The sequence below is a fragment of the Clostridium sp. genome (assembly GCF_050717515.1).
Taxonomy (GTDB): domain Bacteria; phylum Bacillota; class Clostridia; order Clostridiales; family Clostridiaceae; genus Clostridium_AD.
On record NZ_JBOITL010000019.1, the window covers coordinates 115,343 to 173,013 of the forward strand.

The 57,671-nt window shown below is 30.0% G+C and carries 47 protein-coding genes and 1 other annotated feature (2 of these 48 running past the window's edge); of the genes, 40 read left to right on the forward strand and 7 right to left on the reverse strand.

What is annotated here, in order from left to right; translation table 11 throughout:
* The 8 genes from ACREV6_RS05575 to msrA form a co-directional block, all read left to right on the forward strand.
* Nucleotides 1–246: the end of a sensor histidine kinase gene (locus tag ACREV6_RS05575; RefSeq protein WP_431577014.1), read on the forward strand. 945 nt of this gene lie to the left of the window's left edge; the window shows 246 of its 1,191 coding nt (coding positions 946–1,191); its start codon lies off the left edge, out of view; its stop codon occupies nucleotides 244–246.
* A 14-nt stretch (nucleotides 247–260) separates the two neighbouring features.
* The gene (locus tag ACREV6_RS05580; RefSeq protein WP_431577015.1) at nucleotides 261–917 is read left to right on the forward strand and encodes a response regulator transcription factor; all 657 of its coding nucleotides are present in this window, start codon (nucleotides 261–263) and stop codon (nucleotides 915–917) included.
* A gap of 165 nt (nucleotides 918–1,082) precedes the next feature.
* A complete protein-coding gene (locus tag ACREV6_RS05585; RefSeq protein ID WP_431577016.1) occupies nucleotides 1,083–2,021 on the forward strand; it encodes an ABC transporter ATP-binding protein in 939 nt (312 codons plus the stop codon).
* A 20-nt stretch (nucleotides 2,022–2,041) separates the two neighbouring features.
* Nucleotides 2,042–3,280: an ABC transporter permease gene (locus tag ACREV6_RS05590; RefSeq protein WP_431577017.1), complete on the forward strand. Its 1,239-nt coding sequence runs from the start codon at nucleotides 2,042–2,044 to the stop codon at nucleotides 3,278–3,280.
* Between the two features lie 37 nt (nucleotides 3,281–3,317).
* The gene (locus tag ACREV6_RS05595) at nucleotides 3,318–4,493 is read left to right on the forward strand and encodes an ABC transporter permease (protein WP_431577018.1); all 1,176 of its coding nucleotides are present in this window, start codon (nucleotides 3,318–3,320) and stop codon (nucleotides 4,491–4,493) included.
* A 110-nt stretch (nucleotides 4,494–4,603) separates the two neighbouring features.
* Nucleotides 4,604–5,371, forward strand: coding sequence for an MJ1433 family protein (locus ACREV6_RS05600; RefSeq protein ID WP_431577019.1), 768 nt, complete (start codon nucleotides 4,604–4,606; stop codon nucleotides 5,369–5,371).
* 166 nt (nucleotides 5,372–5,537) lie between these two features.
* Nucleotides 5,538–5,867, forward strand: coding sequence for a single-stranded DNA-binding protein (locus ACREV6_RS05605; protein WP_431577020.1), 330 nt, complete (start codon nucleotides 5,538–5,540; stop codon nucleotides 5,865–5,867).
* 125 nt (nucleotides 5,868–5,992) lie between these two features.
* Nucleotides 5,993–6,472, forward strand: a complete 480-nt coding sequence (gene msrA / locus ACREV6_RS05610) for a peptide-methionine (S)-S-oxide reductase MsrA (RefSeq protein WP_431577021.1) — start codon at nucleotides 5,993–5,995, stop codon at nucleotides 6,470–6,472.
* Between the two features lie 120 nt (nucleotides 6,473–6,592).
* Here the strand turns inward: msrA and ACREV6_RS05615 are convergent, their stop codons facing one another.
* Nucleotides 6,593–7,693: an iron-containing alcohol dehydrogenase family protein gene (locus tag ACREV6_RS05615; protein WP_431577022.1), complete on the reverse strand. Its 1,101-nt coding sequence runs from the start codon at nucleotides 7,691–7,693 to the stop codon at nucleotides 6,593–6,595.
* Between the two features lie 223 nt (nucleotides 7,694–7,916).
* Here ACREV6_RS05615 and ACREV6_RS05620 point away from each other — a divergent pair, with 223 nt between their 5' ends.
* From ACREV6_RS05620 to ACREV6_RS05740, 25 genes are all read left to right on the forward strand, one after another.
* On the forward strand, nucleotides 7,917–8,627 hold the full coding sequence (locus ACREV6_RS05620) for a pseudouridine synthase (protein ID WP_431577023.1): 711 nt from the start codon (nucleotides 7,917–7,919) through the stop codon (nucleotides 8,625–8,627).
* A gap of 215 nt (nucleotides 8,628–8,842) precedes the next feature.
* On the forward strand, nucleotides 8,843–9,721 hold the full coding sequence (locus ACREV6_RS05625; RefSeq protein WP_431577024.1) for a MurR/RpiR family transcriptional regulator: 879 nt from the start codon (nucleotides 8,843–8,845) through the stop codon (nucleotides 9,719–9,721).
* A gap of 191 nt (nucleotides 9,722–9,912) precedes the next feature.
* The gene (gdhA, locus tag ACREV6_RS05630; RefSeq protein ID WP_431577025.1) at nucleotides 9,913–11,265 is read left to right on the forward strand and encodes an NADP-specific glutamate dehydrogenase; all 1,353 of its coding nucleotides are present in this window, start codon (nucleotides 9,913–9,915) and stop codon (nucleotides 11,263–11,265) included.
* Between the two features lie 284 nt (nucleotides 11,266–11,549).
* The gene (locus ACREV6_RS05635; protein WP_431577026.1) at nucleotides 11,550–11,690 is read left to right on the forward strand and encodes a hypothetical protein; all 141 of its coding nucleotides are present in this window, start codon (nucleotides 11,550–11,552) and stop codon (nucleotides 11,688–11,690) included.
* A gap of 392 nt (nucleotides 11,691–12,082) precedes the next feature.
* Nucleotides 12,083–12,931 carry a hypothetical protein gene (locus ACREV6_RS05640; protein ID WP_431577027.1) on the forward strand — a complete coding sequence of 283 codons (849 nt, stop codon included), beginning with the start codon at nucleotides 12,083–12,085 and terminating at the stop codon, nucleotides 12,929–12,931.
* A 69-nt stretch (nucleotides 12,932–13,000) separates the two neighbouring features.
* Nucleotides 13,001–13,260, forward strand: a binding site (T-box leader).
* 50 nt (nucleotides 13,261–13,310) lie between these two features.
* The gene (locus tag ACREV6_RS05645) at nucleotides 13,311–14,306 is read left to right on the forward strand and encodes a S66 family peptidase (protein WP_431577028.1); all 996 of its coding nucleotides are present in this window, start codon (nucleotides 13,311–13,313) and stop codon (nucleotides 14,304–14,306) included.
* Nucleotides 14,307–14,539: 233 nt separating this feature from the next.
* Nucleotides 14,540–14,896, forward strand: a complete 357-nt coding sequence (locus ACREV6_RS05650) for a PadR family transcriptional regulator (RefSeq protein ID WP_431577029.1) — start codon at nucleotides 14,540–14,542, stop codon at nucleotides 14,894–14,896.
* Nucleotides 14,880–15,452 carry a DUF2812 domain-containing protein gene (locus ACREV6_RS05655; protein WP_431577030.1) on the forward strand — a complete coding sequence of 191 codons (573 nt, stop codon included), beginning with the start codon at nucleotides 14,880–14,882 and terminating at the stop codon, nucleotides 15,450–15,452. Before ACREV6_RS05650 ends, ACREV6_RS05655 begins: the two co-directional genes overlap by 17 nt.
* A 78-nt stretch (nucleotides 15,453–15,530) precedes the next feature.
* Nucleotides 15,531–16,061, forward strand: coding sequence for an RNA polymerase sigma factor SigY (sigY, locus tag ACREV6_RS05660; RefSeq protein WP_431577031.1), 531 nt, complete (start codon nucleotides 15,531–15,533; stop codon nucleotides 16,059–16,061).
* Nucleotides 16,062–16,469, forward strand: coding sequence for a hypothetical protein (locus ACREV6_RS05665; RefSeq protein WP_431577032.1), 408 nt, complete (start codon nucleotides 16,062–16,064; stop codon nucleotides 16,467–16,469). It abuts the gene before it with no gap.
* Between the two features lie 313 nt (nucleotides 16,470–16,782).
* Nucleotides 16,783–16,989 carry a PLD nuclease N-terminal domain-containing protein gene (locus ACREV6_RS05670; RefSeq protein ID WP_431577033.1) on the forward strand — a complete coding sequence of 69 codons (207 nt, stop codon included), beginning with the start codon at nucleotides 16,783–16,785 and terminating at the stop codon, nucleotides 16,987–16,989.
* Between the two features lies 1 nt (nucleotide 16,990).
* Nucleotides 16,991–17,917 (forward strand): ABC transporter ATP-binding protein, encoded by a 927-nt coding sequence (locus tag ACREV6_RS05675; protein WP_431577087.1) that lies wholly within the window; start codon nucleotides 16,991–16,993, stop codon nucleotides 17,915–17,917.
* Entirely contained in the window at nucleotides 17,898–18,659 is a 762-nt protein-coding gene (locus ACREV6_RS05680; protein WP_431577034.1) for a hypothetical protein, read from the forward strand. The genes ACREV6_RS05675 and ACREV6_RS05680 overlap by 20 nt, the downstream gene beginning before the upstream one ends.
* Before the next feature lie 630 nt (nucleotides 18,660–19,289).
* Nucleotides 19,290–20,315, forward strand: coding sequence for a hypothetical protein (locus ACREV6_RS05685; RefSeq protein WP_431577035.1), 1,026 nt, complete (start codon nucleotides 19,290–19,292; stop codon nucleotides 20,313–20,315).
* A 39-nt stretch (nucleotides 20,316–20,354) separates the two neighbouring features.
* Nucleotides 20,355–21,527, forward strand: coding sequence for a hypothetical protein (locus ACREV6_RS05690; protein ID WP_431577036.1), 1,173 nt, complete (start codon nucleotides 20,355–20,357; stop codon nucleotides 21,525–21,527).
* Nucleotides 21,528–21,537: 10 nt separating this feature from the next.
* On the forward strand, nucleotides 21,538–24,225 hold the full coding sequence (locus ACREV6_RS05695) for a GAP1-N2 domain-containing protein (protein WP_431577037.1): 2,688 nt from the start codon (nucleotides 21,538–21,540) through the stop codon (nucleotides 24,223–24,225).
* 31 nt (nucleotides 24,226–24,256) lie between these two features.
* Nucleotides 24,257–25,222, forward strand: coding sequence for a hypothetical protein (locus ACREV6_RS05700; protein WP_431577038.1), 966 nt, complete (start codon nucleotides 24,257–24,259; stop codon nucleotides 25,220–25,222).
* Between the two features lie 20 nt (nucleotides 25,223–25,242).
* Nucleotides 25,243–27,003, forward strand: a complete 1,761-nt coding sequence (locus tag ACREV6_RS05705; RefSeq protein WP_431577039.1) for a vWA domain-containing protein — start codon at nucleotides 25,243–25,245, stop codon at nucleotides 27,001–27,003.
* Nucleotides 27,004–27,036: 33 nt separating this feature from the next.
* Nucleotides 27,037–30,441, forward strand: a complete 3,405-nt coding sequence (locus ACREV6_RS05710; RefSeq protein WP_431577040.1) for a tubulin-like doman-containing protein — start codon at nucleotides 27,037–27,039, stop codon at nucleotides 30,439–30,441.
* Between the two features lie 115 nt (nucleotides 30,442–30,556).
* A complete protein-coding gene (locus ACREV6_RS05715; protein WP_431577041.1) occupies nucleotides 30,557–32,902 on the forward strand; it encodes a hypothetical protein in 2,346 nt (781 codons plus the stop codon).
* Between the two features lie 20 nt (nucleotides 32,903–32,922).
* Nucleotides 32,923–34,197: a VWA domain-containing protein gene (locus tag ACREV6_RS05720; RefSeq protein WP_431577042.1), complete on the forward strand. Its 1,275-nt coding sequence runs from the start codon at nucleotides 32,923–32,925 to the stop codon at nucleotides 34,195–34,197.
* 27 nt (nucleotides 34,198–34,224) lie between these two features.
* Entirely contained in the window at nucleotides 34,225–34,863 is a 639-nt protein-coding gene (locus ACREV6_RS05725) for a hypothetical protein (protein WP_431577043.1), read from the forward strand.
* Between the two features lie 67 nt (nucleotides 34,864–34,930).
* Nucleotides 34,931–36,211: a TRAFAC clade GTPase domain-containing protein gene (locus ACREV6_RS05730; protein ID WP_431577044.1), complete on the forward strand. Its 1,281-nt coding sequence runs from the start codon at nucleotides 34,931–34,933 to the stop codon at nucleotides 36,209–36,211.
* A gap of 4 nt (nucleotides 36,212–36,215) precedes the next feature.
* Nucleotides 36,216–37,973: a GAP1-N2 domain-containing protein gene (locus tag ACREV6_RS05735; protein ID WP_431577045.1), complete on the forward strand. Its 1,758-nt coding sequence runs from the start codon at nucleotides 36,216–36,218 to the stop codon at nucleotides 37,971–37,973.
* Nucleotides 37,974–38,086: 113 nt separating this feature from the next.
* Complete coding sequence (locus tag ACREV6_RS05740) at nucleotides 38,087–38,818, forward strand: TraX family protein (protein ID WP_431577046.1); 732 nt, start codon at nucleotides 38,087–38,089, stop codon at nucleotides 38,816–38,818.
* Between the two features lie 108 nt (nucleotides 38,819–38,926).
* Here the strand turns inward: ACREV6_RS05740 and ACREV6_RS05745 are convergent, their stop codons facing one another.
* Entirely contained in the window at nucleotides 38,927–42,499 is a 3,573-nt protein-coding gene (locus tag ACREV6_RS05745) for a S8 family serine peptidase (protein ID WP_431577047.1), read from the reverse strand.
* A 225-nt stretch (nucleotides 42,500–42,724) separates the two neighbouring features.
* On the opposite strand from ACREV6_RS05745, the gene ACREV6_RS05750 reads away from it, so the two are divergent.
* Both ACREV6_RS05750 and ACREV6_RS05755 read left to right on the forward strand, forming a co-directional pair.
* Nucleotides 42,725–43,171, forward strand: coding sequence for a GNAT family N-acetyltransferase (locus tag ACREV6_RS05750; protein ID WP_431577048.1), 447 nt, complete (start codon nucleotides 42,725–42,727; stop codon nucleotides 43,169–43,171).
* Between the two features lie 100 nt (nucleotides 43,172–43,271).
* Entirely contained in the window at nucleotides 43,272–44,270 is a 999-nt protein-coding gene (locus ACREV6_RS05755; protein WP_431577049.1) for a DUF4003 family protein, read from the forward strand.
* 209 nt (nucleotides 44,271–44,479) lie between these two features.
* Here ACREV6_RS05755 and pdaA read toward each other — a convergent pair whose 3' ends face one another.
* On the reverse strand, nucleotides 44,480–45,379 hold the full coding sequence (gene pdaA / locus ACREV6_RS05760; protein WP_431577050.1) for a delta-lactam-biosynthetic de-N-acetylase: 900 nt from the start codon (nucleotides 45,377–45,379) through the stop codon (nucleotides 44,480–44,482).
* A gap of 206 nt (nucleotides 45,380–45,585) precedes the next feature.
* On the opposite strand from pdaA, the gene ACREV6_RS05765 reads away from it, so the two are divergent.
* Both ACREV6_RS05765 and yfcE read left to right on the forward strand, forming a co-directional pair.
* Nucleotides 45,586–47,088: a LexA family protein gene (locus ACREV6_RS05765; RefSeq protein ID WP_431577051.1), complete on the forward strand. Its 1,503-nt coding sequence runs from the start codon at nucleotides 45,586–45,588 to the stop codon at nucleotides 47,086–47,088.
* Between the two features lie 24 nt (nucleotides 47,089–47,112).
* Nucleotides 47,113–47,655, forward strand: a complete 543-nt coding sequence (gene yfcE, locus ACREV6_RS05770) for a phosphodiesterase (RefSeq protein ID WP_431577052.1) — start codon at nucleotides 47,113–47,115, stop codon at nucleotides 47,653–47,655.
* 39 nt (nucleotides 47,656–47,694) lie between these two features.
* On the opposite strand, the gene ACREV6_RS05775 is transcribed toward yfcE, so the two are convergent.
* The 3 genes from ACREV6_RS05775 to ACREV6_RS05785 form a co-directional block, all read right to left on the reverse strand.
* Nucleotides 47,695–48,933, reverse strand: coding sequence for an MDR family MFS transporter (locus tag ACREV6_RS05775; protein WP_431577053.1), 1,239 nt, complete (start codon nucleotides 48,931–48,933; stop codon nucleotides 47,695–47,697).
* 231 nt (nucleotides 48,934–49,164) lie between these two features.
* On the reverse strand, nucleotides 49,165–50,196 hold the full coding sequence (locus ACREV6_RS05780) for a hypothetical protein (RefSeq protein WP_431577054.1): 1,032 nt from the start codon (nucleotides 50,194–50,196) through the stop codon (nucleotides 49,165–49,167).
* A gap of 328 nt (nucleotides 50,197–50,524) precedes the next feature.
* Nucleotides 50,525–51,307: a hypothetical protein gene (locus tag ACREV6_RS05785; protein WP_431577055.1), complete on the reverse strand. Its 783-nt coding sequence runs from the start codon at nucleotides 51,305–51,307 to the stop codon at nucleotides 50,525–50,527.
* Nucleotides 51,308–51,657: 350 nt separating this feature from the next.
* On the opposite strand from ACREV6_RS05785, the gene ACREV6_RS05790 reads away from it, so the two are divergent.
* Nucleotides 51,658–52,515, forward strand: coding sequence for a DegV family protein (locus ACREV6_RS05790; RefSeq protein ID WP_431577056.1), 858 nt, complete (start codon nucleotides 51,658–51,660; stop codon nucleotides 52,513–52,515).
* 56 nt (nucleotides 52,516–52,571) lie between these two features.
* Here the strand turns inward: ACREV6_RS05790 and ACREV6_RS05795 are convergent, their stop codons facing one another.
* A complete protein-coding gene (locus ACREV6_RS05795; RefSeq protein WP_431577057.1) occupies nucleotides 52,572–53,465 on the reverse strand; it encodes an FUSC family protein in 894 nt (297 codons plus the stop codon).
* Nucleotides 53,466–54,161: 696 nt separating this feature from the next.
* On the opposite strand from ACREV6_RS05795, the gene ACREV6_RS05800 reads away from it, so the two are divergent.
* Together ACREV6_RS05800 and carB are read left to right on the forward strand one after the other, a co-directional pair.
* Nucleotides 54,162–55,208 carry a carbamoyl phosphate synthase small subunit gene (locus ACREV6_RS05800; protein ID WP_431577058.1) on the forward strand — a complete coding sequence of 349 codons (1,047 nt, stop codon included), beginning with the start codon at nucleotides 54,162–54,164 and terminating at the stop codon, nucleotides 55,206–55,208.
* A gap of 103 nt (nucleotides 55,209–55,311) precedes the next feature.
* On the forward strand, nucleotides 55,312–57,671 hold the 5' portion of the coding sequence (gene carB / locus ACREV6_RS05805; RefSeq protein ID WP_431577059.1) for a carbamoyl-phosphate synthase large subunit. 847 nt of this gene lie beyond the right edge of the window; 2,360 of the gene's 3,207 nt are visible here — the first part of the coding sequence; its start codon is at nucleotides 55,312–55,314; its stop codon lies beyond the right edge, outside the window.

Sequence of the window (57,671 nt, forward strand, 5' to 3'; positions counted from 1 at the left end):
TCGCTTAATAACTCACTTAAGCATGGTAATGCATCTAGCGTTACTATATCACTTCAATTTTTAGAAGATAAGTTGTATTTACATATAAAGGATGATGGAAAAGGCTGTCTAAAGATTAAAAAAGGCTTTGGGTTAAATGGTATTGAGCAGAGAGTGAAAAGTCTTGGGGGAGAAGTGGATGTTCATGCTGAAAAAGGCTTTGAAATCAATATATCCATACCCAAAATTGAAAGTTTAATAAAATAATGGGGGGGAGTCCTTTGGAAAAAATTAATATAGCAATTGCAGATGATGAAGTGCTTATAAGAGAAGGATTAAATATTATATTAAGTGCTAATCCAGAAATAAATGTGGTAGGGATATGTGGTAACGGAGAAGAGGCACTAAAATTATGTAGAAGTGAAAAAATAGATGTAGTACTTATGGATATAAGAATGCCTTTCTGTGATGGAGTTATGGGAACCAAGCTTATAAAAAGTGAATATAAGGATATAAAAATTCTAATATTAACTACATTTAAAGATGATGAGTATATATATGATGCTATGAAGTATGGTGCAAGTGGCTATCTTTTAAAAGATACATCCTATGATATAATTATAGATGGTATTAAAAGTGTATATAGAGGCAATGTGGTTATGCACCCTGAGGTAGCAGCCAAAATGATAAACAATACCCAGTCTAGTTCTAAAAAAGATTTAAGTAATATTATGGAAAAATACAATTTAACTCCAAGACAAATAGAATTTATAATTGGAATTGGAACAGGGCTTACAAACAAAGAAATTGCCAAAAGTCTTTTTGTTACAGAGGGAACAGTAAAAAATCATATTACTGAAATACTCTCAAAGCTAGAGTTAAGAGACAGAACTCAAATAGCAATTTTTGCACTTAAAAATTCACTAGTGGATTTTTAAGGATATTGCCTCTTCCAAGATAATGATTTAATTTTATAACCATTACTTAAGAACATGACTTAAGTAATGGTTATTTTTTTATAGTCATTACTTAACTCAATGGATATAGATACTGGAAATTTATATAATATAAATATAAACAAATCATGTAAAGGGGTGTTGGAGATGTCAATAATTGAAATAAATAATGTTATAAAAAGATATGAGGACAAATTAGCTGTTGATAGTATAAATCTCAATATAGAAAAAGGAGAATTATTTGGACTGGTTGGACCTAATGGAGCTGGGAAATCTACTCTCATATCAATGATTTGCGGATTATTAAAGGCTGATGGAGGAGACATAAAGATTTTTGATAATTGCATAAATAAAAAGCCCGTACAAGCTAAAAGGCACATAGGATTTATCCCTCAGGAAGTGGCACTATATGAAAATTTAAATGCATATGACAATCTTGTTTTCTGGGGTAGCATGTATGGACTAAGGGGAAGTATACTAAAAAATAGGATTAAAGAAATCCTTGAAGCTACAGGACTTACTGAAAGATCAAGGGACAAAGTAAAAAAATATTCAGGTGGTATGAAAAGACGTCTTAATATTGCAGCGGCAGTAATGCATCATCCAGACATTATAATTATGGATGAACCAACAGTGGGAATTGACCCTCAATCAAGAAATCATATATTGGAGTTTACTAAAAACTTAAATCGTGAATATGGGACAACTGTTATATATACAAGTCATTATATGGAGGAAGTTGAGAGTCTATGTAACAGGATTGCAATATTAGACGAAGGCAAAGTAGTTGCTAGCGGTACTAAAGATGAAATAAAGAGAATGGTAACAAATGAAGAAAAGTTAGAACTTATTGTAGAAAATTTCAAGGAAGAAATCATATTAAAATTGAAGACGGTAGAAGGGGTTAAGAGAATAAATTATATTGAGCCGTTGCTAACTTTGACTGTTGAAAATTCGCAGAGGAATCTTCAAGACATTATTATGGTTCTTATGGCTTTTGCAGTAAGAATAAACAATATAAGTGTCAATTCACCAAACTTAGAAAGTGTATTTTTAAGTTTAACTGGAAAGAGCCTAAGAGATTAAAAAATGTGGAGGTGGAAAAATTGAAAACATTTAGGATATTTATAAAAGACATTAAGGTGTTTTTAGGAAATATAAAATTTTATATACTTATATATTTGATTATGCCTCTTTTACTAGGATCTCTTTATGGAATGCTTTATGAAAAACAACTTAACCCAGATAGGCATATTCCTACAGTAAATGTAGCATTGATAGACATGGACAAAAGCACGTATACAGCGACTTTGAAGGATATTTATAAATCAGATAATATGAAGCAGTATATAGACCTTAGTGAGACATCTGATATAGATGAAGTAAAAGCTAATCTTCAAAAAGGAAAGATTAAAACAGCCATAGTGATACCAAAGGGATTTTCGCAAAAGGTTCAAAAGGGTGAAGCTATTAATGTAAAAGTTTTAAAAGCGCCATCCTCTGGTGTTGAATCACAGATTGTTTTTGATATAGTAAATTCTTATGCTCAGGAACTTAATAATAATATAAATATATTTTCTGTAGTAGAGGGGAGTGTTAAGGAGAAATCTTCTATAGAAATGTTAAAAAAAGCAGTTATAAATAAGACAATCAGCTTAAATAGTGAAAATTTTATAAATACAGTTAATATAACTAAAGATAAAAAGCTTAGTGGAAAACAAATTTTTACAATCTCAATGCTAGCATTTATTAGTCTTTATATATCAGTAATAGGAGCACAAAATATGGTGAGAGAAAAAGAAGAAGGCACATTTGCAAGATTAAAATCTACTTCTTTAAGTATGAAAAGTTTGTACCTTGCTAAAATATGTTTTGTGTTTTTTATAACTCTAGTGGATATTATATTATACATTGGCGTTTCCAAAATAATTGGAATAAACCTTGGAGAGAGTTATATTAAGCTGATTTTAATTGGTATTTTACACGCCTTTACTATAACAGGTATTAGCGCTTTTATAATGAATTTATATAAAAATCAGCAAAATTTAAATGCAAGCTTTACAGCAGTAATTATGATATTTGCTTTGCTTGGTGGAAGTTTCTATCCCCTTCAAAATGCTGCCGAAATCATGAGGAAAATTGCTAAATTCACCCCGAATTATTGGATTCAGGATAGCTATAATAAAGTAATGCTTGGAGGAAGTATAAAAGATTTAATAGTAAATATTATAGTGCTTTTAGGTATTGGAATTTTTGGAATAGTTTTTGGTGCATATTTTATGAGAAAAAAACAAGGTAATAATCTAGTTAAAAAATTAAATAAGGGCCAAGAGGTTCAACTATAGTAAAAAAAATATTGATATGATTAAGGAGGCGGCAGGCATGCAAGTTATTCATATGGCATTTTTACATTTGAAAAGAATGTTAAAACAGAAAACACCCATATTTTCAATGATTTTAATCCCCGTTTTAGTAGTGGGTACAATTGCATATTTTACAAGAGATTCTAAGGGTTCATATTATGGGACTGTTGACATTTCAATAGTTAATAGTGATAAGGGAAGCTTAGGCAAGAAACTTATAGAAGAATTAAAAATAGATAAAAATTTCAAAATCAAAGAATTAGGGCTTGGAGAGGCTGAAATAAAAATAAAACAAAATAAGGCAGGAGTAGCTCTAGTTATACCTGAAAACTTTACGGAAAATTTAGAAAATGGTAACTTGAAAAAATTAGATGTATTGAAATTGTCAGATAGTAATATGGATATTACCATCTCCAAAAAGGTAAATAATTTTGTAGCTCAAAGGCTTCTTTCAAATAAAGTCATATCCACTATAAAACAGAATGATATTGTAGTAAATACAGGGTATGCAGAAATTACAAAAAAAGTAGATGCTTCATTAAGTAATAATCCAGTAAAAGTTCAACTAGAAGAGATTAAAAAGGATGGAACACGTACCTTATCAGGTTCATTATCTACCAGCCTTATAATTAATTTTCTTATGTTCTCAATGATATATATTGTCAGTGAAATGGTGGAACTTAGAAATAACAAAACCCTAAGAAGAAGTATATCAACACCTAATAAAAGTACTAGTATAATAGGCTCTGTGATTTTATCTATGCTATTTTTATGTTGGATTCAAATAGGACTTATGATAATAGTGACAAAATATATTTTTCATATATATTGGGGAAAATCAATGCTAGCAGTGTTTTTGATATTTACTATTTTTATAGTGCTTGTTTTGAGTCTTGGATTATTAATATCAAGGTATGCTAAAAACCAATCTGAGGCTGCGGGTATTGTTAATTTAATAGTAGTCCCAACATGTATTATTAGTGGAACCTTTTTACCATTGGAATTTCTTCCAGCAGTATTTAAAAAAATAGCTTATTTTACTCCACAAAATTGGGCATTATCTGCACTTGATGATGTGGCATTAAAAAATAGCGGTGTCATAGATATTCTTCCAAAGTTAGCAGTTTTAATTTTGTTTGCACTTGTGTTTTTCATAGCAGGATCAAGAGCATTAAAGGAAATGGTTGAAGTATAATCAATAGCTCCCACTATTTTTAGTGGGAGTATTATTATTTGTTTAAAATATTTGATAAATAATTGTAAATAAAGTATTATACATATATCCATATATATAGGGGGACAAACATGAAGAAATCGAATTGGCGTTTAAAACTTTCTGTATTATTGATACTTTCATCAGCATTATTATATTGTTTTCACTATTTTGCTTTTAGAGATGCACATCATATATTCTTATATCTTGTAGGTGATTTAGCTTTTATACCTATTGAGGTTTTATTTGTATCATTAGTTATAGATGGAGTTATTAAAATAAGAGAGAGAGAAGCCCTAATAGAAAAACTCAATTTAATAATAGGTGTATATTTTAATGAAGTAGGAACTACTATTTTGAAATACTGCACATCCATTGATCCAAAGGTTAATGAAATAGCAAATTCCCTTATAGTTGAGCCAAGTTGGGAAGAAAGAAATTTTAAAAAAGCATTAGAAAAGTGCAAAAATTATAATTATGAAATTGAATTTTGTAAAGTTGATTTAGAAAAAATGAATGAATTTCTATTAAGTAAAAAAGGATTTTTATTGAGATTATTAGAAAATCCGAATTTATTGGAACATGAAACCTTTACTCATTTGTTAACGGCAGTTTTTCATTTAGAAGATGAGTTATCTTCAAGGGATTTATCAAAACTAAGAGATGATGAAAAAGAACATTTAGAAATTGATATAAAAAGAGTATATGGAGCAAGCGTAAGCCAATGGGTTCTGTATATGAAGCATTTGAAAAATACTTTTCCATATTTATTTGTTACGGCAATGACTAATAATCCGTTTGATACGAGAACTAAAGAGGAGATTGAAAAAAATATTAAGGATACATATTATAAAAAATAAACTTTTGATAAAAAATATACTTTCGCTTTCTTAGATGTATTTTAAGAAAGCGAAAGTTTTTTATTGCCACAAAATAATAAATTTAAAAGCAAACATTTGTTTGTATAAAATCTATTTTTGTTGTCAATAATTTTAAAAAGTTATTAAACAAAAAAGGAGAGATATTATGAATAATGTATCATTAATAGGAAGAATAACAAGAGATTTGGAACTAAAAGATTTTAATGATGGCAAAGGGTTTTATACTAAATTTACATTGGCAATTGATAGAATACCTCGTAAGGACTCACAACCTGAAGCAGATTTTATAAATGTTTTAGTGTGGAATGCATTAGCTGAAACTATGTGCAAATATTTAGGGAAAGGAAGCCAAATTGGTCTAACCGGTAGACTTTGTAGCAGTAGTTACACAGATAAAGATGGTAATAAAAAATATAGTATGGAAGTTGTAGCTGAAGATTTTAAATTTTTAGATAAAAAGAAAGAGATAGTGTAATGCACGTAAAACTAGCGAGACAAAAATTCATTATTTCTAGATTGTTTTTTACAATTAGTTAGAAAATAAAATGCATTTGTAGTAATATATATATGTAGTAGTTTATATAATATGGAGGTGCGTTTATGAAGACTATTGTTGTAGCAGGAGGTTGTTTTTGGGGTGTAGAAGCTTATATGTCAAGAATAGATGGTATTATTGAAACTGTAGTTGGTTATGCTAATGGTTCAAAGAAAGACCCAACATATAATGAGGTTTGCCAAGGGAACACCGGGCATGCAGAGGCTTGTTTAATAAGTTATAATGAAGATATTGTCTCACTAGAGAAAATATTAGAAAAATTCTGGGGAATAATAGATCCTACAGCGTCTAATAGACAAGGACCTGATATAGGAACTCAATACAGAAGTGGCATTTATTATACTGATAAGAAGGATTTAGACATTATATTAAAAACAATGGATGAAGTCCAAAGTAGAAATAATAAGCCCATAGTAACAGAGATAGAACCTCTTTCTTGTTTTTATGATGCTGAAGATTCTCATCAAAAATATCTACAAAAGAATCCTGGAGGTTACTGTCACATTAATTTAGATGATGATTAAGCAAATATATATTTATTAGAAAAATAAAGCCATAAAAACAAGGAAGTGTAGAATCACACTTCCTTGTTTTTATAAGTTTTGGTGTATGAAAATATATGATAATTTAGGATGTAGCGTGAGCTATACTTTTAAGGAGTCATTATATATTTTTAGTATATCTTCTCTTTTTACGGGTGCAGGGTGATTTTTTAATTTATCATTGTTTAAAGCCATTTTTCCTGCATATAAGCACATTTCTTCATAACTTACAGTATTTACGTATCCAAGCATAGCATTTAAGAAATTACCAAGAACATCTAAATTTTCTAGGGTTAATAGATATAAAATTTTTCTAACCTTATTTTCATCCACGCAAAATTCTAAATATGATTTTAAAAGTAATCCATTTGCTTTCCCATGTGGTATATTATGAAAATATGTAAGAGCGTAGCCCATTCCGTGTGGAAGAGATGTTCCAGCTTGAGCTATTACCATACCAGCAATGGAAGACGCAAGCATTAACTTTTCTCTTACTATATAAGTAAAATCTTTTTCTTTTATCATATTTAAACATTCTCCAAATAATTTCAAGCCCTTTTCGGCTAGAGCATCACTTAATACATTTGCATTTGAAGACATATACCCTTCTATTAAATGGGATAGTGCATCTATGGAAGTATTAATAGTTATTGGGTCTGGCAGGAACATTAGATATTTTACATCTAGTAGGGCATATTCAGGAAATATTCTTTGACATATACCACGCTTTGTTTGCATCTCATTATCTGTAACTATAGAATAAGGAGTTGTTTCACTTCCGGTTCCAGCTGTAGTTGGCAGGGCAATTACCGGTATAGATTTTAAATGTGGACTATCAAACAAATTATATCTTGTAGCCTTTGGATTATTTATTAACACACCGGCTGCTTTTGAGGCATCAATGGGAGAGCCTCCTCCAATGCCGATAATAAAATTGGATTTTTGCGCCCGTCCAAGTTCTGCAATATTCTCTACGGTTTCTAAAGAGGGATTTTCTTCTACACTATTAAAAATATCATATAAAATTCCTTCCGACCTAAGTGCAGTTGTAACATCTTTTAATGAACCATTTATTATTGAAGAATTTTTACCCGTTACAATTAAAGCTTTTTTTCCATAATTATTAAATAAGTTGCTATTTTTTAATACTACATCTTCGCCTAGTAATATTTTTGTGGGCATGTAGTAATTCATAAACTCCATAATATACCTCCTTTATTCTATTTGTAGAATATTACATTATGTATATATTATATCATTAGGCAAGTTAAAAGAAAGGGGAGTAAATATATTACAAAATTTTACTTTGAAGGTGGTAATTAAATGAAAAAAGATTTCGACAATTGATTTTTTACTAATATACTTATATACTTCTTTATGAAGACTTATTTATATAGCAATTAAAATAATATTAGGAAGTGGTATAGTGGAAGAACGTTTGCAAAAATTCATGGCTAGATGTGGGGTTGCTTCAAGAAGGAAATGCGAGGAAATAATTACAGGTGGTAGAGTAAAGGTAAATGATTTTGTAGTTACAGAACTTGGACAAAAAGTTGACCCAGAGCAAGATACTGTATATGTGGATAATAAAATTATCAATATAGAAGAAAATAAGGTTTACATCGCATTAAATAAACCTGAAGGAATAGTATCTACTGTAAAAGATGAAAAAGATAGAAAAACAATTTTAGATTTAGTGAAGACAAAAGAAAGGATATACCCTATAGGGCGTTTAGATTATGATACATCTGGTTTAATTATATTAACTAATGATGGGGATATCTATAATAGGGTGATTCATCCAAGACAAGCAATTAATAAAGTTTATATAGCTTTATTAGAAGGCTGTGCAACAGAGGAAGAAATAGATAAGTTCTGTAATGGTATAGATATTGACGGATATATTACAGCAGGAGCAAATTTTGAAATGAATAAGAGAATTGGCTTTAACAGCAAGGTTACAATTACTATTCATGAAGGAAAGAATCGCCAAATTAGAAAAATGTGTGATGCCATAGATCATCCAGTTATTGCATTAAAAAGAGTTTCAGTTGGTGAGATTAAACTGGGGAATATGGAAAAAGGTGAATGGAGAAACTTAACTGAAGAAGAAATAAGATATTTGAAGAATTTATAATTTTTAAATGTCATTAGTGTTTTGAAGAAATACAGGTAATATGAAGGATATTTTAGCTGTTTAAAATAAAAAACAGCTGAAATATTATAAAAATGAATAATTTATTGAAACTATGTTCAATAAATGGTAAAATGAAATAAAAATTTCATTTATTTATATAATGAAATTTTTATTTCATTTAATTGAAGTTAACATAGAAAGGGTTGGGGGTTATTATGGAAAACAGTAAACAGGATTTAATGAGGTCTATTCAAGTAAAATTTCCGCGTTTAAGCAAAGGACAAAAATTAATAGCGGAATACATTTTAAAGCATTATGATAAGGCTGCTTTTATGACGGCTGCGAAATTAGGATCTAGTGTAGGGGTAAGTGAATCTACAGTTGTAAGATTTGCTAATGAGTTAGGTTTTAGTGGGTATCCAAAACTACAAAAATCTCTTCAAGAATTAATTAAAAATAAATTAACTACTGTGCAAAGAATTGAATTATCTAATGATTTTATTACGCAAGAAAATGCATTGAAAGGTGTATTAAAAGCTGATATGGAGAATATCCGTGCCACTCTTGAAAAGATTAATCATAAAACTTTTGAGGATGTAGTAAATTCACTATTTAAAGCTAAAAAAATATATATAATTGGACTTAGAAGTTCCTCAGCACTGGCAGAGTTTTTAGGCTTTTATTTAAATCTAATTTTAGATAATGTTAAGGTTGTTGCCTATGGTGTTAGCGATATATTTGAACAAATAATTAATGTTTCTGAAGAAGATGTACTAATTGGAATAGGATTTCCAAGATATGCTACAAGAACAATTGAAGCTTTAGCTTTTGCTAAAAGTAGAAATGCTGATGTTGTAGCAATTACAGATAGTTTATTATCTCCACTTGCGGCTAAAGCTGACTACACATTAATTGCCCAAAGTAATATGGCTTCCTTTGTTGATTCTTTAGTAGCACCTCTTAGTGTAATAAATGCATTAATTATTGCTGTTGGACTTCGAGAAAAAGAAAAAATTTCTAGAACATTTTCTACTTTGGAAAGTATATGGGAAGAATATCAAGTTTATTCATATAAAGACAAAAATGAAAGATAATTTATCTAGAATATTCCTTTAGAATAAGTATATGTAAATGTTTACTCAATTTTTAAAAATAATATATATTTTTTTAGAAATAAAGAAGGAATAATGAAAACGATATAGAATATACTAATTATAAAGCAATTTAGTATGCATATAAAATGCTAAATTGAATTTAAACATTCATTTTTAGGAGGGATTAAGTTATGGAGACAAAAGCTTATATTCAACAGGTAATAGACAATGTTAAAAAGAGAAATTCTAATGAACCTGAATTTATACAAACAGTAGAAGAGGTATTAGGATCTTTAGGGCCAGTTTTAGAAAAACACCCAGAGTACATTGTAGCAAACCTTTTAGAAAGATTCTGTGAACCAGAAAGACAAATTATGTTTAGAGTGCCATGGATTGATGATGCAGGTGTTAATCAGGTTAATCGTGGTTTTAGAGTACAATTTAATGGATGCATAGGACCTTTTAAAGGTGGTTTAAGATTTCATCCATCAGTTTATATAGGGATAATTAAATTCCTAGGTTTTGAACAAATATTAAAGAATTCATTAACTGGACTTCCAATAGGTGGAGGTAAAGGCGGTTCTGATTTTGATCCAAAAGGAAAATCAGATAATGAGATAATGAGATTCTGCCAAAGCTTTATGACTGAGCTTTATAGACACATAGGACCAGATGTGGACGTTCCAGCTGGAGATATTGGTGTTGGCGGACGTGAAATTGGTTACTTATTTGGACAATACAGAAGAATTAAAGGGAATTTCGAAAATGGAGTTCTTACAGGAAAAGGTTTATCATATGGTGGAAGTTTAGGAAGACCAAGCGCTACAGGCTTCGGTATAGCTTATTTCTGTGAAGAAATGCTTAAACATGAAGGAACAGATTTCAAAGGCAAAACAGTAGCTACTTCAGGTTTTGGAAATGTTGCTTGGGGTCTTTGTAAAAAAGTTGAACAATTAGGTGGTAAAGTAGTAACACTTTCTGGACCAGACGGATACATATATGACCCAGCTGGAGTACTTGGCGAAAAAGTAGATTACATGGTTGAAATGTTACGTGAAAACAAAGGCGCAAGAGTTAAAGATTATGCTGACAAGTATGGTTGTGAATTCTTCGCTGGAGAAAAACCATGGGGTGTAAAAGTTGATATAGTAATACCATGTGCAACGCAAAACGATATTCATATTCAGCACGCTAAACAAATAGTTGCAAATGGAATAACAATGGTTTGTGAAGGTGCTAATATGCCATGTACTAACGAAGCAGTTGATTACTTCTTAGAAATGGGAGTTAAAGTAGGACCATCTAAGGCTGCAAATGCAGGTGGAGTTGCTACATCAGCACTTGAAATGAGTCAAAATAGTATGAGATTATCATGGACTGATGAAGAAGTTGATGCAAAATTACATGCAATAATGTTAAACATATACAAAAATTGTAGAGATTCTGCTGAAGAATTTGGATTTGGTTATAACCTAGTTAAAGGAGCTAACATTGCTGGATTTGTAAGAGTTGCAGAAGCAATGCACGCACAAGGAAGTTATTAATTAATAAATTAATAAGTAATCGTTTTAAGAGAATCCCTTTAATGGGATTCTCTTTTTAATTTCAAAACTTATATCAGAAACATGATTTTTAAAACTTTATAGTAAAGAGCATTATTTGGTATAAAAATTAAATTGTAAACTAAATGTATACCTAGGATTGAGCCAGTATATTTAGTAATATAGCATTATAATTAGAAGGGAACTAGTATTGTACTTTTGCTAAAGTAGGGTTTAATGTTAGGCACAGCGAGATACTGGATATCAGATTATATAAGGAGCAAACAATGAAAAATTTAAAAAATCTCAATAAAAAAAGAATAGATATTGATGAGTTGCAAGAATATCTTAATATAAGTCATTATATGGATCTAGTAAGTGTAGTAGTTAAAGGAAGAAGAATTAATATCAAAGGAAAACACATTTAATATAATTCGTGATACCATAGCAGATATAAATAAAACTATAGAAAAAACAAACAAAATAATAAGAACGAAGGAAAGTGAATTACAAAAACTAAAAAGGGAAATAGAAGATTTTAATTCACTTTCAAAAAGTTATGAAAGATATACTTTTGATAAGAAAAAGCTAGATGATCTTTCTGAAAATATAACGCATTCAAGGGCTTAACAAATATAGCGGAGAGCTTAGGCGTGATTATAGACAGTCATTAGATGAAGAAGCAAAGAAAAGTCTTGCGCTCAGTAATGAAATAAATAGAGTATCAAGAAAACCATTATTTTTAAATGATGATTTTTTTAAAAAGTCCTTAGAAACTATTGAAAGAAGTATAGATAAGCCAAATATTGTAATAGAAAACTTGAACATAACACTAGATGCCCACAAGGCATTAATGGAAAAACTTCAAGCAGATATTGATTTAATAACTAGAGAAAAAGATAATGTAGCTCAAAGTATTTACGAATATGTGCTAGAAGTGCATGCAAATATGGGTAAAATTGACAATAACTCTTCAATAAAAATAAGAGATAAATATGTAAAGATGCTAAGTATAAAATTGCCAGAGTGGGAACCTAACAGTGAGCTTTATAGATTAAGAGTTAATGACTTTTTAGAAGCTCTCACTATAAAAGCGCTTGCAAGACTTCAAAGCAATGAAAATATAGAAGACTTAATATCTAAGAGTATTAATACCCGTGATCTTTACAATGAAGTTGTATCTATAAGCAATATAGAGGTTAAACTGTATAAAATAGAAGAGGATAGACAAATTCAATTAGGTTGGAATGAAATCGCACTAAACTTAGGGGGAGAAGGCTTCCTTTCAGCCTTTGTAATATTATCAAGTCTTTTATCCTACATGAGACGCGATGAAACAGATATATTTGCAAGCAATGAAGATGGAAAAGTTCTCATAATGGTTAACCCATTTGCTCAAACTAATGCAGAACACTTATTAAAACCTCTTATGGATATAGCTAAGAAAAGTAACACGCAGCTTATTTGTTTGTCGGGACTCGGCGGGGAATCTGTATTAAATAGGTTTGACAATATATATGTGCTGGATTTAGTACCATCAAAGCTTAAAAGTGGGTTAAAGTATTTAAAATCAGAGCATATAAAAGGGGAAGAATATATAGAAACTATAGTTGCTTCAAGATTTAAATTAGAAGAAGAAGTAGCTGTTGATCAAATGGAACTTTTTTAAAGTTCATATATGAAATTCCTTATTGACAATAGTAATAGCAACCAATATAATGTAACAAATGGAAAATTTATAAATACTATGAAGAGAAGAGTAAGTTTGGGAAAAAGTTATAGCGAGCCAATGATGGTGTGAGATTGGTATGGAAACCTTAACCGAAAAACATCTTGGAGTATCCAACTGAAAGCAATGCTTTAAAAAGCAAGTAGGTGAGGACGGTATAACACCGTTAAAAGTGATCAGTATCGAATATTATTCCGTACTGCAGCGTGAGTGATTATTTTTATAATAATCTAGGTGGTACCACGGAAGTTAAACCTTTCGTCCTATAGTAGGATGAAAGGTTTTTTTTGTTTTTTGAAATATAAGAGGAGGAATTATAATGGATAGCATAATGAAATTAAAAAAAGGAGATTTGATTGGTATATTTTCACCCTCATCACCTATAACAGACACTTGTCCTAAAAGATTTGAAAGAGCAAAGAAATATATAGAAAACAAGGGGTTTAAAATAGTTGAAGGAAATTTAACGAGGAAATGTGATTTTTATAGGTCAGGAAGTATTAAAGATAGGGCAGATGAATTAAATAGTTTAATTAGAAACCCAGATATAAAATGCATTATGGCTACTATCGGAGGTATGAATTCAAATTCGATTCTTCCTTATATAGATTATGAAGCATTTAAAAGAAATCCTAAAATAATAATAGGATATTCAGATATTACTGCGATTTTACTTGGCATATATGCAAAAACAGGAATAAACACTTATTATGGACCTGCATTGGTAGCATCCTTTGGAGAATTATCTCCTTTTGTTGATTGGACTTATAATTATTTTAAAGAAATCACTGCAGATGAAATAAAAATTCCTTATGATTTAGAAGTTCCGGAATATTGGACAGATGAATGTATTAATTGGGAAACACAAGATAGAAATAAAGAAAAAAGGGAAAACCAATGGATTACAGTTTATGAGGGTATAGCTAAGGGGAGAGTAATTGGTGGTAATTTAAATACAATACAAGGTATATGGGGTAGTGAATATATGCCAGTAATAGAAGAGGGTGATATATTTTTTATGGAGGATTCATTAAAAGATGCAGCAACAATAGAAAGAAGTTTTTCCTTTTTAAAAGTGAATGGTATTTTTGAAAAGATATCTGGAATAATTCTTGGTAAGCATGAATTATTTGATGATTTGAAAACGGGTAGAAAGCCATATGAAATTCTTTTAGAAGTATTAGGTGATAGAAAAATACCATTTGTTGCAGATTTTGATTGTTGCCATACACACCCTATGATAACTCTACCTCTAGGATGTGAAATAGAATTAGATGCCACAAATAAAAAAATAACTATTATTGGTGAATGGTAAAGATTAGATCATCCAAATAGAAAAGTGGAGTTTCAATAAAAATAAACTCTTGATTTTTCAAGAGTTTATTTTTGTGCCCCATCTATATTCCATATAGAATATGCTAATAAAACTATAAAAAAGAAAAAAATTCCAAAAAAATATTGACAATTTTATAAGAATGGAATACTATATTATTAAATGATGTATCATTAAATGATATGCGTAACAGATAATATTAAGGGAGTGAAAAGGTGGCTAGGGGAAAAGATTTAGATGAGGATATATTAACGGATTCAACCTACTGTATTTTACTTACGCTAGTGAGGCCTATGCATGGGTATGGAATAATGCAAGCGATCAAAGAATTTTCAAAAGGTGATATGATTATAGGTCCAGCAAGTCTTTATACAATTATAAAAAAGCTACAAAGTGCAGAATTAATTCAATTATTAGAAGATGATGAAGAAAGACGTAAGACGTATATGCTAACTTTTAAGGGCAAAAAAATATTAAAAAAAGACATTAAGAGAAGAATTACTATGGTGAGGTATGGAGAAGAAGCATTAAAATATTTAGAAGAGGAGGATATTAGTGGAAAAGAAATATAGGTATATAATGAATATGGGGCTAGCTTTTGATGAAGATAGAGCTATGAAAAAATTAAGTCAAATGGCTAAAGAGGGTTGGATTCTTAAAGAAATGTCTTTGTCTAGGTATAAATTAGTAAAAGGTCAACCAAAGGAAATAGTTTATTCTATGGATTACAAAGAATTAAGTAAACACGATAATGAGTATTTCAAGTTATTTCAGAGTAGTGGATGGGAGCATATGTGTTCTTATGGACCTTATCATTTTTTTTCAGCTCTACCTGAAACTGTTCCAATATACACAGAAAAAGAGAACTATTTAAGTAAGTATGAAAAATCAAAAGATGTGTCTAAAAAAGCAGCAATTATATCAATAGTAATACTTATTTTTGTAAACCTAATTGGATTTTTACTAGTAAACAGAATAGAAGAAACAATGATAAAAAATCAAATCCTACTTATAGCTTTTATTATAGGTTTAATTTCGGTAGTCATTGCAGTGCCTTCACTTATGGTATATACTGCATATTATTTAAAAGAAAAAAGAATTTTAAACAACAAGGACAAAATGAATTAATCTTTATAGGTAATAATATAAATATAGTGAACTTTTTAATCAATATAGGCGTTAAAGGAGTACTGGGAGTGATTATTATTGGATGAACTAGAACTTATTAGTAAGGCTAAGGAGGGAAATAAAAGCGCATTAAATACTCTTTTAAAAGATAACCTTAATATTTTAAAAGGTTATGTTGTTAAAATGGTAGGAGACCAACATTTGGCACAGGATATTATTCAGGATGCGTTGCTTAAAGCTGTGCTTAATATAAATAAGTTTGAGCCTCGAGCAAAATTTTCTACTTGGTTAATAAAAATAGCTACTAATGTTTATAGAGATTATTTAAGAAAGAATAAATTTTTGGGGTTAGCAGATGAAGAGATGGTTCATAGTGGTAATCAAGTAGAGGATATTGTAATATCAAATTATGAATATAGAGAAATAATGAAAATAATTTTAAAGTTACCCTATGAGAAAAGGGTTGTATTTATTTTAAAACACTATTACGGTTATAAATATGAAGAAATATCACAAATTATAGGATGTCCCCTTGGAACAGTTCGGTCAAGACTTCATAATGCTGTAAAATATATAATAAAAGAAATTGAGAGAAAGGAGATTATATGAATGGTGGATTCTGATAAAATTAAAAAATCTTTGATTGATGAATTTTACAATGAAGAGCAGGAGAAAGTATCTAGAAAAACAATGGATAGCTATGAAATTGCAGAATTTAAAAGTAAACTAAATTCCATCAGTGAGAAAATGGATGTACTAAATGATGATGTATTCGATTTTGATATAGATACATTAAGCATAATAGAGCAAGGGGAGTGTATAAAAGAAAATAGTAAGAATAAAAAAGAATTCTTTTTGTTTATATTATTATCCACTATAATCCTTTCTTTAGGTGCCATAGCCATTATCAAAACAGGTCCTAAGATACTTATTATTTCACAGATTATTATAGTTACCATTGCTCCTTGGATAATAATACCTGTACTAGTAATCAAAAGAAAGAGAAGTGAAGCTTAATGGTGCCTTCAAATAATTTGTTAATTATACTATTAGCAATAGCTATTCCTATTTTATTAATACAGGGAGCTTGGGTATTTCGTGATGCCAGAAAACGTAAAGAAAAATATTATTGGCTTTGGGGAATTTTTGCACTGATTAATACACCAGGTAATCTTATTATTTATCTATTAGTAACACGAGTAATATTAAATAATAAAAAGAAAAGTTAGTTGCTAATTTCTTAGCAACTAACTTTTTTTAAAAAAATAAAATGAACTTTTTGATCTTGATTACGTTAAAGTTATGAAAATATAAAAAGGAGGAACGGTATATGTTTGAAGGAATGGCTTTGCTAGAGATAATAAAATTATTTGCACCTATAATTATGCTAGAGGTAGTTCTTGTGTTTTTTTGCTTATATAGATTGTCAAAGGATAGAGTGAAATTTCTACCTAAGTGGGCATGGGCTTTGATTATACTTTTTATTCAAATAATAGGTGGCATAGCTTTTTTATTAATGGGAAGAGAGCGTGATTAATATGCTTAAAGTGGTAAATATAAATAAAAAATATGGAGACTTTGAAGTTTTAAATGAGATATCCTTTGAAATAAAAAAAGGAACCATATATGGATTTTTAGGGCCTAATGGAGCAGGGAAATCTACAACCATGAATATACTTTCTGGATTAATTGATTTTAATGGTGGAGAGATATATTTAGACGGAGAAGATTTTAAAAAGAATAAACGAAGATTATTAAAAAAGGTGGGATACCTCCCACAAAATCCAGTATTTTACAATTACATGAATGCTAATGAGTATCTTCACTTTATTGGTGAGATAGCTAATATGACAGAGAAAAATATAAGAATGAGAACTATAGAGATTTTAGACATTGTAAAGCTTACAGAAGTAGCAAAGAGAAAAATAGGACAATATTCAGGTGGAATGAAGCAAAGACTAGGAATTGCGGTGGCACTATTTAATAAACCAGAAATAGTTTTTTTAGATGAGCCAACAGCTGCATTAGACCCTGAGGGAAGAATGGAAATACTAGAGTTTATTAAAGACTTGAAGTCAGAGGGAACCACTGTTTTTATCTCCACTCACATTTTGAGCGATATAGAAAGAATTTGTGACCAGGTAAGTATCTTGGATAAAGGTAAAATACTAGTATCAGATAGTTTAGAGAATTTAAAGAATAAGTATATTCAACCTATATTTGATATTGAGTTTGAAAAACACTGTGTAAAATTAGATAAAGTTCTTTTAGACTTAAAATGGGTAGAAAGTGTTTCAATAAATGAAAATAAGGCTTCTATCTATGTTAATAATTTAGATGTTGCTAAAGCTGAACTATTAAAAGTTCTTGTGCAGGAAGAAAATACTATTTTATCTTATAATTTAAGAAAAAGTAATCTTGAAGATATTTTTATAAGGTTGGTGAATGAAAATGACAACATTTAAGGCTTATTTTAAGAAAGAAATAATGGAATCTAAAAGACAATATAGGTATATAATACTTGCTGTAGGAATAATGGCTTTTGCTATTTTAGATCCATTTATGTTAAAGTTACTTCCAAAAATATTGGAAAAACAATTACAAGGAGATTTAAGTTCGCTTTTTGTTGCTACGCCTAAGAGTGCTATTAATAATTATATTAAGGATCTTTTTCAAATCGGAAACTTATTTATTATATTCACCTTGGCAAGTACTTTAAATGATGAGGTAAATGGAGAAAAACTCGTGTTCGCATATTCTAAAGGAAGTGTGCCAATTGGCATAGTGCTTGCTAAAATAGTTCATTATACTATTGTGGTAATAATACTAACCTTTATAGGATTTTTAACTTGTTATTATTATGGTAGCATTCTGTTACAAGGAGAAAAGGCTAGTCTATCAGGTATTATGAGTTCTGCTCTTTTAATGTCCCTATATTATTTTTTTAATATTGCGTTGGTAACACTTTTTAGCAGTTTTGTGAAAAAAGGTATTACAGCAGGTTTTATAACTCTCATGATAACTTTCACAAATGCTGCACTTGTAAATTTAAATACAATAGGAAAGTTTATGCCATACAAGTTAGTAGAAGGGGCAAATTCATTTACACTAGAAAATTATTTTTATACTATAGCATTTTCAATTATTTGTAGCATACTCTTTATTATAGTTACTATTTTTAATATGAACAAAGTTGAGGTAATATAATTTAAATGGACTTAACAAGGTTTACTATTCCGAATTTTTATTAAATATTGACATTAATGTAAAAATTAATTATAATATTTATATAGCACCTGCTTAATTAAAAGTAGAGCAAAGAGAATACCTATTTGTAATTGTTATGTTACCTAAAACAAAAGGGATATCAAAACAAGGGGGGTATATATTATGCCAGATAAGGGCAAAAGTAACGGTACTACTACTAAGAGCACTGGTAAAAAAGGTGAGAAAAAAGAACAAAAAAACAAAGGACCTAAAAAGTAAAAAAAATTCCTGAGCTTAAAGAGTTCAGGAATTTTTTATTTTTCACTAGTGAAATATGATTATAATTATATGTTTTTTTAAAATAAAACATTAAATCATCACCTGCGGTTCTGAAATGTCCTTAAAACAATAAAATTATCAGTAAATTTACAAAATATAAGATAAAAACGGTTGTAATAAATCAATTTTAAAATCATAATTAATAATAGGTTTAGTAAATAATATAATAACCACTAATTTATGGTTACTTGCGTAAAAGCAGAATAAATCAGAGGGAATTGTAATCTACTGTAGAATATAGATAAGTATATGTTTTAGTAAAAGCATATAAAGGAGTTGAATCTAATTAGCATGGAAATTAAGTATAAAGAAATTAATGATTTAAAAGAGGAGATAGAGATAATTCTTTCTATCAAAGATGAACTATCAAATGAAGAAATAAACAACTTTGTGGATTCCTTTCCTTCATTAACAGAAAAAGAAATAAGGGGAACGATTGCTGAAATAACTAATAATAATGAATACTTAATAGAGGAAGTAAATATAGAAGAGCAGCTTGAAGAAAAACAAATTAATATGCAAAATAAAGCCTTTAAAAAAAGCGAGATAACTGAGATTGAAGCAATAAAAGGAGAAGAAGAAGAAGAAGCTCAGCAAATCATAATAAATAGAATTCAAGACAGTGAACCTGAACCCGAAATACAAATAGAAACTGTAGAGGAATTAAATTCTACGTTAATAGACATAGCAGCCATAGTGGGTGAAGTTAAACATAATCAATTGTGCTTGCAATGGCAATGGCCAGAAAAAGCAAATAAGATTAAGGTAATTTATAGAGGAGATAGCTTTGCTAAAAGTGCAGAGGATTCATCAGCAGTGGCTAGCATAATAAAAAGAGAAAAAGATGAAAGTACAGGAACATTTGTCATCGACAGGATACCAGAAGGGAACTATTATTTCACTATTTATGTTATGGCAGAAATGAATGATAAGATTTTTTATTCAGAAGGCAAGAGGCGACTTATGGTGAGTAAAAAGCCTATTGAAATATATTATGATTTGAAAATAAAAAGAAGTTTACTGGGCAAACTTAAATCAGCAGAAATTATGTTTAGTATGGAAGAGAAGGGGGAAATTAAATTACCGGCTATTACGGTAATAGGCAAAAAAGGCAATATGCCAATTCAAAAATCAGATGGTGATGATATATGTACTTTTAATGATGTGGTAATAAGTAAAAATAAGCCCTGTGTTTTTGAATTCCCGTTAGAGTCTATAAAAAACAATATGTACATAAAGTTATTTGTGATGAATGATAAAGAAAGTACAAGGTATAGGATAATATCTCCAGCTAGAGAAAAACTTTATTTTAAATAATTGTTATCTACTAGATGGAACTACTAGGAGGCATGAAATATGAACTTATTAAAAAAATCTACTTATATATGTCCATTTTGTTTTACAGAACATAAATTAAGCGAAGTTAATTTTATATGTAAAAATGAACCAAATAAATGTGAAAATGCGAAAAAAGAAATTGTGATGGTTCCAGATTCTAATGAAGGAAAAAATATTATGCCAAGGGACATGGTGTGCGATTCATGTGAGGAGAACACAAATGTGAAGGTTTGTCCTACATGCAGTGCAGAACTTCCCTATACTATAGGTGAATATAAAGATTTGATTTTTGCAGTAATAGGTGCTAAGGAAGCAGGGAAGAGTCATTATATTGCAGTGCTTATAGATAAAATAATGAATGAAATTGGTGCTGCATTTAATTGCAGTCTGCAAGCCATTAACGATGCGACTATAACAAGATATCGCAATGATTTTTATTATCCAGTGTTTAGAAGCAAAGAAATAATTAGAGTTACACATTCAGCGAAAACTGATGCAACAGTTAGTCAGCCGCTTATATATACTTTAGCGTTTAGAGAGACAAGCATCTTTGGTGGTCTTTTAAAAAGCAAGAGAATAAGTAATGTAGTGACAATAGCTTTTTTTGATACTGCAGGCGAGGATTTGAATGAAGAAGACACTATGAAGTCGGTAAATAAGTATATATACAATTCCTCTGGTATTATCTTTTTACTAGACCCACTTCAACTTACTAATGTACGAAATTCTCTTCCAGAGGGAACCCCACTGCCAGAACAGAATACTGAAATTGAGGATTTGCTTTCAAGAACAGCCAATCTTATAAGACGTGCAAAAGATAAGAAAATGACTCAACTTATAGATATACCAGTGGCAGTGGCATTTTCAAAAATGGATGCGGTGGAATGCTTGCTAGATCCAGCTAGTTGTATTAATTATCCCAGTAAACACATTGCTGCAGGTAAATTCCATATTGCAGATTTTGAGGATGTAAATGGTTCAATGGAATCCCTTGTAAGAAGTTGGGGTGGAGAAAATTTTGCTAATCAGCTTAGTTCAAATTTTAAGGAGTTTGCTTATTTTGGAATAACTGCCTTAGGATGTAGCCCGGACAGTAACAGTATTAAAAATTTAAGACCTAATAGAGTTGAAGACCCATTTTTATGGTTACTTTGGAAACATAAGCTTATAAAATCAGAAAAGAGAAAGTGAGGAAAGAGACATGAAAGTGCAGCAATTGTATTATACCTCATGTAGAAAAGGGCTTTCCACAGGAATGGGATTTCAAACCTACTCCGTATCTGAGGGCATTACAGAGGCTGAAAAAAAGGAAATAGAGAGTTACTGTGTGTATGTTCCACCTAGCAATCTTCCTAGTCAACCTACTAAAGATGAAATAGATAAATTATTTCCAATAGCTTTTTCATACTTTATTCTGGAAAATGGGAAACAAGCAGTATGCCAAGCTAAATATATAGGAAAAGATTATAGTGGACGCTTTGGAAACTATTTTTGTCATGTTTTATTGTTTGAAAAGGGAGAGATGCCTTTTCATCCTATACAGATATATGGCTCAGATGTTTTTAAAAATCATTTAACTGAAAGAGAAGAAAATGCCGAGCAAATAGAGTCTTTGCAAGTATTACAGCAGCTGCCTTTAGTAGATTTTATCACATTGGAGAGTGTATCAGAATTTCTAAAAGGAGCTTCTGTTACAAAAAGAAGTAAGAGCTTTAAAAATATGATGGATGCAGTTATTGAGTATCACAAAGAACATAAAAAAATTATTTTTTGCGATACTAATGAGAACAATGCTTACTGGATAGCTGCTGCTCAAATGTGTCTTCCTTTAAAACTTTCTAAGTTACTAACATTTACGACCTATAGCAATGATTGTGAAAATACAAATTACATTATTTGCGGTTCATCAGTGGAAGGAACTAAAATTAATTTTAAGGATTGTAATAATATTTATAAATATAATGTATTTGATTTTATAAATGGATATAGTAGCGATTTGAATCATGACTTTAAATTTTCCAAATTAGCACAGGTAGGGCTTTCAATATCAAAAGATAGTCTGTTACCATTTATAGATTTCATAGATAAATTTGATTATGAGGTGTTAGATGATGAAATAGACGATTGTCTGTATCTTTACAATATGGCAAAAAAAGGTATCGAAAAAATGGATACAGATAGTATAATAAAGGGAATAGACTTTGTTAATAACTATGGTTCTATAGACACCTGTAAGCAGATTTTTATACAGATAGAACCTATGCTTAAAAAAATAAGTGGAGAAGTGGATATACATAGTGCAGAGGTTATTTCAAAATTTTTATTTAACATAGCAATAAGAACAAAAAATGAAATTTATATAAAGAATGCCTTTGAGTTCTTTTTTGATGCTCTTTATTTTATGGTGGTAGATAGAGAAAATATTCAATTAGAAGAAATAATAGAATTGCATGACAAAATCAGAGCTATAAATAGTAATAAGATAGATGAGTTTATAACTTATTCCTTTGATTCTTATAGAATAGATGAATTGTACATTTATATGGAAGGGGCAAAGGCAAGACATGCTCAGTTTTATTTATATACACTGTTTGGAAATTTCATTTTTTATAGCTATAGGACATGCAGTATTATTAGTTGGAAAAGCATAATTACAAATACTGCACTAGTGAAATTTATTGATAGATGTATTGATATTTTAAGTTTTAACAAAGATGAAATGAAATATATAACTAAGTCTATTTACAAGAATGAGGAGTATTTTTCAAATTTTATAATTATGTGTTATAAAAATGCTGCAGTAAATGAGGCTGCTGAAAAAGAAAAAATAGTGCTGCAACTTTTAAAGGAAGCAAAACAAGAGAATGATGAAACTTGGTTTTTGAAAATTAGAAATATTCTAAATGAAATAGATGGTGGTGAAGAGCTATTGTTTAGATATTTTGTGCATGAACTTAATTGTGCACAGGATAAGAGTGAATATTTTTGGGGTTATTGCCATTCGGTTTTTAATAAAACACCTAGATATAAACGAAAATATTTTTCCAAAGCTGCTATGGAATTCTTGAATAATTTAGAGAATAGTATGGAAATTTCAAATGAATCCTTTGAAATTCTTAAATTTATATTAAATCATTGCTTAAAAACTACTATAGATGAATCTTTATTATATAATTTAATTAACAACTTTGAAAAGCAATTAGGGGCTGCATATCCAGAAGAAGAAATCGCAATAATTATTCCAGCTATAAAAGACCTTAAAAATTCAAGGGACATTATAACTGAGCCAGATGTTACAGGGCTTATTTGTTTTGGAATGAACCTTGAGAAGGGCACAAACGTAATAAAAACAGTATGTGGAAAGGTTAAATTAAACTTCGATTGTATGGACAGACATACCTACAGAAAATATATATGTTGGTATTTATCTAATATATACATAAATGGCGTAAATGAAGATTTAAAAGTGGATTATCAAAGGATAACTGATACTACCTGCCTAGGAGCCTATGAAGAAATATATTATGAAGCACTTTTAAAAACCTTAGAAGATATATTAAATGAAGAAAAAATCTATAAAAAAAATTTAAAAGATAACAAATTAGAAGGATATGAAGTGTTTTTTGATTTTCTAATTTATCTATTTAGAAATATAGATGACTTTCCAAAGTATATAATTGAAAATATTACTAATAAAATAATTAATATTTTAAGTAATAGGTCCCTGAGAGAAATGAAAAAATATGAAAATTATATGATTGATGTGATGAGTGGAATGAGAAATAAATCAATGATAAGTAGGCCATGGAATAGTATACGTAAAAAAGTTCATGAGGATAGAGGGAATTCTATATTTCAAAGAGGAATAAACAAGTTTATTGGTAAATAGGAGAACATAGGTAAAATAAGGGGGACTGGGGTTGGAGTTTATTAATGGTATAATGCGATTTATTTACAAAGCAATAGTTTATCCTCCTAAGTTTATTTTCTATAAAATTATATATTTTATAGAAAAAAAATTAATTAGTAAAAATTTATCAGATGTATGTGAAAAGTGTTATGAAAAAGTAACGCTGCCCTATTATGTCTGTCCAAGTTGCAATAATAGGTATGCGGCTCTTATGCCTACTTTTAAGCATATTTTTTATTTTAAATGTAGTTGTGGTTATAAGTTGCCACTAACTGTACTAAACGGGAAAAATAAATTAAAAACCCTTTGTAGAGGGTGCAAAAATGAAGTCAAAATGAATAAGGTTAAAAAAATATGTATACCCATTATTGGAACAAACTCATCTATAAAAGAAAAGTTCATATACAATGTGCTTGATACTATAGAATGGAAATTTCAGAAGGCACCTTTTAAAGCCTATGTACCAACACCAAAAACTCAATATTTCTTTTTGGGAAAAAATAAAAAAAAACCTTCAAGGAAAATTTATATTTTTGATACTAATGAAAGTGATTTAGTGTTAAGTGATAATTTAAAAAAGTATAGATACTTTAATTATTATAATGGAATAGTATTTATAATTAACGGTGAAGAGTTTATAAATTCAGGTGAAGAGGTGGAAAATAACTTAACTTCAAATGACATACTAGATATATTTATTTTAAATCTTCAAAAAAATTTTGGGCTTAAGCCTGGAGAAATAATTAGTAGGCCAGTAGCATTTATAACTAACAATACTCTTAGAAACAACTGTAGTGATTATGCTAAGGAAAATTTTAAATCTAAAATAGAAACCAATTTTAGTGATTATAGATTTTTTATCCTAGATAATTTTGATTTGACAGTGCAAAGTGAAAATAAAGCGAATTACCATGAAGCAGAAGTATTTCAATGGATTTTAGGACAGGTGGATAATAAAATATTGCGTGGACTTTGATTAAAAAGGAGTTGAGTAAATTGAATCATAATAAAAAAGTTAATAGATTAATGGCATTTATAATAGTGCTAACACTTCAAATCTCCTGGGTTGTAAGTGTTTTTGCTAAGCCTAGTGCAGAAGTTTCAAATTTGGATGTGATTTTTGTTTTAGATGCTAGTGGGTCAATGAAAACCAGTGATCCTCAGGAAATAAGAACAGAAGCAATTAAAATGTTTCTAGATATGTGTGGAACTTCTGGAAACAAAGTAGGCCTTGTGGCTTATTCAGATAATATTATCCGGCTACATAATTTAGCCCAAATGAACTCAGCAGCGGACAAAGATAGTGTAAAGAGAATGACAACCGGTATACCCTTTGGACAAAAAACAGATACAGGGATGGGTATAAAAGAAGCTGTAAAACTTATGGAAAGCGGTCATGATGACACTCATAAACCAATTATCATTCTTTTATCAGATGGTAAAAATGATCCACAGAGAAGTATGAATGAGTCATTAAAGGATTTAAATGATGCTACAAATACTGCTAAAAGTAAGGGGTATCCTATATATACTATAGGTTTAAACTATGATGGTACTGTAGATAAGGCACAATTAGAAAGTCTCTCAAGTAAAACTAAGGGTAAAACTTATATAACTAATAAAGCAGAAGAACTTACACAGATATTAACAGATATTTATGCGGATAATTCAAAAATCAATATTCAAAATGGTGGAAGTATTATAGCAAATGGTGGATTTCAAGATGTAAAGTTAAATATACCCAATGACAATGTATTAGAAGCTAATGTATCTATACTATCGAATAAGCCTGTTTCCGTAAAACTGGTAAATCCAAAGGGCGTGGAGGCACCTATTCCTTCTAAGGATATAATTTTTACTTCTTCGAGTAAGTATTCTATGTTAAAAATAGTAAAGCCGGTGCAAGGAGACTGGATAATCAAAGTTAAGGGAATTAGTGGAGACAAAATAAATATCAGCTACATTTTTAATTATGATATTGAGCTAAAGGCTAAATTTAATCCAGTTGCACCTAAAACAGGAGAAGTTATGAATATAGAAGCTTATTTCCTAGGTAATGGTCAAGTTATTGATGACAATGAGCTTTATAAAGATATGAAAGCTAAAATAGTAGTTAAAAATTTAAAAAGCGGAGATATTAAAGAATTTCCACTTCAAAATAGTGATCATTTATTTAGCGGAAAATATACCTTGCAAGATAATAATAAATATGAAGTTAAGGCAAGGGTTGATGGAAAGAGTTTTTATAGAGAAACTTCTCCTATAACAATTGGTGGAGGAAATGTAGTAAAACCTTCTAATAATACTCAAGCACAGGAAAGTGGTAGTAAAAAAAATATAGCGAGTATTATTTTTGCAGTGCTCGCTATCATTGCCTTAATTATAATAGTAATAGTAGGTGTAGTGAAAAAGAAAAATAAAGCAACTGGCTTTGGTCGGGTGATGTTTCAAATTAGAGATGAAAATACTAATGAAGTATCAGCTCCTCAACATAGAAGTTTGCACACCTATAATGGGAAATTTAGTCTTTATGATGTATTAGGGCTTAAAGAGGAATTTTCAGAGGTAGTGGACTTAAAATTTTACTTTAAGAAGGACGACAGCATTGAGATAGCAAATAATTCACAGTGCAGTGTTCAAAAATCTGGTAGAGTTATATCAAAGGATATTAAGACAAAGTTGTATAATGGTGAAAGAATTGTAGTCCTTTTAAATAAATCATCTAAAAGTATAATTATAGAGTTTTATAGTAATTGATGGAACTTAAAATTGAAAGTGAGGTAAATTAATATGAATGCAAATATAAGAGAACATATACAAGAACTAAATGTAATGACTGGTGGGGGAATTATTAGTGATAAAATACGTGTAGATACCATTGAAAATCCTATGCTTATTATAGGACTTGGTGGTACGGGTATAGATGCAATGCTAAGATTAAAATATCAAATAAATAGAAGATTTAAATTACCTGAAGATTCCTTAACAAAGGTAAGAAAAGAGAAGCCAGATAAAATAGAATTTTTAGGATTTGAAACCAATATGCAGGAAAAAAACAAGAAATACAAGGGCATTGGACTGGACCCTCAAAGTGAATTGGTTATGTTATCTAATGCAGAAATTGGAGCTATTTTAAGCGATAGAAAAGTTATGGACCCATGTATTTCGCAGTGGTTATCGCCAGAGCTTAATATATCAGATGGAATGAAAGGCGCTTGTGGTGTTAGGCAGGCGGGAAGGTTGTTACTTTTCACAAAAATAAATGAAGTTGTTGAAAGTATAGAGAAAAAAATAAATACTATTATGAAGGATAGCAAAGAAAAACTATATGTATTTATGCTTACAGGTATTTCAGGGGGAACAGGAAGTGGATGTTTCCTTGATATTGCATACATAGTCAGAGGAATAATGGAAAGAAAATTTGGTGGCTATGGCATAGATAGAGTAAATATTTTAGGCTATTTGTTTACCCCAGATGTTAATATATCTAAGGGTCTTGGAATGCACGAGAGAAATTATATTATGAAAAATGGATATGCTGCATTAAAAGAATTAGATTATTTAATGAATATTTCTGAAAGAGGAGATAGATTCAAGCAGAAGTACAAAAGTGCTTTAGAAGTTGATTCGGGGGTTCCGCCTTTTGATTTATGCCATTTGATTTCCGCTACAAATAAAGAGGGTAAACTATTAAGTAATGCTTATGATTACTGCATGAATGTCACTGCAGAAAATATAACGAATTTTATGGCTAGTGAGGAGAGGCAAGCGGGACAGGAGTTTGCTATTCATGATTATATAAGCAACATTGAGCAAAACATTAAGAATATGGAAAAGCCTTATTCAGCAAATTATAAATATAACATTATAGGAGCATCTTCTGCAGTTTTACCTATTGAAGAAATAACTACTTATCTTGCATTTAAAGTCTTTGAAAAGATGGATGTAATGTTTGAAAAATCACCAACAGAGCAGGATGTGGATCAGTTCATTAGAATAGTGAAGCTAGATAAAGATTCTGTAGAAGCCAGGTTTGAACGTGAAAATTTAGGTAGACAACCAATTTCAGGTTATAAAAACAGAGATAAGTATGATTTTGCAAATGTTATTAAAAAAGAAGCAGTAAATATGGATGAAGAGCTTAGTGAATACTTAAGGGATGTTTGTGATGAATATTTGAAGGTTAAAAGACAGTACCCTGGTGAAATCTCTGTAGCTTTAAAGCAGCAGATAGATAGAATGTTTGAAGATGCAACTAAGGGACCTTTTTATGCTTCAAGGATGTTATTTTCAAATGAAGGCTTTAGTATGGTAAAAACCCTAGAGGTTATAAAAGAATCATTAGTAGAAAAGCATAGAAGATTACCGGATAATATTAAAAACCTTAGAGATGATGCTGGGGATAAATTTGATGCAGCGAAAAAGACTATTTTATTTACAAAAGAATCAAAAAAGAATGATTACATTGAAGCTAAAATAGAGGAGTACTATGCAAGGGCAGAGGAAGAAAGAACTTTGAAGATGATAGAATTCTATCAGTATGCTATTGAAATTATAAGTAGTTCAAATAATAAAATATATAAGGTTTATACAGAGATTTTAAATGAATTAAACAAGGTGCTTAAAGAGGATGGAAATATTCTTGTTAAGGGTGAAGAAGTACAAATTAATAATGGAAAGACTTATTATTGGAATCTTATTAATGTACCAGATGTGGTAAAAACTATAGATAAAATGGTTTGTGACGAGGATACAAATGATTTAATAAGAAGATTTACATATAAGCTTTTAGGGGAATCACAAAAATGGATTGATGAGCAGCATATGGATATAGTAGGTTCTATATCAAATTTTGTATCAGAAGAGTTCGGCGATATAATAACAAAATCTATGGAAGATTTTTTAGTAATGAAGTATGGAGAAGAAAAATCTATTGAAAGATTAATTCAAACGGAAATTGCACCAAGACTAGATGAAGATGCAATACCAGTATTTCAGCTTCAAGATGCAGGTGGCTCACTAATCTTCCCATCTTGGAATATGGTCTCAGTGCCAGCTAAAACTCCAAGAATATATAAGGGAATTAAGGAATATAAAGAAAGTAGTACATTAGGTCACTCTGTAAACATTAAGAGGAGTAAGGTATCAAATAAAATATTTTGGCTAAATACAGAAAATGGAGTACCACTCTATGCGTATACTTCAATAAGACAATACGAAAAAATTTATGAAGAATCTATTTTCACTAAAGAGGGAATAGGAAGACATCTTATTCAAACAAGGGATATTAATTGGACATATTTGCCATCACCTATTCCTGAAAAATCTTGGGGAACTAGTTATCATAATGAAAGAGTGAAAAAATATAACGGTGAAATAAGACTGGTTTTTGATAAAGCTATGAATTATGGCTGTATAGAGCGTGTATCTGAGATTACGAATTCACAGTATAAAGTCATTGTCACTAAAGAATTTAATATAGAAAAATTCTTATTAAATTACGATTTAGCTATTGAAGAAGATAAAACTCCAAATATGGCTGAAATAAGAAAATGCATTGGAGAACTTAGAAAATTAATGGAGAACAAATTAGAAAACATTGAGGACTATGATTTGCAAATGTATTACATTTTTGATAGTAGAGATGAAGAGGTTGCAAAGGAAAACTTAATAAGAAGCCCAAGATTAATAGAGCTTTTAAAAGTTGAGATAGATAAATATGAAGCTGTAGAGGATCAGATAAATAAACTTGGGAGATTTATAGGAGATAACGATAAAAAAACCAAATTAATAGATAACTTTATCCAAGCTATGTATACAGAAACCATTTGTAAAAAGGGTATTGTGTATATGTATGATAAAGATGCAGATGAAAGGACAGAAATAGAGCCATTTGTTAACCTAATGAAGCAAAAGCAATACCCTGAATACTCAATTTATAATAAGTATTGTGAAATTGATGAAAAGCATAGAAAGGTTATTGAGGCTAAGTCTGATAAAAGATTAGCGGATTTATCTATGGAAGAGGGAACTACTACATTGTACAGTAGAATAAAATGCATGATTGAGATTTATAGTAAGGCTATTGAAGAGTTAGATTACAGAAGGTATGAAATAGAGGATGGCCAGGATATGTATAGTTTTTATGTTAATACTTATGACAAGCTTAAAGAGATTAGGGTGAATTTAGAATAGCTTAGAGTTAAGAATGAAGTGTTAAGGGTAGTTTATAGGGAACTAAATTAGTTCACTATAAACTTTTAACTCTTAAAATTTAATTTTCAATTCAAAAAGGTGGTGAGCCTCAAAAATGGAAAATATCTTGAAAGAATATGCACAGGGATATTGTTTAAGTACGGATAATACGGTGTACAGAGAAGACGAACAGAAAATTGCCAGCAGTCCGGTGGTTTTTGTTTTTATTGGAGATAAGAGTAATGAAGGGTTAAAGTCTGTATATGAGGATGTAAATAAAAAATGGGATAATAGTAAAGGTATAATGTTTTTTAATGTATATAATAAAGAAAAATTTGAAGCTGAAAATGTTTTTAATTTTAAGATCCAAGTTGAGGGTATAGACATAGAAGATAAAAAAACCATTAGATATGATATAAGTAATAATTTTTATAACAGTGAAAAGGGACTTATAGCTTTAAATGAAGAAATAATGAAGATGAAAAACAAGCTTTTAGATTGTGGTAAACTTTTTACTTCCTTCGAGAGGGTAAATATTTCTGTGGTAAGTAGAGCGGATGATGCTATGAATATTTTAGTGGCGGAAATAAGTTTGCTAATAAAAAGTAAGCTTTCACAGCATTTTAGAATTGTGTTAGCAGATTTTTACGGTTTACTCCTAGAAAAAAACCAGGAGGATGCATTTTTTGATGCTGCCATAGCCTTTAGCTTTTTTAAAGAGCTTTCATATATGCAAAAAAGTGATTTCACTTTTAAAGAAGATATAGAGGTTTTTGGAAGTGACAGGAAACTCCCTGTTATTAGTGAAAACAAACCTATATTTGATTTAGTATATTTGCTTAGCGATACTAATGAAAAAGGTATAATTTCTAGTGGAAGTATGCAAGATAATTACGAAATTATTTCCTATATAAATCTTATAAAAAATAGAAATGTGAATATAGATACTTATTATGATATGGAAAATCAATACTATGATAATGCTAGGTTTAAAAAAAATATTTCAAGGGAGAATGGGAGCTTTACTCTAGTTACTGCAGGACTTGCAAAGGTCAAAAGGCCCAATAATACAGTTGCACTTATGGCTGTAAATCAATTTTATGATGAGCTGATAAATAAAATGCAAAATTATTCAAATAAAAATAAAGATAATTTGCTTAGAGTTTTTATGTTAGATGATGAAAGTTTAGATTTAAAAGCTAGTAGTATGTTACCAGAAGGCAGCGCGGTAGAGGATATGAGGGGACTTATGACTATAAGTTACAATGTTTCAGTTTCAAAACTTGCGAAACTTACATTAAGGGAAGCTGAGGGAATGCTTTATGAGAATAGTTGTGAGCATTTCTTCAATGAGAATTTTGAAAAAATCATTGATGAAAAATTTAAAAATATAAGTCTTAATAAGGAAATACGTGGCATTGTTAAGCTTTTGATGGAAGATAAAAGCTATGGGTTATATGGCACATATAGTTTAACAGAGCCTTTAGAAGTGTTGCAGGACATAAGGCTTAAGTGTGTGGATATAGATAAAAGTATTGAAGCTATAAATCAGGAAATTTATGAAATGTATAGTAAAAGAGTCCAAGTACCTTCGCTTTTCAAAAGTTTATTTTCAGCAAATGCTGTTTTAGATGATATTAAAAAAAATTTATTTAAAGGCGTGTATGGAAATAAATTATGCATACTAAAACTTAAGATAGCTCAAAGTATCCTGAGAAAAAGCGAAGAAATTATTATTAGTGTTCATGAAGAACTTGCGGAAAAAATTAATTATATTGAAAGTATAAGGGAGTGTATTGAGGATTATACAAATAGTGATATTAAACAGCAGAATGAATATATAGCGCAAAATATAAAAGAATATTACAGGATTATAATTAAGAAAATAGTAAATAAATTATCAGAGAGCTATGGGGAAGATTTTTATTTTAAGGAAAAATTTTTAGGGGATATATATCAGTATAGGAATGATAAAAATCAATTTATAAAAAAACTATGTGAGGTTTGTAATAAATATATTTTATGCGAAGCCGAATTCTCAAAATCCTTTGAGGATGAGTTAAATGAAAGAGCTAATGTATCTATAGAGTTTATAGATAACAGTGTATTATCTAAAGAGGAATTGTATAAAAGGCTCTACGGAATATTAGAGGAAAACTCCACTGTAAAAGCTTATATTATGAATTATAATGTAAATAAATATGAAGAAAAATATTTTTTTGGTGACTACAGTAGTGATTTTATTAAATATGCTTTTAATGTGGATAGAGATGGTAGAAGCTACAATATAGGTTATGTTCATGAAAAAAGAGCTAGTGGTATAGAGAAACTTAATTTAATGGGTGGCTTTACTTTAGGAGATGTAATGTATATTAAAAACGCTGCAAGATATTATCATTCTTGCATAGATAATGAATATAAGCTTCATAGAATAGATGCATCAGTACTTCCAGACATTTAGTTTGAAAAGGGGGATTTTTTGTGAAGGATAAGAGAATTAATGGGCTAATGATTTTAATGAGTGGGGGAGGGGGTATTTTAGGCTTTATTTTTAGTGAACTATTATTAAATGCTTATAAATATAGCCTTCCTCAAAGTGTACTTATGGGATTATATTTTGGAATTATAGCTTTCTTTGCAGGGCTTATGTGTATTATTGCAGAGGCTATCCATCCAAGGCTTAATGGTTATAATTGGAAAAACAATTATTTAAAAACTTCTTTAAAGTTTTTAGTACCTTGCACCTTTGTACTTTTATTTATAGTTGGTGCATTATTTCAATTTATTTATGGGTTTAATACTAACAATAAAAAGGTTAATGATATATTGCTTTTAATTGATACTTCGGAAAGTATGAAAAGTACAGATCCCAATAATGATAGATTTGTAGCAACAAAAAATCTTATTAAAAATATGGATGAGGAAAAAAGATTCTCTATTTACACCTTTGATAATGAAGTTTTAGAAATATTTCCAATGACTAAAGCTACAGAAAAAACTAAAGAAGTAGCCTTAGAAAAGTTAGAATCTCTAAAAACTCCTAAGGGTCAGACAAATATGAAGGCAGCGTTAGATACTGCTTTAAAGGAAATACAAAGTACCACGCAAGTTGATAGGAATGCTATTGTACTATTGTTATCTGATGGAGAGGATAGCTTTGATTTAAATAAAAACTTTGAAGAGGTTATAAAACCTTTTCAGGATAATAAAATTTCAGTTTATACTGTAGGTATGGCTAAGGATAATAATTTGAAAATGCTAAAGAAAATATCCAGTGTAACTAACGGAAATTATTACAGTGTTTCTGAAAGTAAATATTTGAAGGACATTTTCAGTAAAATCTATAAATATAGAGATCAAAGGCTACTGGTAGATAAAAGAAATGGCTTATTTGATAGTATTAGATTTTATGCAATAATGAGAATTATGATTATAACGCTTGTGGGAGCTGTTATTTCAACAGCAATAAGTTTTATGTTTGATAATAAATATCTTTTAAAGGGCTTTATTATAGGTGGACTAGTAGGAGGGCTCACTGCAGGCATTGTTTTAGAAGTAGGATTTAGATTTATACCCTGGGCTGGAACTTTGCATAGACTAATTGCAGCTGTAATGCTAACAACTATATTCACTTTATTTTCAGTATCTGTAGATGTAAAAGACAAAAAAACCGGATTTTTTAAAGGTGTGAAATCGAAAATAGATTATGATTCATATTCAAATAATTCAAAAGGCAGTAATACATTTGGTGGATAGAAATTTATAATAGTTAGGAGTGTTGCTATGAATATGAGAGATTTAGAAAATTTAGAAAGAGGCATAAAAGCTGTAAAATGTGAAATAGAAAAAGAAAAATTTGTTATAAAATGGGAATGGGCACAAGGCTCTGATGTAGTCTATATTTTTAAGTCTGAAGCTCTAAATGAGGCAGGTATAGAAGATATAACTAAGGAGAATATAAAGATATTTACTAGAGAAGAATATAGAGAGTTTAGTGGTTATGTTGAGAGTATAAGGGAGATTAATCAATACAAATTTATGATTTTTAAAGCGGAGCAAATTAATGAGGAGCTTATCCTTGTAAAACAGCAGGATGGCGAAAATGAAGTAATTGTTTGTACAGGAAAGCCGGATGTTTTTTATGAGATTACAGAACGTACCTCCTTATTTAGTAAAAATAAAAAGGTGAAGATGAGAATAATTTGTGATGCACCTTTTAAAAAAGATGTGCTATGTTATGTAAAAAAACAGGGAAACTACCCCATTAACAAGGATGATGGAATTAAATTTGATTTTATAGGGGACTTTCATCCAGGGGTAAATGAAATGCCTAATATAGAAATCAGTAGGGATGAATTTGTTAAGATTTTCATAAAAGACGTTAATAGGTATGGAAGCGCATATAATTTGAGAGAAAAGTAAGAGAAAGTTCATTGGTAGCTATAAAAGGGAGGTGAGTACCTGATGGTTTTTATAAGTCAGGTATTATATGGGCATTTTTGATATTTTAACACTAGGTAAAAAAAATAGAGCAGATAAAAATTATAATTTAAAAAAATCTAAAGAAAAACATAATACAGAGGATATTAAATGTCCATTTTGTTTTAAAACTTTTAATAATGAAGATGTTCATTTTAGGGTAAGCCATGATCAGGATGGTGACCCAGAGTATGAAAAACAGATTGATGAGATTTTAAATGAATATAATAGAAAAATTGGTAAAGCCACCTTAGGAGAAATAAATGCTGTTATTAGAGCATCAGATTTGCCAGAAAAAAGCAAGACAAAGGTTGATAATGCTATAATCGAAGTAAGAGATAATTATGATAAGGCTACAGAGGAGAGGTTATGTCCATATTGTCATAATGTGCTCCCTATAACTTCAGGCAGAGGAGATACAAAAATCATTTCAGTAGTAGGAGCATCTCAAGCTGGGAAGTCTGTTTATATGTCTTGTCTTTTATATTATCTTGAACGCCACATTGCGGAGAAGTTTAAAGCCGCAGTTATTCCTGGGAGCTCAGAGTATAATGAAGATATAAAGCAAAACCAGAGGATAATATTTGAATTTAATAAGATGTTAGAGCCTACACCAAAGCAACATATAGATCCATTAATTGAAACTTTTAAGTTTAAAGATGAAACTAAAAAGCCAATAACTTTTGTATTTTATGATGTTCCAGGAGAAGGTATGACTGACAAAGCTTATATAGACAAGCATGGAGAACATATTCAAAATTCTGACGGTATTATATTCCTTATAGATCCATTACAAATGAGAGCATTAAGGAAAAAAATAAATTTAGCAAATGGAGCAAAAGGGGATTTTACAGATAAATATCAAGAACCTAAAGAAATTCTTGTGTATTTGTTTGAAAATTTTATATCTAAGCAGGAAAAAACTATTACAGATATACCCACAGCAGTAGTGGTTACTAAAAGTGATATGCTAATTAGCTTAAAGGATGAAGAATATATAAGTGCCAGTAGTAACGTATTTAGAAATTGTAGTCATGAGGGCAGCTTTAATTTAAATGAATTTGAAAATATTGATGGAGAAATAAGAAGGTTTTTAACTAAAGTGGACACACCTTTTAAAGGTGCTATGGATGCATATTTTAAAAATGTAGGTTATTTTGCAGTATCTTCTTTAGGCTGTAATCCAGAGAACTCTAAAATTAATGACAATTTTACTATATCCCCTTTAAGAATAGAGGAGCCTTTTTTATGGCTTTTATATAAGATGGGTTATATTAAAGAAGGAAGGTAATGGTATGATTCAGCAACATTATTATACAAGGGATAAAAAAGGATTATACAGTGCTACCCCAGGATATGATACTATTTCAAAAAGTAAGGGCTTAGAAGATAAGTTAATAAAAGAGGTGCTTCATAATTATTGCTTTTATGAAGCGCCTTTTGAGCTTATAGAGGAAGAAGACTTAAATAAATATCCAAAAGCACTTATGTGTTTTAATATACCATCTAAAGAAATGGTAATTGGATGTTCAAGTTTTGCAGGCAAAGATTATACTGGTCAAAGAAATAGATATTTCACCCATGATTATGTAGTAAGTCCGGTGCAGAAGGAATTTTATATCAGAAATCCTGAAAGAATTTTTCATGCAGAATTTAAAATACCGATTTTTGAATTACATGCTGGTGATGATAAGCCAAGTGAAACTTTTTTAGATGAATTAACTGATATACCTATGGATAAACAGAGCCATGAATTTTTCAAAAGGGACCAGTTTTTCAAGGAATTATGTATACAAGAGGGTATGTATAAGAAGCTTTTAAGTGCATGCTTTGACTCTGTTTTAAATAACAGAAAAATATATATAGTGATGAAAGTGCCAGTGCAGCAGTTATCAAAATACTCAAAACAGCTAATGAAGTATATATATATAGGTCTCCCATACGTAGTTAGAAGAAATTTTGGGTTTATAACTTATGCAAAAGATTCAAAAATCAAGGAGTACATAAATCTTCAGTTTGTGGCTAAGGGTGGGGTAAGGAAAGCAGATGTAGAGCAATCTCTTGCATATGTTTTTGATTTTCAAGAGGAAAAACATTTAAATGTAATGAAACTTAAAAAGGAAAATGATTATTTGAATTTTGTTTGGAATAACCTAGATGAGCCGAAAGTATTAAATGAATTTTTAAGCAAAAGTGATAAATATACTAAAGAAAAGCAGCAGGGGCAAGGGGTTAGTTTGGAAGAATATAATCAGATATTTACAGCTGATTTCCAAGAGAACTTTAAATTCGAGGCAATAAAATCTTCAGAAGACAAAATAGTTAAAATAGAAAAAGTACAAACCCAAGAACTTAAAGGTAAGGAAGCTGAGCTGAATATCTTAGAAGATATAGATATATCTGAAATATCTAAGAGGCAAATTAAGAGTTTTACTATGGAAGAAAAGTATAAAAATAATGATACATATATGATGGTATATTATCTTCAGAAAATACTTGCAAGTAAGGTAGATAGGGAAATAAGTTTCGGTGAAAGAAAGATTTGTCAGTTGTCCCTTAAAACCATGACAGAAGTTTATGAAATGTCTCCCATATTTTTAAAAGTAAAAGAGCGAATACAATATTTTTATGAAAAGGAAATTTCAAGAGAAACTTTTAGAAAAATTATGGTCGGATTTATAGAGTGTAATTTTCATAATACAATGGGATGTAATTCTGAAAAAGAAGATCTCCTAGAAGAATTTTATATAAATTATAACTTCCAGCAGCTCTTTAATTATTTAATGATCTATGGTGGGATAAAGAAGGCTCGAGATTATATATTATGGGCAGTTAATGATTTTTTAAAGTTAAAGGAAAAAGAAGTGAGTTTTAGCTTTTTTGAAGCTTTGAAAAATTACATAGAAAATAATGACAATGATTTCTTTAAAGATAAAAACTTTAAAAGGCAAATATTTCAAAGCGATAATGAGGCTATAATAGGTAGGATAAAGGATTTAGAGTTAGATATGTGTGGAGGAATAAAAAAGTTTATACTAGGGCTTAAAAGGTAGGAAGAGTTAATATAAAAGAACTTTCGAAAAAAAATATAATGCATAATTATCTTAAAAATGGTATAATTTATAAATAAAATAACCTATATTAATGAAAACTTGGGGGGATATTTATGACAACCAGTATGCTAAAAATTATTGCAATTTTACTAATGTTAATTGACCACATGGGTGCAGCACTTTTTCCAGAGGCTACAATTATGAGAATGATAGGAAGATTATCATTTCCTATATTTGCTTATTTAATCCATGTAGGATATTCTAAAACAAATTCATTTCCTAAATATTTACGCAGACTGCTTATATTTGCAGCTGTATCTCAAATTCCATTTTCATTAGCCTTTAGTAAAGGTATTAGTATAAACAGCTTTTCTGATTTTTTGGGATTTTTTGTAGGAAGTCCAGATTTACATTTAAATATTTTCTTTACGTTGGCATTGGGATTACTAGCAATACGTATATGGGATAAAGAAGAATCCCAGATTGCTAGAATAATAGGTGTGATATCATTGGGCATAACAGCAGAATTTTTCGGTACCGATTATGGAATTTATGGAGTTGCTATGATTCTTGCATTTTATATTTTTAGAGATAATAAAGTCAAAACAGCTATATCTCAAACTAGTGTATATATATTATTTAGTGCATCAGAAATCTTATTTTATGTGAACAAATTCTCAGGTACAAGTATTCAGTTAGTTTGGTTTAATCAAGCATTATCACTACTGGCATTAATTTTTATATTTAGCTATAATCATAAGAAAGGCAAAGATCTAAAATACCTTTTTTATGCTTTTTATCCAGTACATTTATTAGTAATAGGATTAATAAAAATTTTCTGGTAAAGCATTATTTTAGTATTCTATCACACTAGATGATGATCTAATCATGCAACTAAATTTTCAAAAAAAGATAGTCTTCATAATATGAAGACTATCTTTTTTTGAAATTTTTTAGTTTTGACGAAGCACGGATATTATATTACTTGTTGTGTTACCGGCTCTATCTACAGCTTTAACTTCAATATAATTCATTCCTGCATGAAGTTTTACCTCCGATTCAAAGTGAGCTGTTTTAGCGTATATATCTGCAGTTGTTGATATCTCATTTCCATTAACAAACAATCCAAATCCAAAGTTATTGTCTGAAACTTCACAGTTGATTTTAAAAGTAGCAACATCTTTGGCTACGTTTATTGTTTTAACTTTGCTAGATGGATTAATATCCTTAATAGTTAACTTAGGAGCAACTAAATCGCAATAAAGATTCATTGAATAGTCGAACTTGTTGCCTTTTTCATCTACAGCTGTTACTGCAACTTTATTTTGACCATCTTGTAGGCTTATTTCTTTCTTGAAAGTTAAATCTGAATTTACAGTAACGTCCGTGCCTTGTATTTTAAAAGATTTAACTCCAGTTGATAAATCTCCACTTAAAGTAGGACTCGTGGAATTATAGAAACTACCTTCTCTTTTAACTCCGGTAAAGTTAACATACAATTTATCATTTTTAACAATTATATTTGTACTCACTTCTTCAAGTTTAATATCTTTTATACCATAAGCTTGTACAGTTATTTGATGTTTGCCAGGAACTAAGTCTTTAAATTTATAAGATAGTGTTTCAATATTTTTTGCTGTAACCTCGCCATCAACTAAAACATTGAAATATCTCATATCGGAAAGAAGCTTAGAATCTCCGGAATATGATAATTCAAAATTACCTGAAGGGAATACTGTGTTCGCTTTAGGTGAAGTTATTGCAAGGGATTGTACTTCTACCTTTGTTGAATATTCGTAAGTGTTTTCGGCATAATCTGTACTGGAAATTGTCAAATTATTATTACCACTTTGTAGATCCAAATTTACAGAGTAGTTTCCATCAGTATCTTTTTCAAGATTCATAGAGGTACTTCCATTTTTATCTGTAATATATGTTCCATTTTTCAAAATTTTAAAATCTCTTATTCCAGATAATTTATCTGTTGCTTTAAATTTCAAAACGTACTTTCTTGAAGTTACTTTACTGGGAGAAGTCATTAGTGAAGTAGGAACAGTTGAATCAACTTTAATAGGTAATTTCATAGTTTGATAATTTGTAGTAGTAGAATCAATTGATGCTTTAACTTCGAAATAATATTGCCCATCTTTAACTATCTCGTATTTTCCGCTAACTGGATTATAACTAGTTAAATCCCATTTCCATGGTGATTCTTCTACATAGTTATCAGCTTGTAATTTATCATCAGGGTCTGGTGACCATAAATCTTTAACTAGATCTTTATCAACACTTAGACTCCTAACTAAATTACCTTTTTCATCTACTACATTAACAAGCATAGTTTTAGCATTCCTGAGGAATTTTATTTTTGGTGTCACAGTTATTTTTCCATTTGCTGCAGTTACAGCGATTAAATTTTCATCAACTATTGGCAATTTTGTTTTTTCATCTTCACCAACTACTCCTAAAAGATTTTCAACCCCATTTTCAGTTAAACTATATACGCCAGTTTCTTTTAAATGAGAGCCTTCATCCCAAAGTGGCTTGTCCATAATTAAAGATTCATTCCATTCACCATAGAAGCCCATATATGGAACACCAAGTGTTTCTGACTCTTTAGAACTAGGTTCAAAAGTTAAAAAGCCTTCTACAAATACACCTTTAGTTGTGCTTTCAGGTATATTTAATGTAACCTTAAGTTCTACTACTGATCCCGCAGGTACAACCACTTTATCCTTATCAAAGGAAACTGTAGCTCCTTTTAGAATTATGTCTCTTGCTTCATCGCTCTTATCGGATAGTACTACATTTGAAGGTTTAACAGTATAAGTTTCTTCTTTATTTCCATAATTTTTAAATTTTAAAGTAAATTGTTTTGTAAGTTCATTAATCTGCTTTAATGAAACTGTAGATTCGTTAGCTTCATTTACAACAATTACATTGGTTTTAACAGCAGCAGCTACATCTACAAGACCAGCTCCTTGTCTCCTTGGAGAAAATGGAATTAAATCTTTGCCAGTAGAAGGATCAATTTGGGGTTTTGCTGTATTTATTACAAGTTGCTTTGCAAGTTCAGCTTTTTCTATTGGAGATAACTTGTCTAATTTTAATTCCTTCATGTGTTGTAGTACTAATGCCATAATACCAGCGGTATGTGGAGCAGCCATAGAAGTGCCCGACATATATTTATATTTATCATCATTAGCTGTTGAACGAATATCTCCACCGGGAGCGGTAACTTGAGGTTTAAATTCTAAGTTTGGAGTAGGACCCCAAGATGTAAAATCAGACATTAGTCCGGTTTTAGGATTTACGATACTTACTTTTTTATCTTCAAATTTAATTTTAGTACCAGTTTTTACTGAAGCTGCTAGTTGAGCTCCATGTTCATTAGTTATGAACATTGAAGGGATTTTTACACTAAGGTCAGTAGCCATGCTAATATATAATTTATCGCCATCTTTATTGTATATAACGGCTGCTACAGCACCTGCATCTTGAGCATTTATTTTCTTTTCTATAAAAGAATTAGATCCTCTTTTAATAAGTGCAACCTTACCTTTTAAATCTTTACCTTTAAAGTCCTCAGGAGTTCCAAGATTACAATCAACAATATCGTATTCACCTTTTAAAAGTCCAATTGGGCTGATTTCTAATTCTGATTTTAGGTATGCTATATCTTTATACTCATTACCAACTTTATATGTTAGTGCGGGCCATACAAGCATACTATTATTAATAGATGCTACACTTAGTGCTTCTTTTGCAGTAGATGGAGCGCCAACTACGGATGTATCAACTATATCAGAAACTTTGTCAGGAGATGTGGAATATGCAGAGTTTCCAGCTGAAACTACTACTACTACACCTTTTTCTTCAGCTTCTTTTATAGCCTTTTGTAAAGGTGCGCTATTTTCTACAAAACCTGAATCGGAACCAAGACTCATATTTATTACATCTGCTCCAAGTTTTACAGAATCTTGTATAGCTTCAACTACATCTTCATCATTACAGCTTGGATAATCTGGATCATTTGAGAAGACTTTCATTGCAAGTAATTGCGCTTCAGGTGCAGCTCCTTGAATTGCTTCAAATTTAGAAACATCAGTGGAATTTCCGTTTGCAGCAACTATACCAGCTACGTGCATTCCATGCATATTGCCTTCATCAATTATATTTTGACTTTTATCTGCGTAATTATATCCATAAGGTACCTTATCAGTAAAATATTTTCCTTTTCCTTGTGGACTCTTATTTTTAATTTTAGCTTTTGAGGGATCAGTAAGTTTCATATCTTTATGTCTATAATCTATACCACTATCAATTATAGAGATTACCATGCCTTCTCCTTTATACTTAGAAACCTGCCATTCTTTTAATACATTGGTTAAATCTTTTGCGGATGTCATGGTTGGTTTATAACCACCTCCAGCATTGATACTTTCTGCATTAACGTTAGATAGATAAATATTTGAAGATAAAATGCTTACTGTAAGAACTATACTTAAAAGTTTTTTTCTGTTCATTATTTAGTTCCCCCCCTATTTATACAATATTTATACAATATTTATTATATATTATCATAATAATGCAAAAAAGGAAATATAAATAATTATTATCAAAAAAAATTGCAATTAACAGATTTTATTATGTTTAATATTAACTCAAAAGGGTTGAAATCTTAACTAAGTTACACTAAGATTTAGATATAACTATTTCAATTAGATTATATATAAAGGAGAAAGAGAGCGATGAAGTGGGAAATAAAAAAGTTTAAAGAACTAAGCGGCGAGGAAGTATATGAAATCTTAAAACTTAGAAGTGAAGTCTTTGTTATAGAGCAGCAATGTATTTATGAGGAGTGTGATGGTAAAGATAAAAAATCTTATCATTTATTTGCAAGGGAAGATGGAGAAATCCTTGTGTACTTAAGAATTTTAGAAAAAGGAGTTACATATAATGAGATATCTATAGGAAGGGTTTTAACTGATAAAAAATATCGTGGTAAAGGTTTAGCAAAACAAATGATGTTAAGAGCAATAGGATTTATCGAAAATAATTTAAATGAAAAAACAATTAGAATTTCTGCACAAGAGTATTTATTAAATTTTTATTCAAGTCTTGGTTTTGTGGGAGTTAGTGATGTGTATTTAGAAGATGATATTCCACATGTAGAAATGTTATATAAGAATAATTAATTATAATGATATAATAGTTAGTAATTGCTAAATTATAATTTATATGATAACTGGTAAAGCTTAAAATATGTTAGACTATTTGTAAAGGGGGCTATTATTTATGGAACAATTAGTGAAAGAAAAGCTAGATAGACTAATAGACTTATTTCAACAAGTATCTGCACAATATAAATGGGAGCAATCCTTAACTAACCATTTTTCGGCATTGACTTATACATTAAATAACAAAGAGTTTGATAAAGAGAAAATTGAAGATGTGAGAAAACATATTAAGAAGACCACAGGGATATTTTCTAATTATAGAGGTACTTCTATGATAATTTTATCAACATTATTAGCATGTCAATATGATAATCCAAAACAGGAATTTGATAAAATGCTGGATTATGATAAAAGAATGAAAGAGTCAGGATTCAAGAATAATATGTATTTGCCAATAGCGAATTATGCTCTTTTAGCTACCTGTAGCGAAGAATGGGTGGGTACAAGAATAGTGAAAGCCAAAGAAATATATAGTGAAATGAAAAGCAATCATCCCTGGTTAACTGGTGGAGATGATTACCCACTTTCAATACTTTTAGCAAATTCAGATGCTTCTGTTAATAGTATTATAGAGAATATGGAAGACTGTTATAATATATTAAATGAAAATGGGTTTGGAAAAAATAATGGACTTCAACTTTTATCTCATATACTAGGATTTAGCAAAGAGGACAATAAAAGCAAGGTTTTAAGATGCAAAGAAATATTTGATAAGTTAAAAGAAAATAAAATGAAGGTGTATTCTAGTGGGTATGCGATAATTGGCTTCTTATCTATACTTGGAGAAGATGGGTATGTAGCAGTAGATCAAGTTATTGAAATTGTAAATGTTCTTAAGTCCACTAAAAAATATAAATGGTTAACCAAAGAAACTCATTTATATACTGCAGCAGCTTTGGTAAGTGATGCATATATTGAGAATATAAAAAATCAAAAGGATCTTATTCAAACAGCTATTGGGATTTCCATTGAAGCATTAATTGCAGCACAAACAGCTGCTATAATAGCAGTAGCTAGTAGCACTGCGGCTATTTCAGGAGCATCTGCTTCGTCTTAATAAAACTATGATGGGCATCTAGCTGGAAGGATGTATAAAAGTCTAGGATTTGAAGAGATTTGCTTTTGGAGTTTATAGAAAAGTAAAGAAATTGAATAGAAATCTACCAATTATTTAAAAAAAGAAAACTTCTGGAGTAGATAACAATTGAGAATTGTTATCTACTCCAGAGGTCTACAAGGGAGTAAATCTCCTTCTGAAGTTGCTGATTAATGTTTAGTAGGTAGTTCATCTAGTGTTTTTAGCGCGTATCCTTGCTTTTTCCATTCTGTAATTACATCATCTAATATTTCAGCATTGGTTTTTGACACTGCGTGCAGTAACATAATTCCACCATTGTGGGTTCTTTCCATAATACGTTTTTTTGCAGTTTCATGAGGGGGCTGTTTATTAGTAAGCCAATCCATATAAGCGAAACTCCAAAATATAGTTTTATACCCGTAATTTTTAGTATATTGTAAGGATAATTCACTATATTTGCCCATGGGAGGTCTAAAATATTTAGACATTTTTTTTCCTGTAATACTTTCATAGGCAGCTTCTACATCAGATAATTCACTATTAAATTTTTCTGCGTCTACTATTGAAGCCATTGAAGGATGACGAGCGCTATGGTTGCATACTAAGTGTCCTTCTGCAACCATTCTTTTAATTAATTCTGGGTTGGAAGTAATATAGGGTTTTACAACAAAAAAGGCTGCTTTCACATTATGTTTTTTTAAAACATCTAAAATTGGAGCAGTATACCCAGCTTCATATCCCTCATCAAAAGTTAAATATAGTATCTTTTCTGATGTGTCTCCTAAATAGTAGCACTCATAGTTTGATATAATATTACTGGTTTCTTTAGGTCCTTCAGGGGGCGTATTGTCATTTCGGGGCTGGAAATACCAATTATATTCTTTGGTGCTTAAACCATTAATAGTTTTATTATTACTAAAGACGTTTTTGAAAAAATTTATTAGGTCAGCTGGTTTTGAATTACCCTTGTTATGATATTCATTTTTAGAGTCTATAATTGAACTGAATTTTAAATCTTTGCTATAAACAGATAAACAGTTAACTGTAAGCATTGAAGAAATAATAATACTCAATATCTTTGATTTCACACTAATCACCCCTAGTTTATCCTATTTAGAAAAGTTTTTAAATTGTTTTACAACTTAGTATGCTCAGTAGAGGCTTGTATATATTCGTAATTTATAAAAAGTTTAGTAAAATCATGATTATAGCATAAGCAATTATAGAAAAATCATACTTTCAGCCTCTAATTAAGGTATAATATTACTATGTCTACAACAGTGGAGGTGACGAAATGGAATTAACTTTAGAGCAACATAGAATGATTCATAGTAAACCCTCAAGATATAGTACAATTAGAGGGATTCAAGGTTCAGGTAAGACAACTGCATCTATTTATAGAAGTCTTTATTTAAAAAACAATTATTGTTTATATGAAGAGGATAAAATATTAATGTTAGCTTCTAAGGATGAAGAAATAAATTATATTGAAGAAATATATAGCAAAGTAGAAAAAGAAACTAGATTAGATTATTTAACTCTATTTTCTAATTGTGAAAGAAAATTTCATGTAGTTACATTAGAGGGCATTTTACATAGATATTTTTTAGAATATAAAAGCAAATATAAATTAAAAAATGAGCAAATAATAGGTAATGATAAAAAAAATAGCATTATGAAAAACTGCATATTGGAAATTAAAAATATTTATCCAAGTCTAAGGATATTACATGCGAGTTATGTTGAATTTTTTGTTGAAGAAGTAAAGTGGATGAAAAGTTGCAATTACTTAAAAATTGATTCCTATTTACAATGCAATAGAACAGGAAGAAAATGTGAAAAAGGGCAAGGGCCACAAAAAATTCTCAAAAATTCCACTGCGAGACAAGCAATATTTCAGCTTATGCTTACATATAATGAAAAGCTTAGATTAGAGAATTTAGTTGATAATGAAGATATTAATATATACGCGCTACTAATGGCAGAATCTATTACAACAGATAAGTATTGCCATATTATAGTTGATAAAAGTAATGATTTAACTAAGGTACAAATAGATTTTATTAATGCATTATTTAAAGCAAAATCTTATTCTAACATGATGTTACTTGTTGATATAGATGTGCCTCACAATACTAATTCCTGGATGGTAAAAGGTAAAAGAATTAATTCCAAACCACTTGGAGAAAAGGCGAAAACACATATATTCAAAAATAATTATAAAACACAAGAAATCCTTCAAAAAAAACAGTTGGAGATAAAGGACAAGAATTTAGACATCGAATCATTGGAGAATTTTCAATTTTGTGATTTAAGGCATAGTAGATCCTACAAATTTATGAGGGATTATAGTAGGATATCAGATATCCTAGTAAATGATGAAAAAGGCGATTATGAGTATATAAATGAGGAATTATTAGAACTACCTGTATATAGTGATATAGCAGCAGGTGAACCTATACTTATTAATTCTGAAATAGAAGGTAAATTTTATCTTCCAAAGTATTGGCTAAAAGGAGTGAAAAATGCTTTCATTTTAAAGGTTAAAGGTGACAGTATGATTGGAGCAAACATTAATCATGGAGATTATGTAATAATAAGGCAGGAACATGCTGCAAATAATAAGGATATTGTTGCAGTTGACATAGGTGGTAACGCAACTTTAAAGAGGCTTTCTATAGACAAAGATAGAGTATTACTTATGCCAGAAAATGAAAAATATAAGCCTATTGTAATAGATAGTGAAGATACATACATTATAGGTACAGCTATAGGAATCATAAAGCGCAAAAATTAATTTTATGGAAGGAGTTAAGTAGAAATGAAAATATTTTTTATTTCTGACATACATGGTTCACTTTTATTTTTAAAAAAAGCATTAAAACGTTATAGAGAAGAAGAAGCAAGCTATATAGTAATGCTAGGAGATGCATTATATCATGGACCAAGAAATCCATTGCCAGAGGAGTACAAACCTCAGGAAGTAGCAAACCTCTTAAATGAATATAAAGACAAGATAATAGCTGTTAGAGGGAACTGTGATAGTGAAGTAGACCAAATGCTCATAGAGTATCCTATGATGGCTGATTATTCTATAATATTGTACAATAATAGAAGATTATTTTTGACACATGGGCATACATATAACGAGGATAATCTGCCGAATTTGTGCGAAAATGATGTTTTGGTACAGGGCCACACGCATCTTCCTCTAGCTAAAAAACAGAATAAAATATATGTATTGAATCCAGGATCCCTATCATTGCCTAAGGAAAACAACCCCAATTCTTATGCAATACTTGAAGATGATTTATTCCAAATAAAAGATTTAGAGGGGAATGTCATTAAAGAAATAAATTTATAAGAAACAATGCCTCAGGACACCCTGGGGCATTAATAGCGTCTAAGTTTCTTTTCTCTTTTCATTTAAATATAGTAAGTACATACAAGCAGAAGCAAAGATACCAAAGAAAAATACAAGGAGCCATGCGGAGTTTATGGATCTATTTCTAATAAAAAAGCCCATCATAAAGGGACCAACCGCAAAGCCTGTACCAGTAATTAATGGTATAACTGCATTAAATCTACCTCTATGGGACATTGGTGTATGATTTGCAATATATACTCCAGAATTAGTGGCAGATAGTATTTCACCAATTGTCCATACAATCGTAGAAATAACAAAGACCGTAAAAGTTTTTGCTAAAAATAACATTCCAAAACCTACAGAGAAAAATAAACCAGCTAAGGTGATGTTTAGTATTGGTCTAAGTTTTTTTGTTAAAGCAGCTATAACTGTGGTCATAGTAACTACAACTAGACCATTAATAGCCATTATAGAACCATAAAGCTTTGGACCGTCGATACTAAAAAGTTTCCTCATTTGTATTGGTGTAATGAAACCAAATTGAGAATACATGAATGAATAAATCATTGAAACTGTAGCAAAGGCTATAAGATAAGGTCTTTTTAAAAGCACACTTAGTAAGCTACCTTCTTGAGCTTTTTCATTTTCATTATAAAACTCATTAATTACCTCATCCTCTTTATTCTCCTTAGTGGGAAGAGTTTCTTCTACAAATACAGCAACTAGTATTAAGGAGAGTATAGTTGTAGCTGCATCACCTAAAAATAAAATTTTCAAATGGTGATTATATAAAAAACCTGCAATTAGTGGTCCAAGGGAAAAGCCTATATTAATTCCTAGATATAAAAGCGAGTATGCGGCTTTTCTATTTTTGGTATTTGTTAAATCTGCCATCATAGCGCTGTTTGGTGGTTGGGCAGCTCCTCCAAAAAAGGATGAAAGTATTAAAAGATAGGGTATCATTAAAGATTTACCCAGAAATGCACAAGGAATAAGGCATAGTGCTGCCAAACCTTGAAAAATAATAATGATTTTTTTTCTGCCAATATGATCTGCTAACTTTCCACCTATTAGTGAACCAGGTATAGAAGAGAAGGCTGCCATCATTAAAAATAAACCTACAGTTTCTGCTCCCAGACCTAAGTTTATAGTAAGGAATAGTGTTAGAAAAGGATGAACAAAACTACCCATACTGTTAATAATTCTAGCAAAAAATACAACGTAAATACTTCTAGGTAAGCCGGAATAAGTTTTTAAAATATTTGAACTTTTCATTAGTTCCCCCTTGCTTTTTCCATTTTATAAGTCTTAGTATTTTTTTTAATACTGTCAATTACATTTTACTAAAATTCTATAAAAATTTCCAGTTATAATAAAAAAAATTTTATAAAATAAAAGGATAGCTCTTAGGCTATCTTCAAATTGTTGACAAATATAAAAAAAATCCCAATTTTAAATTGAGATTTTTTTTATAAGCAAAAATGATATTGGATTATCCATGTCGAGTTACTTGGCAATTGGATGATTTTTCAAAAATATTAGGTAATCATTATTCCATTGCTCATAGTTTTTATCATTTTTATGATCCTTTAGTTCATATTTTTTCTTCAATAATTCGCCTAAATAATTTGTAACTTTATTAGAGCCCAAAAGGTTTAGGTGACCAATGTTAAACATATCAGACTTAAAATCAAATCCCATTTCTTCATACTTATTGTTATAATTAATGAACTCAATATTATTAGCTTTACATATTTGTTCTACCTTATTAAACATTTTTCCTGGAGTTTGAGTCCAATTTTTCATACCAGTTGTGCTTGTTTCATCGTATGGCATATTAGTAAATATAAGTTTAAATCCCTGCTCTTTAGATAAATTAATCATTTTGTATAAATACTCTTCTGATTTGGGTGGAAGTTGTCCTACCCCCTTGGTAGAAACATTAGCTTTATTTTCTTTACCATACTTTTCATCTCCGGCACTAAAGCCTTTTTCATAATAATTATCTAAATTATTAAATTGAAGATCCAATTTAGAAACTTCTTTCCATCTGTTGTGATACCTTATAAATGGAACAAAATAATTTTGTCTTTCATCTTTAGGCGTAGTGGCTAAAATTGCTTCAATTTTATTTTTAGACAATTTCATGTTATCAAGCACATAACTAATGTACCCTTCTTCTCCATATTCTTCAGTTAAGCCTAAATAATACAAATCTACTACAACAATAGGTTTTTCCTGTTTTTTTAATATTTCTTTTAATAAATAATATGTAACATCGATAGGTTCCCCAGCTGTTGCATAATTAAAACTAGTTATTCCATAATCTTTCCATAGTAAATTCGGACTAATAGCTGAATGCATATGACTAGAGCCTAATAATACTACATCATATTTATCCCCTGTATTTGCATATAACCCTTGATACAAATTATTACGGTAACCTGTTTTTAATATGAATAAGGAATTTAAACCTAAGAGGATAGATATTAATATAATAGTAAAAATACTTCCTTGTAAAATTCTTTTTTTACTCAATGGAGCGCCTCCTATAGTTAAAACTGGAAATATATAAATTTTTGAACATCAAATTGGGGACCATACATTCCAAATAGTATTTACAGTTAAAACAATTAATATGCCAATTACTGATATTAAAATAATTTCTTAGCTTACTAGCGGCTCTTTTATTTAGCAATAAATATTGTAATTTATTTTATCATACTGTATTAGTGTGTCAAAGATATGTCAATTTTAAAAATAGTGCAAACCACGTGTCCAATATATAACTTTATATAAAAAAGACCAGTATAATGAAAAATTATACTGGTCTGGTAAACAAACTATAAAAATTAACACTTTTCATTTATTTCCTAAGAAAAAAGCTGAATTTATCTTTTTCGTCAACTAAAATAGAAATATTTCGTTTATGAAGTATATTATTATATTCTTGAACTTGACCATCACATATATTACCATAGTCAGTCTTGTCATTTGCTACCCAACCCATAAACACATAAGCATGGGAAGGAACACCAGGCTTATTAGCTACATCTGTGGTGAAACATATATCTCCTTTTTCTAATTTAGTAACGTCAGTATTTTTTTTGAAGCCCATTGAAGTTAGATCTGTCGCCAACTGTTTAACAGTAGATGTGTCTACAGGTATGGCAATGTCATTGGATCTTAAAATTTCTGACAAAAGATATACAGTAACTCCGGTTTTGCTTCCTTTGTTTAATCCGACTGCTTTTTTTAGCATAGATGTTCTATTTGCTTCTACATCTAAATAGTCATAAATTTTCTTTTGGGATGTAACAGTTTTAACGTCACTATCAACAGTACTTTTTGTAACTGTTTTCTTGGCAACTACGTCTGTTTTTGGCTTCATGAAAGAGGTGTTCATTAATATAGAAAAAACGATTATAGCGGCTATAACTATAAAAAGTCCTAAAACAATTGCATTGTTCTTAAACTCATTTTTGTCTGCGAGCTCATGCATTTCTTTTATGTATTTTTGACCTTCCGCATGATCTTTTAACTGAGTCGGTTCACTAGATTTAGTTTTATGCTTTTCTAAATTGTTGTTTGAATACAAACTATTTATACTTTCACTAGTTTCTTTTTCTGTTTGGTTATTTTTATCCATATTTTCTGCTTGCAAATATAGGTATCCATATGATTTAACCTATATTTTTGCAGCACCTCCCCTTGATTTTATATTAGTGCTTTAATTTTAATAGCTGTTTATTTTAAAAAGCAGTTCATATATTATTCATATCACTTGCTTTTTGACACTATAATTATAACATATGAGGAGGCATTTTAGTGATATTTGTGAGAGTTTAAAATAATTTAATATTTTGTGAAATATATTACAGTTATTGTGGGTATAAATTTAATATAATTATTGATTTAACTTATTCATAACTTCTAGGGTATTGTTTAGTGCAGTACTGTAGTATAATGTATTTGATAATGAATAAGTAGGGGTGGACAATGACTGTAAAAATAGTAACTGATAGTACCTCATATATAAGTGAGGAGTTAACAATAAAATATGATATTTCTGTGACTTCATTAAGTGTTATTTTTGAAAATGAAGCGTTTAAAGAAAGCTATATTAAAAACGAAACTTTTTATGAAAAACTAGATAAGAGCGCAAGTATTCCCACTTCATCACAACCATCATTAGAGGAAATGTATAACGTCTTAGAAAAACATATAAAAGATAATAATGAAGTTGTTGGTGTTTTCTTATCTTCAGATATGAGTGGGACGTATTCAAATGCATGCCTTGCAAAAAACATGATACTTGAAAATTATCCAAATGCATTAATAGAGATTATAGATTCTAGATCTAATTGTATGCAACTTGGATTTGCAGTATTAACCGGGGCGATTGCAGCACAAAAGGGAGAATCGGTAAATGAAGTAGCCTGCATAGTAAAAGACAATATAAAAAGGAGCAGATTTCTGTTTATACCTGATACTTTAGAGTATCTAAAAAAAGGTGGCAGAATAGGTGGTGCAAGTGCATTACTTGGTACTATTTTTCAAATTAAACCTATTCTTACTGTAGTAGATGGGAAAACAGAATTATTTAATAAAGTACGGACTAAAAAACGTGCCATACAAACTATGACTGATAAATTTATTCAAGATATAGCACAGCACGGTCTTGGAGATGTGATGATACATCACATAAATGATGTTGAAGGGGCAATGGATTTTGCAAAAACAGTTGAAACATATATAGGTAAAAAAATAAGCATAGCTCCAATTGGGCCTGTAATAGGAACGCATGTTGGACCTGGTGCGCTAGGTATAGTGTATTACACAAAGACAGATTTATAAAATAATAAGTAAAGCCGAACTGCTGATTTGCAGTTCGGCTTTGCTTATTAAATAATTCAATATTCTTCTGAGTACATTTCTCTTAAAATAGTTAATGTTTCAAGTAAATGTTGAACATGGAAGTTAAATACTACGTTTATATCGTTATTTATGTAAGGTGTACTAAGTGTATCTTCATGGAACAATTCGTTTATGTTAAAGCGGTTAGTTTCATTGAAATAGCAATTACAAGGCGAATTGGTGAATGTTAGAGAGTTTAGTATAACTAGGTGATTATAAGCAGTTTTTGAAGTATCTATAACTTTATTAATTTTGTTAACATGTTGGTTTTCAGTTTTTTCACTTTGTATTTCACTTAAGTATGAGTCCAGTGATTTTTCCAATTTGGTTATTTGAAGGTTTAAACTAGAAAGATTAATATCTCCATTGAAATTAAACACATCTTTAGCTGTTGCAAAAATATTACGGATTAGGATTTTTCCGTCTCTATGTAAGTTATCTAAAAATTTAGGATGGAATATAAAATAGTTTATTAAAACCGATACCAATATACCCACAAAAGTTTCTATAACTCTATTGGAACTATAAACTAGCGGAGTACCTTGTTTAAGATTCGTCATTATTGCTAAAAAAACTACGCAGGCAATTATAATCGAATTTTTTCTATTAAGAAGGTTTAAAAAATAAATTACAAATATTATGCCTATACCGATAAGAAATACATTATTAGGACTTATAAGTGCGAATATTAATCCCCAAATTGCGCCTATGATAGTACCAATCATTCTGTTTTTACCTGTAGTAAAGGAATTGTGTACAGTGCTTTGCATTGTTATTACCGCAGCTATACATGCATAAAAGGGGTTTTGGTTATGAAAAAATCTTAATATAATTATACATAAAAAAACTGAAATTGCAGTTTTAATATTTCTCATTCCTATTTTTTGCATACTGTTGCCTCCTGGCCAAGTCACACCTTTGGTGCTGAAATCTGTTTAAATTGTTGTATTAAGTGGATACATTATTATATATAATTTTAAACACATCTTATATTTTACCAAATTTCAACTTATTTGCAACTAAAAATTATATTTATGCATTGACAAATTTCAAGATTTAAATTAGACTAAGAAGAAATTATATATTATATATAAAAAAGAAGTACACTTTTAAGTTAGTCCTGTGAGGCTAGGAAGGAGTATAGATGATTATGCCATGTTTTTTTTGCGTAGAAAGTTTTGAATTTAATACTATTAAATATAACACAGTGGGTAATATTTGCAATAAAACTGTAAGTATATTTTCTATTTCGTTAATAAATATAATCAATATATTGATAAGGATAACAAAAAGATTATTTTAATAGTCTCTTTGTTATCCTTTATTTTGTTTAAAAAAATGGTTTTAGTTGATAAGTATATTTTCAAATGAATAATAATTGTGATAAATGAATAAAAAAACAAGAAAAATATTGCTTTATTATGATGATTAACATATAATTAATAAAAATAAGCTAGCAATACCAATAAAAATATTAAAAAATGCGGCATGTAAGAAGAATATACGTTATACATAAAAATTGTATAAATATTCACTAATAAGTTTTGGCGTTTTAAAAAAATGATTTTTATGTAGGAGGATTTAAGATGAAAGGTAAATTGATTTTAGAGAATGGAATAATATTTGAGGGTAATATATTTGGGTATTTAGAGGAAAGTGTGGGGGAAGTAGTTTTTAATACAGGTATGACTGGGTATGAAGAAATTTTAACGGACCCATCCTATTATGGACAGATAGTAACTATGACCTATCCGCTTATTGGAAATTACGGAATTAATTTAGAAGATGTAGAGTCGAAGTCACCTACAGTCAAGGGCTTTATTGTTAGAGAAAAATGTGATAACCCTAATAATTTTAGATGTGAAATGGATTTAGAGGGATATTTTAAGCAAAATAAAATAGTGGGCCTAGAAGGTATTGATACAAGAGCATTAACAAAAATACTTAGAAATAAAGGAACTATGAAAGGTATTATTACTACGAAGGAATTATCGCAAAGTGAAATAAAGCAAAAGCTTGCGGTATTTAATAATACTGATGCTGTAATGAAGGTTACTACAAAAGAACCTTATGTTATTTGCGGAACAGGGCCTCATGTGGCTGTTGTGGATTTTGGAATAAAAGAAAATATTCTGAGATCGTTTATGCAAAGAAATTGCAAATTAACAGTATTTCCAGCTGATACATCTGCGAAAGAAATATTAAAGGTTAATCCGGATTTGATATTTTTATCAAATGGGCCTGGAGACCCAGAAGATTTAAAGGAAATAATTAAAATGTTAAAAGAAATTATAGGTAAAAAACCTATAGTTGGAATTTGCTTAGGACATCAACTTTTAGCTTTAGCCCTTGGTGGGGAAACCGAAAAACTTAAATTTGGTCATAGAGGATGTAATCATCCTGTTAAAGATATACAAGAAAATAAGGTGTATATTACATCACAAAACCACGGATATTATGTAAGCGTACTCCCAGAAGAAATGGAAGTTACGCATGTAAGCGTAAATGACGGAACTATAGAAGGCATGAAACATAAGAATATGCCAATATCCTCTGTGCAGTTCCATCCGGAAGCTTGTCCTGGATCAAAAGATATAGATGCAATTTTCGATAAATTTCTTTCGATGATTTAAGGCAAATATTGAGAATCGCAAGTGCAAAGGTAAAAGAGGAAGTAAATGAAATTTAAGATGCGCAAATAGAATTAAACAAAAGATAATTTAGAGGAGGATTTATATGCCATTAGATAAAAGCATTAAGAAAGTATTAGTAGTTGGGTCGGGGCCAATAATAATAGGGCAAGCTGCTGAATTTGATTATTCTGGAACACAAGCTTGTCAAGCGCTAAAAGAAGAAGGAGTAGAAGTTGTGCTTGTAAATAGTAATCCAGCAACGATAATGACAGATAAAGAGGTTGCGGACATTGTTTATATAGAACCACTAACTATAGAATTTTTAGAGAAGATTATTGAAAAGGAAAGACCGGATAGTATGATTTCTGGTATGGGTGGGCAAACAGCCTTGAATTTAGCTGTAGAATTATCCGATAATGGTATTTTAGATAAATATAATGTGAGAGTAATCGGCACCTCTATAGAAGCCATAAAAAAAGGTGAAGATAGAGAAATATTTAGAAATCTTATGCAGGAAATTAATCAGCCAGTTGTGGAAAGTGAAATTGTTACAGAAATAGAAGATGGAGTGCGCTTTGCTGGCGAAATAGGGTATCCTGTAATTGTAAGGCCGGCTTATACGTTAGGTGGAAGTGGTGGTGGAATTGCCGAAAGTGAGGAAGAATTGATTGAAATATTAGAACTTGGATTACAATTAAGTTCTATCAGGCAAGTGCTTCTAGAAAAGAGTATTAAAGGCTGGAAAGAGATAGAATATGAAGTGATGAGAGACAATCGTGGCAATTGTATTTGCGTATGTAATATGGAGAATATAGATCCTGTAGGGATACACACTGGAGACAGTATTGTTGTAGCACCAAGTCAAACTCTTTCTGATAAAGAATACCAAATGCTTAGAAGTGCATCCATAGACATTATAAATAGTGTAGGAATAGAAGGAGGATGCAATGTTCAACTTGCCCTGCATCCCAAAAGTTTTGAGTATGCAGTTATAGAAATTAATCCAAGGGTAAGTAGATCTTCTGCCCTAGCCTCAAAGGCTACGGGATATCCCATTGCAAAAGTAGCAGCGAAAATAGCTCTAGGCTATGCACTAGATGAGATAGAAAATGCAGTTACACAAAAAACCTATGCTTGTTTTGAACCTTCTCTAGACTATGTGGTAGTTAAAATTCCTAAGTGGCCTTTTGATAAGTTTCAAGAGGCGAATAGAGTTTTAGGCACAAAGATGATGGCTACAGGGGAAATAATGGCAATTGGAAGTAATTTTGAAGCGGCTTTATTAAAAGGGATTCGCTCTTTAGAAATCGGAAAATATTCATTGCAAGATGACTCCTTAGCACAAAAAAGTTTGCAAGAATTGAAGGATAATGTAATGGCTCCTGATGATGAGAGAATATTTCATTTAGCTGAAATGCTTAGACGCGATTATATGGTGGATAAGGTTTCGGAAATTACAGGTATGGATAAATTCTTTGTAAATAAAATTAAGTGGATAGTAGATGAGGAGGAAAAAATAAAAAAATCCGACCTAGGAGATATGAATAAAGAGTGGTTGCAATTATTAAAGAAAAAGGGATTTTCAGACAAGGGAGTTTCGGATTTATTAGGGGTTAAGCCAAACGTGATTTATGAACTGAGAAATATATGGAACATTAAGCCTGTTTATAAGATGGTAGATACTTGCGCTGGAGAATTTGAAGCCTTGTCCCCGTATTACTATTCAACTTATGATGAATATGATGAGGTTGAGGTAAGCGATAAAAGGAAGGTTATGGTAATAGGCTCAGGTCCTATAAGAATAGGACAGGGTATTGAGTTTGATTACGCATCTGTTCATAGTGTAATCGCTCTTAGAAAGTTAGGAATTGAGACTATAATAGTAAATAATAATCCCGAAACTGTAAGCACGGACTTTAATATTTCAGATAAATTATACTTTGAACCGTTAACGGAAGAAGAAGTGTTGAATATTGTAGAAAAAGAAAAACCGGATGGAGTTATTCTTCAATTTGGAGGTCAAACTGCTATTAATCTTGCTGAATTCTTAAAGGGGAAAAATATACCTATATATGGAACTAAACCTGAACAAATAGATGCAGCGGAAGATAGAGAAAAATTCGATGCATTACTAGAAAAATTAGATATAAATAGACCGAAGGGAAAAGCGGTTTGGAATTTAAAAGAAGGGTTAAAAGAGGCTAAAATCATAGGTTATCCGGTTTTGGTTAGACCATCCTATGTATTAGGTGGGCAGGGAATGGAAATAACTTATGGAGAAGAGGAGCTGGAGCATTATTTAGTGAATGCCTTTGAGAAGGATAAGAAAAATCCGGTTTTAATAGATAGATATTTATTAGGTAGAGAAATAGAAGTTGATGCTATTTGTGATGGGGAAGAAATATTAATACCGGGTATTATGGAACATTTAGAGAGAGCGGGAGTTCACTCCGGGGATAGTAT

Bases quoted from the DNA above. Each gene is read 5' to 3' on its own strand.
- ACREV6_RS05585 (WP_431577016.1), top strand. From the start codon at position 1,083: ATGTCAATAATTGAAATAAATAATGTTATAAAAAGATATGAGGACAAA.
- ACREV6_RS05595 (WP_431577018.1), top strand. From the start codon at position 3,318: ATGCAAGTTATTCATATGGCATTTTTACATTTGAAAAGAATGTTAAAA.
- ACREV6_RS05600 (WP_431577019.1), top strand. From the start codon at position 4,604: ATGAAGAAATCGAATTGGCGTTTAAAACTTTCTGTATTATTGATACTT.
- ACREV6_RS05605 (WP_431577020.1), top strand. From the start codon at position 5,538: ATGAATAATGTATCATTAATAGGAAGAATAACAAGAGATTTGGAACTA.
- msrA (WP_431577021.1), top strand. From the start codon at position 5,993: ATGAAGACTATTGTTGTAGCAGGAGGTTGTTTTTGGGGTGTAGAAGCT.
- ACREV6_RS05615 (WP_431577022.1), bottom strand. From the start codon at position 7,693: ATGGAGTTTATGAATTACTACATGCCCACAAAAATATTACTAGGCGAA.
- ACREV6_RS05625 (WP_431577024.1), top strand. From the start codon at position 8,843: ATGGAAAACAGTAAACAGGATTTAATGAGGTCTATTCAAGTAAAATTT.
- gdhA (WP_431577025.1), top strand. From the start codon at position 9,913: ATGGAGACAAAAGCTTATATTCAACAGGTAATAGACAATGTTAAAAAG.
- ACREV6_RS05635 (WP_431577026.1), top strand. From the start codon at position 11,550: ATGAAAAATTTAAAAAATCTCAATAAAAAAAGAATAGATATTGATGAG.
- ACREV6_RS05645 (WP_431577028.1), top strand. From the start codon at position 13,311: ATGGATAGCATAATGAAATTAAAAAAAGGAGATTTGATTGGTATATTT.
- ACREV6_RS05665 (WP_431577032.1), top strand. From the start codon at position 16,062: ATGGTGGATTCTGATAAAATTAAAAAATCTTTGATTGATGAATTTTAC.
- ACREV6_RS05670 (WP_431577033.1), top strand. From the start codon at position 16,783: ATGTTTGAAGGAATGGCTTTGCTAGAGATAATAAAATTATTTGCACCT.
- ACREV6_RS05675 (WP_431577087.1), top strand. From the start codon at position 16,991: ATGCTTAAAGTGGTAAATATAAATAAAAAATATGGAGACTTTGAAGTT.
- ACREV6_RS05680 (WP_431577034.1), top strand. From the start codon at position 17,898: ATGAAAATGACAACATTTAAGGCTTATTTTAAGAAAGAAATAATGGAA.
- ACREV6_RS05685 (WP_431577035.1), top strand. From the start codon at position 19,290: ATGGAAATTAAGTATAAAGAAATTAATGATTTAAAAGAGGAGATAGAG.
- ACREV6_RS05690 (WP_431577036.1), top strand. From the start codon at position 20,355: ATGAACTTATTAAAAAAATCTACTTATATATGTCCATTTTGTTTTACA.
- ACREV6_RS05695 (WP_431577037.1), top strand. From the start codon at position 21,538: ATGAAAGTGCAGCAATTGTATTATACCTCATGTAGAAAAGGGCTTTCC.
- ACREV6_RS05710 (WP_431577040.1), top strand. From the start codon at position 27,037: ATGAATGCAAATATAAGAGAACATATACAAGAACTAAATGTAATGACT.
- ACREV6_RS05715 (WP_431577041.1), top strand. From the start codon at position 30,557: ATGGAAAATATCTTGAAAGAATATGCACAGGGATATTGTTTAAGTACG.
- ACREV6_RS05725 (WP_431577043.1), top strand. From the start codon at position 34,225: ATGAATATGAGAGATTTAGAAAATTTAGAAAGAGGCATAAAAGCTGTA.
- ACREV6_RS05730 (WP_431577044.1), top strand. From the start codon at position 34,931: ATGGGCATTTTTGATATTTTAACACTAGGTAAAAAAAATAGAGCAGAT.
- ACREV6_RS05735 (WP_431577045.1), top strand. From the start codon at position 36,216: ATGATTCAGCAACATTATTATACAAGGGATAAAAAAGGATTATACAGT.
- ACREV6_RS05740 (WP_431577046.1), top strand. From the start codon at position 38,087: ATGACAACCAGTATGCTAAAAATTATTGCAATTTTACTAATGTTAATT.
- ACREV6_RS05745 (WP_431577047.1), bottom strand. From the start codon at position 42,499: ATGAACAGAAAAAAACTTTTAAGTATAGTTCTTACAGTAAGCATTTTA.
- ACREV6_RS05750 (WP_431577048.1), top strand. From the start codon at position 42,725: ATGAAGTGGGAAATAAAAAAGTTTAAAGAACTAAGCGGCGAGGAAGTA.
- ACREV6_RS05755 (WP_431577049.1), top strand. From the start codon at position 43,272: ATGGAACAATTAGTGAAAGAAAAGCTAGATAGACTAATAGACTTATTT.
- ACREV6_RS05765 (WP_431577051.1), top strand. From the start codon at position 45,586: ATGGAATTAACTTTAGAGCAACATAGAATGATTCATAGTAAACCCTCA.
- yfcE (WP_431577052.1), top strand. From the start codon at position 47,113: ATGAAAATATTTTTTATTTCTGACATACATGGTTCACTTTTATTTTTA.
- ACREV6_RS05775 (WP_431577053.1), bottom strand. From the start codon at position 48,933: ATGAAAAGTTCAAATATTTTAAAAACTTATTCCGGCTTACCTAGAAGT.
- ACREV6_RS05785 (WP_431577055.1), bottom strand. From the start codon at position 51,307: ATGGATAAAAATAACCAAACAGAAAAAGAAACTAGTGAAAGTATAAAT.
- ACREV6_RS05790 (WP_431577056.1), top strand. From the start codon at position 51,658: ATGACTGTAAAAATAGTAACTGATAGTACCTCATATATAAGTGAGGAG.
- ACREV6_RS05795 (WP_431577057.1), bottom strand. From the start codon at position 53,465: ATGCAAAAAATAGGAATGAGAAATATTAAAACTGCAATTTCAGTTTTT.
- ACREV6_RS05800 (WP_431577058.1), top strand. From the start codon at position 54,162: ATGAAAGGTAAATTGATTTTAGAGAATGGAATAATATTTGAGGGTAAT.